40 protein-coding genes and 3 pseudogenes (1 of these 43 running past the window's edge) are annotated in these 57,671 nt (G+C 58.9%); 17 read left to right on the plus strand and 26 right to left on the minus strand.

All coding sequences use genetic code 11. The features are described from left to right. Positions 1–381 precede the first annotated feature (381 nt). Positions 382–768, plus strand: coding sequence for a hypothetical protein (locus I6F36_RS35640; RefSeq protein ID WP_225145541.1), 387 nt, complete (start codon positions 382–384; stop codon positions 766–768). Continuing rightward, on the plus strand, positions 765–1,400 hold the full coding sequence (locus I6F36_RS35645; RefSeq protein WP_225173075.1) for a DUF6036 family nucleotidyltransferase: 636 nt from the start codon (positions 765–767) through the stop codon (positions 1,398–1,400). The genes I6F36_RS35640 and I6F36_RS35645 overlap by 4 nt, the downstream gene beginning before the upstream one ends. Before the next feature lie 286 nt (positions 1,401–1,686). Here I6F36_RS35645 and I6F36_RS35650 read toward each other — a convergent pair whose 3' ends face one another. Next, positions 1,687–1,956 (minus strand): hypothetical protein, encoded by a 270-nt coding sequence (locus tag I6F36_RS35650; protein WP_225173089.1) that lies wholly within the window; start codon positions 1,954–1,956, stop codon positions 1,687–1,689. Between I6F36_RS35650 and I6F36_RS35655 the strand changes: the two are divergent. Together I6F36_RS35655 and I6F36_RS35660 are read left to right on the plus strand one after the other, a co-directional pair. After that, positions 1,873–2,461, plus strand: a pseudogene (locus tag I6F36_RS35655) (DUF6088 family protein). The gene I6F36_RS35650 and the pseudogene I6F36_RS35655 sit on opposite strands and share 84 nt — an antisense overlap. Continuing rightward, positions 2,451–2,666: pseudogene (locus tag I6F36_RS35660) on the plus strand (nucleotidyl transferase AbiEii/AbiGii toxin family protein); the annotation flags it as partial. The pseudogenes I6F36_RS35655 and I6F36_RS35660, both read left to right, overlap by 11 nt. A 79-nt stretch (positions 2,667–2,745) precedes the next feature. On the opposite strand, the gene I6F36_RS35665 reads toward I6F36_RS35660, so the two are convergent. From I6F36_RS35665 to I6F36_RS35690, 6 genes are all read right to left on the minus strand, one after another. Then, positions 2,746–3,057, minus strand: coding sequence for a hypothetical protein (locus I6F36_RS35665; RefSeq protein WP_225130087.1), 312 nt, complete (start codon positions 3,055–3,057; stop codon positions 2,746–2,748). A 73-nt stretch (positions 3,058–3,130) separates the two neighbouring features. Then, positions 3,131–3,784: a hypothetical protein gene (locus I6F36_RS35670; RefSeq protein ID WP_225173076.1), complete on the minus strand. Its 654-nt coding sequence runs from the start codon at positions 3,782–3,784 to the stop codon at positions 3,131–3,133. Between the two features lie 23 nt (positions 3,785–3,807). Continuing rightward, complete coding sequence (locus I6F36_RS35675; RefSeq protein WP_225173077.1) at positions 3,808–5,643, minus strand: hypothetical protein; 1,836 nt, start codon at positions 5,641–5,643, stop codon at positions 3,808–3,810. A gap of 89 nt (positions 5,644–5,732) precedes the next feature. Further along, positions 5,733–6,365, minus strand: a complete 633-nt coding sequence (locus I6F36_RS35680; RefSeq protein WP_225173078.1) for a hypothetical protein — start codon at positions 6,363–6,365, stop codon at positions 5,733–5,735. 38 nt (positions 6,366–6,403) lie between these two features. Beyond that, positions 6,404–12,394, minus strand: coding sequence for a hypothetical protein (locus I6F36_RS35685; protein ID WP_225173079.1), 5,991 nt, complete (start codon positions 12,392–12,394; stop codon positions 6,404–6,406). Between the two features lie 27 nt (positions 12,395–12,421). Further along, entirely contained in the window at positions 12,422–19,534 is a 7,113-nt protein-coding gene (locus I6F36_RS35690; RefSeq protein ID WP_225173080.1) for a methyl-accepting chemotaxis protein, read from the minus strand. A 156-nt stretch (positions 19,535–19,690) separates the two neighbouring features. On the opposite strand from I6F36_RS35690, the gene I6F36_RS35695 reads away from it, so the two are divergent. Then, on the plus strand, positions 19,691–21,496 hold the full coding sequence (locus I6F36_RS35695) for a S8 family serine peptidase (RefSeq protein ID WP_225145533.1): 1,806 nt from the start codon (positions 19,691–19,693) through the stop codon (positions 21,494–21,496). 608 nt (positions 21,497–22,104) lie between these two features. Here I6F36_RS35695 and I6F36_RS35700 read toward each other — a convergent pair. Beyond that, positions 22,105–22,488: a hypothetical protein gene (locus I6F36_RS35700; RefSeq protein WP_225173081.1), complete on the minus strand. Its 384-nt coding sequence runs from the start codon at positions 22,486–22,488 to the stop codon at positions 22,105–22,107. Between the two features lie 79 nt (positions 22,489–22,567). Between I6F36_RS35700 and I6F36_RS35705 the strand changes: the two genes are divergently transcribed. Beyond that, a complete protein-coding gene (locus I6F36_RS35705) occupies positions 22,568–23,110 on the plus strand; it encodes a hypothetical protein (protein ID WP_225141948.1) in 543 nt (180 codons plus the stop codon). An 89-nt stretch (positions 23,111–23,199) separates the two neighbouring features. On the opposite strand, the pseudogene I6F36_RS35710 reads toward I6F36_RS35705, so the two are convergent. The 9 genes and pseudogenes from I6F36_RS35710 to I6F36_RS35755 form a co-directional block, all read right to left on the minus strand. Beyond that, positions 23,200–23,505 (minus strand): annotated as a pseudogene (locus I6F36_RS35710) (transposase); the annotation flags it as partial. A 568-nt stretch (positions 23,506–24,073) separates the two neighbouring features. Further along, entirely contained in the window at positions 24,074–24,457 is a 384-nt protein-coding gene (locus I6F36_RS35715) for a hypothetical protein (RefSeq protein WP_225145531.1), read from the minus strand. A gap of 449 nt (positions 24,458–24,906) precedes the next feature. Next, positions 24,907–25,113 carry a hypothetical protein gene (locus I6F36_RS35720; RefSeq protein WP_225145530.1) on the minus strand — a complete coding sequence of 69 codons (207 nt, stop codon included), beginning with the start codon at positions 25,111–25,113 and terminating at the stop codon, positions 24,907–24,909. 222 nt (positions 25,114–25,335) lie between these two features. Continuing rightward, complete coding sequence (locus I6F36_RS35725; protein WP_225145529.1) at positions 25,336–27,468, minus strand: hypothetical protein; 2,133 nt, start codon at positions 27,466–27,468, stop codon at positions 25,336–25,338. Between the two features lie 845 nt (positions 27,469–28,313). Then, the gene (locus I6F36_RS35730) at positions 28,314–28,511 is read right to left on the minus strand and encodes a hypothetical protein (RefSeq protein WP_225145528.1); all 198 of its coding nucleotides are present in this window, start codon (positions 28,509–28,511) and stop codon (positions 28,314–28,316) included. Between the two features lie 415 nt (positions 28,512–28,926). Continuing rightward, positions 28,927–29,247, minus strand: coding sequence for a Fic family protein (locus tag I6F36_RS40080; RefSeq protein WP_346657227.1), 321 nt, complete (start codon positions 29,245–29,247; stop codon positions 28,927–28,929). Between the two features lie 472 nt (positions 29,248–29,719). Next, complete coding sequence (locus I6F36_RS35745; protein ID WP_225145527.1) at positions 29,720–30,142, minus strand: hypothetical protein; 423 nt, start codon at positions 30,140–30,142, stop codon at positions 29,720–29,722. Between the two features lie 13 nt (positions 30,143–30,155). After that, positions 30,156–30,377 carry a hypothetical protein gene (locus tag I6F36_RS35750; RefSeq protein ID WP_225130048.1) on the minus strand — a complete coding sequence of 74 codons (222 nt, stop codon included), beginning with the start codon at positions 30,375–30,377 and terminating at the stop codon, positions 30,156–30,158. 56 nt (positions 30,378–30,433) lie between these two features. Continuing rightward, positions 30,434–30,679, minus strand: coding sequence for a hypothetical protein (locus tag I6F36_RS35755; protein ID WP_225145526.1), 246 nt, complete (start codon positions 30,677–30,679; stop codon positions 30,434–30,436). Between the two features lie 487 nt (positions 30,680–31,166). On the opposite strand from I6F36_RS35755, the gene I6F36_RS35760 reads away from it, so the two are divergent. Further along, on the plus strand, positions 31,167–31,643 hold the full coding sequence (locus tag I6F36_RS35760) for a DUF3833 family protein (RefSeq protein ID WP_225130044.1): 477 nt from the start codon (positions 31,167–31,169) through the stop codon (positions 31,641–31,643). 97 nt (positions 31,644–31,740) lie between these two features. Beyond that, positions 31,741–32,043, plus strand: a complete 303-nt coding sequence (locus I6F36_RS35765; RefSeq protein ID WP_225145525.1) for a hypothetical protein — start codon at positions 31,741–31,743, stop codon at positions 32,041–32,043. 1,585 nt (positions 32,044–33,628) lie between these two features. Here the strand turns inward: I6F36_RS35765 and I6F36_RS35770 are convergent. The 6 genes from I6F36_RS35770 to I6F36_RS35795 form a co-directional block, all read right to left on the minus strand. Further along, a complete protein-coding gene (locus I6F36_RS35770) occupies positions 33,629–34,420 on the minus strand; it encodes a hypothetical protein (RefSeq protein WP_225145524.1) in 792 nt (263 codons plus the stop codon). 4 nt (positions 34,421–34,424) lie between these two features. After that, positions 34,425–35,513: an ABC transporter substrate-binding protein gene (locus I6F36_RS35775; RefSeq protein ID WP_225145523.1), complete on the minus strand. Its 1,089-nt coding sequence runs from the start codon at positions 35,511–35,513 to the stop codon at positions 34,425–34,427. A 706-nt stretch (positions 35,514–36,219) separates the two neighbouring features. Then, positions 36,220–37,218 carry a hypothetical protein gene (locus I6F36_RS35780; RefSeq protein ID WP_225145522.1) on the minus strand — a complete coding sequence of 333 codons (999 nt, stop codon included), beginning with the start codon at positions 37,216–37,218 and terminating at the stop codon, positions 36,220–36,222. A 228-nt stretch (positions 37,219–37,446) separates the two neighbouring features. Next, positions 37,447–37,683, minus strand: coding sequence for a hypothetical protein (locus I6F36_RS35785; RefSeq protein ID WP_225130035.1), 237 nt, complete (start codon positions 37,681–37,683; stop codon positions 37,447–37,449). A 79-nt stretch (positions 37,684–37,762) separates the two neighbouring features. Further along, positions 37,763–38,770 carry a M12 family metallopeptidase gene (locus tag I6F36_RS35790; RefSeq protein ID WP_225145521.1) on the minus strand — a complete coding sequence of 336 codons (1,008 nt, stop codon included), beginning with the start codon at positions 38,768–38,770 and terminating at the stop codon, positions 37,763–37,765. After that, positions 38,760–40,721, minus strand: coding sequence for a hypothetical protein (locus tag I6F36_RS35795; RefSeq protein WP_225173082.1), 1,962 nt, complete (start codon positions 40,719–40,721; stop codon positions 38,760–38,762). The genes I6F36_RS35790 and I6F36_RS35795 overlap by 11 nt, the downstream gene beginning before the upstream one ends. Before the next feature lie 1,278 nt (positions 40,722–41,999). Here I6F36_RS35795 and I6F36_RS40085 point away from each other — a divergent pair. The 8 genes from I6F36_RS40085 to I6F36_RS35840 all read left to right on the plus strand — a co-directional run bounded on the left by I6F36_RS40085 (position 42,000) and on the right by I6F36_RS35840 (position 52,552). Then, positions 42,000–42,539, plus strand: coding sequence for a DUF87 domain-containing protein (locus I6F36_RS40085; RefSeq protein WP_225145519.1), 540 nt, complete (start codon positions 42,000–42,002; stop codon positions 42,537–42,539). A 265-nt stretch (positions 42,540–42,804) separates the two neighbouring features. Next, positions 42,805–45,153 (plus strand): TerB N-terminal domain-containing protein, encoded by a 2,349-nt coding sequence (locus I6F36_RS35805; protein ID WP_276573749.1) that lies wholly within the window; start codon positions 42,805–42,807, stop codon positions 45,151–45,153. Further along, positions 45,150–46,472: an ATP-binding protein gene (locus I6F36_RS35810; RefSeq protein WP_225145518.1), complete on the plus strand. Its 1,323-nt coding sequence runs from the start codon at positions 45,150–45,152 to the stop codon at positions 46,470–46,472. Before I6F36_RS35805 ends, I6F36_RS35810 begins: the two co-directional genes overlap by 4 nt. Beyond that, on the plus strand, positions 46,441–48,681 hold the full coding sequence (locus I6F36_RS35815; protein ID WP_225173083.1) for a DEAD/DEAH box helicase: 2,241 nt from the start codon (positions 46,441–46,443) through the stop codon (positions 48,679–48,681). Before I6F36_RS35810 ends, I6F36_RS35815 begins: the two co-directional genes overlap by 32 nt. A gap of 406 nt (positions 48,682–49,087) precedes the next feature. After that, positions 49,088–49,498 (plus strand): helix-turn-helix domain-containing protein, encoded by a 411-nt coding sequence (locus I6F36_RS40090; protein ID WP_369418311.1) that lies wholly within the window; start codon positions 49,088–49,090, stop codon positions 49,496–49,498. A 461-nt stretch (positions 49,499–49,959) separates the two neighbouring features. Beyond that, positions 49,960–51,243, plus strand: a complete 1,284-nt coding sequence (locus I6F36_RS35830) for a hypothetical protein (RefSeq protein WP_225145515.1) — start codon at positions 49,960–49,962, stop codon at positions 51,241–51,243. A gap of 81 nt (positions 51,244–51,324) precedes the next feature. Then, positions 51,325–52,038 (plus strand): hypothetical protein, encoded by a 714-nt coding sequence (locus I6F36_RS35835; RefSeq protein WP_225145514.1) that lies wholly within the window; start codon positions 51,325–51,327, stop codon positions 52,036–52,038. A gap of 31 nt (positions 52,039–52,069) precedes the next feature. Then, entirely contained in the window at positions 52,070–52,552 is a 483-nt protein-coding gene (locus tag I6F36_RS35840; protein WP_225145513.1) for a hypothetical protein, read from the plus strand. Between the two features lie 344 nt (positions 52,553–52,896). On the opposite strand, the gene I6F36_RS35845 is transcribed toward I6F36_RS35840, so the two are convergent. Beyond that, positions 52,897–53,187, minus strand: coding sequence for a hypothetical protein (locus I6F36_RS35845; protein WP_225145512.1), 291 nt, complete (start codon positions 53,185–53,187; stop codon positions 52,897–52,899). A 14-nt stretch (positions 53,188–53,201) separates the two neighbouring features. Beyond that, the gene (locus tag I6F36_RS39790) at positions 53,202–53,333 is read right to left on the minus strand and encodes a hypothetical protein (RefSeq protein ID WP_276573712.1); all 132 of its coding nucleotides are present in this window, start codon (positions 53,331–53,333) and stop codon (positions 53,202–53,204) included. 518 nt (positions 53,334–53,851) lie between these two features. Between I6F36_RS39790 and I6F36_RS35850 the strand changes: the two genes are divergently transcribed. Then, positions 53,852–56,575: a hypothetical protein gene (locus I6F36_RS35850; RefSeq protein ID WP_225173084.1), complete on the plus strand. Its 2,724-nt coding sequence runs from the start codon at positions 53,852–53,854 to the stop codon at positions 56,573–56,575. An 11-nt stretch (positions 56,576–56,586) separates the two neighbouring features. On the opposite strand, the gene I6F36_RS35855 is transcribed toward I6F36_RS35850, so the two are convergent. Continuing rightward, positions 56,587–57,671, minus strand: the 3' portion of a protein-coding gene (locus I6F36_RS35855) for a hypothetical protein (RefSeq protein ID WP_225173085.1). It continues 262 nt past the right edge of the window; the window shows 1,085 of its 1,347 coding nt (coding positions 263–1,347); its start codon lies beyond the right edge, outside the window; it ends in the stop codon at positions 56,587–56,589.

A 57,671-nucleotide genomic window follows, 5' to 3' on the forward strand; every position in this document is an offset into this window, starting at 1 on the left:
GGTTCCAGGGGCGGCAGCACAGCCACGCCGTGGCGTTTGGCGGGGCTGGTTGCAGGCCTGGATGAGCAGGATGGGGAATGCCAAGAAATGCTGGGGGCGCCGCCGAGGTATCGGCCATTAGCCGTTGTGGAACAGGCTGCATAATGAACAACATATTGATTTCGCTTGCTATTTTCTACAAAACCTTGGAGGGGTGCTTGCGGGTCGGTCCGTTAATCTTGGCTCTCGTTCGAGCTGTCCGCCCCGTTGCCCGGGCTTATGGGAACTGCTAGCTTGAACGGACAGGGAACATACCCCGTCCAAGAGGATTGGTGAGTAGCTGGATTTTTAAGGGTAGATGCCCTATTTTCCGTCCTGAGAGGTAGGTACTGGTCGAGAGCCATGAGCGTCCGGATCAACCGGGAATACGTGAATGACACCGCGAAGCTGATCATGCATCGGCTTATCGCGCGGCAGATCGGTCGCGACCCGTCGCTGGTCGAAAGGGCCAAGGATTCTTTGGCCCGTAACTCGCAACATTTCGAAGGCTACACTTTCGTTCGCGAGTGGTCGGACATGCTCGGCTTTCCTCCATCTACGGTACGCCGCCGTCTGACGAGCCGCGACGAAGAGATGACGCGTCTGCGTCTGTCCTCACCTTTCGTTTTGGCGGAAGGTATCAATTTCGAGGACGACACTCTGCGCCGTCGTATTTGGAAGGCGGCGAAGCGGATTGCTGAGAGATCTGCGATCCATCAGACCGCGGCACTTCCGCGGATGGCGGCGTGACACAAAACTCGTTTGTTCGAACTATTGAAGACCTTGTCGAGACGGTCAGGGTGATCGCCCGGCTGTTTAAAACCGACAAGGTCTTCATCATTGGCAGCCAGAGCATCTTGCTTTCATGGCCTGATGCGCCCGTCCTCCTGCGCACTTCTGGTGAGATCGACGCCTATCCGGAAAACGCGAAAATATGGGAAATCCAGCAGAAGGAGCTGGATCCCGAAGATGATCCCGAGGCCTCAGAAGAGATCAATGCTCTCTACGGCGAGGGCTCTACATTCCATCGGGAGCACGGCTTCTATATCGACGGTGTCGACGAGAATACCGCACGGCTTCCTGGGGATTGGAATAAACGCGCGATTACCAAAACTGTCGATGTTGACGACAGGAAGGTTCTTGCCGTCGCACCATGTCCTGAAGACATTATTGTATCCAAGCTCGCTCGCTTGTCGGAAAAGGACAAGGAGTTCGTGGAGGGTTACCATAAGGCGCGGCCATTCAATCGCGATCTCGTCGTTGAGCGTATCAAGGCGACAAAGCTGGAGGCCGAACTTCAGGAACGAGCCATAAGCTTCGTACGCGGCCTTCCGGACGAGCCCAAAGCAGACGCTGCAGCAAGCAATTCGCCGGGATCCTAGCGGCCGTGGCTGCGATCCTACATGTTGCGGCAAACCTCTCGGCTGCGTCTAACGATCCTCGCGCAAGGGCTGAGGAGCTCCTCGCCGGGCACTCGCTGAAGCGGCCCGGCGGCAAGCCGCCGCCGCTATCACTGCCGCGTCAGACGGGTGCCACAAGAGTCCGGTCTTGTCGCTGCACTCGGCCCGCGTGTCCCTCCGCTTTCGCCGAGGGTCGCTATGCTCACGCGGCCCGGGTGCCATTTCGCTGCGGCGATGCGCTGCGCGCACGACGACCAGTTATGGGATGTCAGGTGTTGACCCGCTTGCGGTTCATCTTTGCGGCGCGCTCTTCTTCTGGGTAATTCTCGCGAAAATGCGATCGCGCTCGATGCGCCGGAAGGGAAGAGGCAGGAAATCGTCCTGCTGGAAAAAGAGAGATCCAATAAATTTGTGTCAGAAGTTCTCTTATATTTCTGACACCGGAGCGTGAGCCATGACCCACCTGAGCACCCGGATTTTGGAAGCAACCAAAGAATTGCCCGAAGGCGCGCCGATCGCTGCCAAGGCGCTTTTGCATCTTGCGTGCCGCCGTCGATCAGGCTCTGTCGCGTCTTGCCGAGCGAGGAAGACTTCTGCGCGCGAGACGAGGGATATATTTGCGTCCAGTTGAAAGCCGTTTCGGAATTAGAGCCCCGTCAGTCGAGAAAGTCGTCGAGGAAATCAAGGTTCGCAGCGGCGAAACCATCGTTTCCAGCGGCGCGGTGGCGGCCAATCATCTTGGTTTGACGACGCAAGTACCTGTCCGTCAGGTTTATCTGACCTCTGGTCCTTCCCGCAAGCTCCGCCTTGGTAAGCAAGTCGTGGAGCTCAAGCATGCACCGCGTTGGCAGCTTGCCCTGTCGAACCGACGTGCAGGTGAGATAGTGCGTGCGCTTGCCTGGGTGGGACCACAGACGGCAGAACGAGCGTTGAGATCCGTCAGTCAGAAATTGACCCTGACCGAACTGAAGGAGCTGAAGTCCGCTGCTTCTTCCTTTCCGACTTGGCTTGCCAAGCCGGTAAGCGAACTCCGTGTCGGATAGATTTCTAAACCTGGCTGACGCCGAGCGCCAAGAGGCGCTCGGCGTTGCCGCGTCCAACTCAGGTCGTCCGGCACATCTTACTCGAAAAGGATGTCTGGGTTGTCTGGTGCCTGAACGCACTTTTTTCTCGCCTTTGGGCGAACATCTTGTCTTCAAAGGCGAAACTTCGCTATCAAAGGCTTACGGTGCGATCCGCCGTTTTTCGACATTCGGACGATAACCTTTCGAGGCAAGCGCCTGAGCGGGAGGTCAGCCTAGGCCGTCGAGGCGCCGGCGCGCCGGAGCTACAGGCTATCCACGTGCCAATCGATCGCACGGGCTGTTTCATAGGCGTGCCCCTGACCCCGATCTCCCATCTTCACCGTCGACGGGTCGAGGTTGCGAAAGAAGAACACGACCTTGCCGGCTGTGTCGTTTGCATACACGCCCTTGTCGGGGATTGGCTTGGATAGCCACTTGCCCTGTTTCGTCGTCGATACGTTGGTCGCATTCCCAGGTTCGCCGGACTGCCAGGTGCTATCTGCGGCGAATAAATTAATCCAGTACCTATCTGGATCGCCATCAATGGCTTTCCCGCTCAGGCTTATGTTTGGCATTGTTGCTGCTTCTCCTCTAGGTAAATCGTTCTAGGCAATGACGGGAGTGGAGGGCGTGTACGGCGTGACGTGTTCAGACGTTCTCTTTCGAGGTCGTTTTGCGGGGAAGGAATCCATCTCTTCCGACGGGGCCGGCGCGACCGTAGCGCGCGAAAAGGCGAACGACAGAATTGAACTCATAGGCTCGAATGTACTCCCAAAGCGCGGCACGCCCCTCATTGGAGAGATGATTGATCCTGTCACCGGGTTGCGGGATTTCGCCGAGCAGGACCAGCCAATACGAGAAGAGCTCGCCGAAGCCGATGGTCCCGATAACGTCGTAGCGAATGAGATGTTCGATCCGCTCCAGCCAGAGTAAAAAGTTATCGAAAGCGGAGCGGACGGCCAGATTTTGGTCCGTGAATGTTTTCTTTTCGATTTCTTCAGTTGGCTCCAGCTTCCAGTGGACGGCGAGCGCGGTGGGCAGGTCACGGATGTCGAAGGTCTGGCCCTTCAGCGTGTCTTCCTTCCAAAACTGGGCGTTGCCGTAGTCCAAAAGGCGCATGACGAAACGCACGTCCCCATCTTCGAAGAATTCCTTTGTTTGGTCGGATGCCGCCAGCGCGCGCTCGCGCTGGCGGGTCAAGTTCGCCTGCTCACTATTCATCCGATACTGATAGAGGCCGAAGGCAAAACCGGCTGCGGTCAAAGCCAGACCTATCAGTGCTGCTGCATTCGAGTCGGGCATAGCAGGGTCCTCAATGGTGAACGCTAGTGAGCTGTGTCGCCTTTCCCGCTCCCCTTGTAGGCTTTCGTCCCTAGGTAAGTCGCGTGACTGATCAGCAGCACCGACGTGAAGGCACCTCCGGGGTCGGGCAGGCTCTGGATTCCAGTCAGCAGCACGTCTGGTGCGATTCCGCGGAGTTGCTCGACGAGCATTGCGAAATAGCCCAGGACCAGGGTGACGGTGAGCACGACATTCTGCAGCCGGGAAATATCGACGTCGCCCGAGTCGGCCACGTGTTCACCCACGAAGACGTCGGCAAGAGACGCCATCGTCGGGTCCGAACGGACTTCGACGGCCGAAGAGTCACTCGACCCCGTCAGCAGGCCACGATCGGACTGGTCGTTACTGTCCTTTGGCCTCCCACCGATCGTCGTGATCTGATCCGACGGCGAACCGGCCATTCCGAATGCCTTCGTATTCAGGATTAACGCGGAGATCATCGGTGAGGCAAAGGCGATCCCGAGTGCGGCGGCGATGGATGCCGGGACCTGTGGGAACGTACCTGGTCCGCCAAGGCCAACATTGAAAAGCGCCGCGGTGGCGAAGCCGCCAAGTGCAACGATGGTCCAGAGCGTCACTTGCGCCCGCGCCAGGGATACGCGGTTACGCTCGTCGACCCAGATGCCGACCATGCGCCCCTTGGTCCCCAGGCCGAGCGCGATGGCGAGTCCGGCAATACCGAGGGTCATCGCCAGAAATTGCACGATGATCGACCGCGTGCCGGGAGTGTCTCGCAGTCCGAGAAGCGCATTCGCGATGCCGGACCAAATGGACGTATTCGGCGTGACCGCGATAATGCCGGCATCGACTGCGCTACGCACCACAAGTTCGCACGACAGCGTCGCGTCCGTTGCGGCCGCGCCATCTGTTTCTGGCGGCTTCTTCGACGGTGAAGCAGCGTTTGTGTCCGCCGCGGAAGGCCCATGGTCGAGGCAGCTCCGGATCGTAGCGAGAGCCATTCCGACCTTCGGTCCGTACGGAACGATCGGCTGGGCGGGAGCGCCCGGCGCAGGCGATGGGGCGGCCGGCGGCACCTGAGCGGCCGGTGGGGCGGCCGGCGGAGGCGCGGCAGGGGCAACTGCGGCTGGCTTCACGTACTTGCCGCCGGCATCAAGGAAGCTGCAAACGCTCCGCTTCCAGTTGGGAAGCAGAGCTGCATCCGAGATGCAATTGTCGGCCAGCTTGTCGAGCACACGGTACTGGATGTCGAGATTTCGGAGTTGGCTCCGTGCATTGCCGTCGCTCTGTCCCGACCATATGGCCGAGATGCCACCGAAAACGAAGATCAAGGCCGCGATCGAACCGAGCCACCATGCGGCTATCCTCACCGGCTTGGGAACGCTCCATGATCGCGGCGCCAGGCCAGTTAGGCTATACGACGAGGTGAGGCCAAGTTTGCCGGGAGCCTCTTCGCTCGTTCCATAGAGGCGGTACGTCAGGCCTGATTTGTCCTGGAATTCGAGGCCCTCGGTTGCGCCGGTCTTGTAGATCCAGTCGGGCGGCGTGCCGACGTCCTTCGATGGCGCGCCATTTCGGTCGATCTGCCAGAGCGTTGCTTGCTTGGGCAATGCGACGGCACTGTCGTAGCGGTTCTGCGAGATCTTTTCGGCAACGGCCTTCATGATCGTGTAGTTCGCCGCTTCGTCGGCAGACAGCATGTTGCCGGCGATTTTCATTTGATCCTGAAGCCCGTTCCAGCGCGCAGTTACTGCAATGCCGGCGACGACCGACCAGAGGCGTTCCAACGATTTTGCTGAGTCCGTTCCCTTTGCGGTCAATCCGCTCGTTTCTCCCAAAATAATTTTGGCGAGCCTTTCCACGTCCCCCTCAACCATTTGGTCCCCCGATGATGAGCGTTCTGCCACTAGTCTCGCGATCGTAAGTCACGATTGACGAATGCCTGGACGCGTCACACGAGCTTCCAGGGAATCGGCATCGACATTCCGAGCACCATTCCTTTGGCGTCCGGAGGATTCATGTCGAGGTCTCCTTCGATCGTTTCGTACTGAAAGAAATCCAACGGAAACGACGGCGCGGTCTCGAGATAGCCGCCCATCGCGCGCGTCTTTGGACGCAGAATGCGCAGGAAGCGGATCTGCCCGCCATCGCCGAGCTTTGGCCCCTCGTTCGGATCCTCGAATGTTGGCCAGTCTGGTTTGGCGAGGTTCAGCGATGTGGACGTCCCATCCCAGAGCTTGACCGCGACCGGGCGCTCCCGAACGCGATCGAGCGCATCGTGGATGTTGCGTGTCAGCACCAGCACGAGGACTTCCTCGAGCTGTCCCGCCTGCTGATCGGCCGCTGGCGCGAGCGATTGCAGTTTCTGCAACGGTCCTTGCGCCGTGGGCTTGCGCTCGATTGAGACTATGGTCCCCGTCACCGAGGCGGTGAGATCATCCGTCGACACCGTCGACGCAACTCCGTCGATGACGGCGTCGAACAGAGACATGGGCTCGGCAAACTGCCACCACAGCGATGGTGTAAACGTAGAAAGCCTTGCCGGCGAAACGGCCGCCTGAGCTCCCGTCGCCTTCATGACCATCGTGAGGGGCTGATTGATGGGAACCTCGATTGCACTGGTCAGCGGTAGGCACGCCACCGATAGCCAGCGATTTTCGCTCGGTGACAGAATCTCATCCGTCGTATCGCGTGCGATTCGGGCGCGCACCGCGATGTCACCGGTGGCTTGTACGTTTCGCCTTTCTCCGGTTTGTCCCGGGCCGACACGATCAGACGTAACCGCACGTCACCGCCGGCCGGGACGTCCAGCGTCCAGGTGCCGGCATCGCCTAACTGCGTGAAGAATTGGAAAGCAATGCTCCGTTTTGCGCCGTCGTCCTTCACGCTGAATGCGATACGAACGAACTCGCTGTCGCTGTCGTCAGTGAATTGAAACCGGATCGCCGAGCCGTCCAGGTCTTCCGTGCTGGCAATGTCGATCGCGAGCCCTTCGTGCTCGGCGGGGAAGATGCCCTTGCCGACGACGTCCTTGAGGTCTTTGAAGTCTTCCGGCGCAAAGTCCCGCATAATCTTGCGGCTGTTGGACAGCCGGAAGCGGTTGGACGCATCGTTCATCGCCAGAAGGCGCGGTTCGCAATAGAATTTATTGTACGATGCTGGAGCCAGGCCCTGGCCGGTGAGGGCGGTCGCAGGGTCGATGCTCTCCGGAGCCTCGAAACGACGAAACTTCAGTTTCACGAACGACCAGGGAACAATGTCGGGTTTGACGGGTGTAATCATTAAACCGGCGTGATCGAAACGCCCGGCCTCTGTTGCGAGGTCGAAAGTGTAGCCGATGGGGCCGTCGATCCGCAGCGGTATGATCGCGCCGCCGGAGCCGGTTGCGCTCCGGATCGAGTCCGGGCCGTGCTCCTGCCAGTATTTGAGGGCATCTGTCGGCCCGTCGGTGCCGGCGTCGATATTGCGTTGGAGGGCGGCTCGTTCCGCAACCAATCTGTCGAGCGCTTCTCCGGTCGGCGGAGGGGTGCCGTCCGATGGATTCAAAAGCTTATCGATCGTCGCGACACGCGTTTTTCGTTCGGCTCGTGTCATCGGATGCCGGGCCATTTCGACCATGGCGTCGATGCCATCTCCGACATGGAAATTCGGATAGAGCGGTTCGTTAAACAAGGCCAGGAGCGGAGGAACGGTTCCCCACGCCATGGCGCGTTCGGTCAGTGGCAGAACGATCGCCAGACCCGGACGTTTGGGACGACGGTCGTTGGAACGATCGGCCAGCACCTTGTTCTGCCAGATCGCGCTGCCGTTGGGCCCCCGATGACTGGAGCGCATGAATTCCGGCCGTCCAGGCCGCATAGCCTTGTAGCGGCTTACGATGCGAAGACCGAAGCGCCACAAATTCATGCCGCCACGCCAGTCGAGGCTCTTGTCGAACAGGCGCGGAATGGGGTTGCTTGGGGCAGGATCGCTGCGCCGCCTCAATCCGCCATAGACATGGGCACGCTCGATGCGACGTTCGAAGATTTCGCCAACGTCATCGTTGCGACGGTCCGAGAACGATGTGTCGAACAGCTCCCGATACCGGGGTTGGTCGATTGCCTCAGCTCCGGTCGTGGCCAACCGGTACCATTGGTCGTCCTGCGGCCTGCCGCGCCAGCTCCAGCGTTGCGATTCGAGCGCAGCGAGATGGCAATAGCGCAAAGCCGGATACGTCGACGTTCTTCCTGTGAACGCCGCCGTCAATGAAATCCATGCCTGCTCGGCATATTCGGGGGCGCGGCGCAGGTCGATGTTCAGCGGCTGTGTTCCCAAGATCTCGGGCACGGCTTCGGTCGCAACTTCGAGCGTCAGCACCAGGGGGCCCGCCAGCCGCATCTTCGCGTCGATCGGACAGTGTCTGAGCGTGGCCTTAACGGCGGCCGAAAGCCGCTGGTCGCGCGTGAAAGGGCAAAGCTTGTCTTGCTTGTCCGGCAATCCTGCATAGACGCGCAACTCGTAGATACGACCTGGCAAGAGTGTGGCAGTATCGCCGGTCAGACCTTCCCGCCCGTTTGGATCGACCTTGATGGTCATGGACGGCATCGGCGCGACATGGCGACGGCCAGAGCCATCGAAGCCGAGCACGTCCTCGAGGGAGGTCCAGGCAGCTCCGACTGCTGCCATCTTGAACTTCCGAAAAGTTGGAAAGATGCATACCAGTTCACCGTACAACTGTGTCACGGCCGGATCATCGAGGGACCGATCGTCCTTGGTCTTGTTTGGGCTCGTTGCTACGCCGAGCGCGGCGTCGAGCGCCTTGGCAACGAGCGGTCGGTTGGCCACAACTCGATCGTCGAACAGGGGAGGGTTGACCCATCGCCCGTAAGTACCAAATTCCACCGTCGGTCGTTGCAATCGGATCGTCATCTGGCGAGCGCCCGTCGCGGCGCCGACCTGGATGCCGTCGAGCACGTGGGTCGCGCGCATCTGATGGCCCGATTCCGGCGCAATTCGCGGCTTACCGACAGCGACGCTTGCGAAGTTTCCCGTACCGTCGAGCTGACTGACGATCGGTGTGACGATCGGGGGTTCGATGTCGACGTCCTTGTCCGTCGCGATAATGATCAGGACGTCTCGCCATTGCGCGATGTCGCTGGCGGGCAGCTGCAAGTCTTGCGTTGCCGCCGCAAAATCAAACTCATCCTCGGCCCATTCGGGCTCGTCAACTCCCGCGGCGATCGTCGTTATGGTCGTGAACGCTTCGACCCGGATCGCTCCGCTTCTGCCAATGTCGTGCGTCAATGTCAGCAGGTCGGTGATGGCTTCGCTCGGCCCCGAGCGGCCCCGGAACGTGATGGACAGCTTACGCGCTTCGTTTGTTTCAGGCCACTCCATGCGGCCGATGTCGATCCGCAAACCCGGGTCGGGACCGGCGCGGACTTCGAGGACGCCGGCACGTCCTTGCCGATCGAGGAAGAAACGTCCTTGCACATCGCCTCCGATGGTCACGGGGGCTGGCCGTATCGGTAGTTCACCGGCGAGCGGCACGACGCCGTCGGGAATCGCTTTGGATCGGTCGCCCGCAAGCCTTGGTGCGCCGATTGGACGTGTTCGTCGGTAGAGCGCTGACCGACGCACCGCATCCATGTTTGTTGCGATCTTGACCTGTCCCTTGAGCGGCCCGGTCGGTTCAATCGGCCGGATCGTCAATGGATCATTGGGATCATTCCGCAAGATCGGAGGTAGGGTCCCGCCGTGACCGATGACGTATGGGACGACGTGGAAGGCATAGCCGAATGATAGCGCGAACAGGCGATAGTCGGTGGCGCCATCGCCCGTGGTCGGCGGAAAGCGATAGGCTTCGATGCGGCGCGCGAACGAGGATGGAACGTTGTCTAGCGCGGCATCGGTGGCCATCTCGGCCACCGGCGAGCGATTGTCGTATGAAAGCAAGGCAGCGCGTATGCCGCCGATCTCTCCGACCTGCAGCGGGACCGGATCGACGATAGCTCCGCCGGCCCAGGCAAGATTACGGACCATCACCGCATTGGCTTCACTGAGCGCAGCTCGCGCCGAACCTTGCGACGAAGTGTCGGGGGCATGCAGCGTGGCAACATTGAGACTACGCCACGCTTGGATCGGATCGCTCAAAGTGTCGGTACGGGCCATCAGGGCTCCCACACCAGACAGCCGGGTCCAAAGGTCGGCGGCACCGGCAATGCTCTGGAGCTGGTCGAAGCGGAAAACCAGTGGAGGCGAATCGACGGTGAGGCGGCCGCTGGAATCATCGCCGCCTCCTGACTCGTCTGTGGCTGATGGCACGAGGCGGCCGGCGAGACGAACGGCATCGCGGCGAGCGGCCTCGACGACGGTTTTCAGCAAATTGGCAAGTTTCTCCTCATCACTCCCGGGATTGGCAGCCGCGAGTCCCGCATCGGTGAGCGCTGCACCGATGATCAGATCATACAATGACGCGGCGGGACGGCTGCCGTCGGCACGCTCGGCGCCGACGAGGGCGGCAACGCTGGCTATCAGCCGCTCGTCGAGTGGAAGCTGCGCAGCCGCATCTTGCTCGTTCTGGGGCTGGGGCGCGTCCCATGTCAATCGTCCGGCCGTCAGTCCAGGAATGTACGGCCCGATCACGGCCAATGCGAGATCGGCGCGAAGGCCGGGTCCGGTCGTGATGCGGTCCAACGCGGTACGTAGCGGCGTTGCAGTCGCGTCGGGCATGACGATGGCAACGTCCGGAATGTCTGAAACCTCTGCCTTCATCGACAGATAGAAGGCTGCCCCGAGCAGACGGTCGGCCGGCACAGGCGTGGAACCGCCGGCCGATAGCGTGACGGTGACCGCCGCATTTGCGTCAGGTCGGATGATCGCGATCTCGACGCGGATCGTCGCTCCACGCGCGAGCGTCGTTGCGATGACGGAGGCGCCATCCTGAAAAATGGCAACGTCCAACGTGGCAGACGCCGCCGTCCCGGCGATACGAATTTCGGGTAGGATCGGGCGACCTGGCGCCGTCACGAACGCGACGACTAGCTTGAAATCGCCTGCAGGTGGCGTGAGAGCGAGATCGAACGCCACTTTCGTCGGTGCCGCCGGCGCGATGGGGGCCGCGGAAGCGGCTGGCCCGAGATCCAGCACGGCGCCCGAAACTGGTTGGGTGGCTCCAGGGCCGAACGCTTGAGCGTCGGGGGGGAAAGTCAATGTCCGTGCGCCGATCACGCGAGGCGCAGCGATCAGCAGCGGATGAGGACCGTCGGACGAAAGATCCGGTCCGCCGAGCCAATTGCGTGCCACGAACTTCCGCAGGCCATCGTCTGACTCGATGCTCTCGATTTCGGGGGCGATGGCCGAGCCCGGCGGATCGAGCGGCAAGCCGAGCAGCCCCTTCAACCTGCGTGAATTGATGGAAGCAAAGCGGGCGCGGCGCGGATTGTTGCTGACGCTTCCGGGGTCACGTTCGGCGGCGCCCAGGATCAGGGCCGCTGTGAGATTCCAGAAGTCGGCTTGGCGGAGGGAGAGGCCTTCCAGTATCGAGAAGCCGGGTGGCAGCGCAATCGCGGAAGCGGCGCTGCGCCTGCCCACGACCCACCATGAAATCGAATCAAGCGCCACGAGAAACTTTGGCGTCGGTTGTGAGGCGAGATCCCGGGCAAGCGCGCGTCGCAGCTCGTCGCCGCCCGCCACCTTCGTGATTTCGCTCGTCACGGTGGCGTCCAGCACGCCGAACACACGGGCCCACGGATCAACGACTTCGGCGATCCGTCGTGAGAGGGAGGCGGCCCAGTCCTCATCGGTCAAGCCGTGCCCGACGGCTGGCCTCTTGATCAGCATGGTCTCCATGTCGATGAGCCGCTGGGGATCGCCGGACGGACTGAGATCATCCCATGACAAGCTCGGTCGCATGTCGACGGACCCGTCCGCGAACATGGGCGCGGAACCAGGACCAGGCGTAGGTACAAGGTCGACGCGACAGAAGTCGCCGTTTTGATCCGACATCACGGTGGGACCGGCCGGATCGAGCGTGTAGGTACCGCCGCCGGTCGGACCGAACAACGGTGCCGCGATGAAAGTGGTGCTCTTGTCAGGCGCGGGGTCGATCGTAAATACGGTGAACACCTTGTTGGCAACCGGAACCGGGTTCGGCAATCCCGTCAAGCTTTCGACAAGCCCAAACACCGTGCGCCCAGTCACCTCTGCCGTACCCGCCGGCATGCACAGGGCAGCTTCGAGGCCACTCGTGTTGACGATCGAGGTGATTTCCTCCTCGAGCCGGCGGTGAAAGCGCCTGCTTCCGTCGGCGCCGGGAAGATCGAAACCCGCCGGCGCGTTGGCGGCCGCCGTGACGATGGTTCCGGCATCCAGATCCTGGATGGTAGGAACTCCGGTCACGTCGACGATGCGCCAGAATCGCCAGGCGGTGACGTTGTGCGGATTCCAGGTCCCGCTGCCATCCGCCAGGCGCCACTTCCAGGGCAGGATCTCACCGATCGCGTCCGTCAGAAGCGCTCCGTCGGATCCATCGATGACGGCGCTTACCCGTAGCGAGATCTGAGCCTTGTTGCTCACGTCTGGCAGACGATCCGCCTGGACCTTTATTCTGAGATTGCGCGGATCGGAAGCCATCGACGAACGGTCCTTGGTACGACAAAATCAAGCGTAAGAATCGGAATAGCCTTCAGACTGCTTCTTCTCGCCGGCGAATTGATATTCGACGTGCTGGGAGACACGCAGCGTGTAGAAGACGCTGATCTTGAAACTGAGCCGGAGCGTTCCGGACCCGATCATCAGCGCGCCGTCGTAGGTGACCTCCAGCAACAACGAAATGGCCGCCGTGATCAGGCCTGCGACGTCGACGTTGCCGCGCGCGAGTATGAAGACTGAAATTGCAGTGGTGTTACCACCGGCGCCGGTCGACCACGTCATCGTTATTGAGCAGCCGACCTGAAGCCAGACGCCACCCGAGACGACGCCAAAGTTGAAGCCTAGTCCAACGCCGGCGACGATACCTACCTCGAGCGAATAGGTCAGGATCGGGTGAGGTTTGGCGACCGGGAGGAACGATAGCCGCTGCGTCAGGAATCCGCCGCCGTTCAGGATCCAGACGCTCAGCGTGAATGGCATTGTCTTGGTGGCGACCGACAGTTCGCACATCAACTCGAACTGAGGAACCGCGGCGATGCCGAACAGAATGTGCAACGAAAGGTTCGAGATTCCGAACACGCCGAGCTGCAGGTCCGGCAGGTCGATGTCGAGCGTGGCGGCGATGCCGGCGGGCACTCCGCCGCGCATCAGCGGTTCAATGACCAGCCCGTCCCCCTCGCCGGAAGCGGCGAGAAAATCAGTCAGGAACGCGAGCGCGTCGGCGAGTTCTACCCGTTCCGGGTCGATCTTGAAATCGATCTTGCCGGAGTCGTCGAAATACAAGCCAGTCTGACGGAAGGTGAGGATGTCCTGTCCGCCGGTCACGACTCTCCAGTCGCCGAAGATGCGGCCATTGAATGTCTTTTGGGTCCCGTCGCGGCCCACTGACATCCGCGCCTTGGCATTGAACTTGGCTTCGTCGACGACGATCTCAACGGGGCCGAACGACAGGAGGGGCGCGGGCTCGGTGAAGGGGACGTCGATGTCGGTCTGAAGCCAGGCGCGCATCTGGACGTTGTCGAAACCGTGCTGAACCTTGATGGCCTTGGAGTCGTCAAGATCCGGGAAGGCAAATCTTTGAAGCAGGCCGCGGAAATCGATACCGCCCATATTCGGTATGAGATCCGCGACGGACAATTGCTTCAGTTTGTCGGGAATGAACTGCTCGGCAACGCCGCTCGAGGGCAGCCGCACGCCGAACGACTGAAGCATGTCACCGACCGCCTTGCCGGCCTTATCGGCCGCCGCAAGCGTATCCGAAACCCGGTTGACCAGCGCAATCGCCGGGGTCATGTCGACGACCTTGTTGGCCTCGGCGAGCACGTAGGCGACTTCTGGTCGATTGAAGCCGAGCCGATCCGTTTTTGGAGGGTCGCCGACGGCACGAAGGAGCCGTAAGGTATCGCTGCCTTCCTGATAGAGCCGATTGGCCTGATCGGCTAATTTTACTGGATCCGTTCCCAGCGCATCGCGCAAAGTCTCCTGGACCGCGCCGGAGATCTGTCGTGCACGATTTTCGACCTCGCGCGTGACGCGTTCGGCTTCTTCCGCGGCACGCCGCTTCAGGTCTTCGATGGACCCCTGGGCATCGTTGATGGCTTGCTTTACCGCATCGTCCAACCGTTTCTTGTACCCGTCGACGTCGAGGGCGTTCTGCAGCCAATCGGCGACCTTCTGCGCGTCCTTCCGTATCTCTCCTATAAAATTGTCGAATACCGCGCAGGCATCCTTGAGTTCCTTCCCCACGTCAACGATCGCGGCGGTGATGCCGGCAGCGAGCGCGTCGAGTGTCTTCCGTAGAACGGTTGCGACAATTTCGCCCTGCGCAACCACGGCCTTCTCGATCAACCCGCTGGTGTCAGCTATCGCCGTCAGCGCCCGATGGATAGCGCCGGTGGAATCGGCATCGTCGTCGGGATCTTCGGGAGCCGAGAGGGCAATGATCGCATCGGCTATCCGATCGAAGATGCTGGTTGCCTCGGCAAGGCCCGCGTCGATCGTGTCTTCGAGAAACACGACGAGGCCGCGCGCGGCATTCTGCGCCTCGGCGATGATTTGATCGAGTTTGGTGGCGAGCGCTTGGAGTGATCCGCCGGCGGTGCCGAGACGGGCTTTCAATGCGTCCTCAAACTGCTTGAGCGACGCCTCGTAGGAGGCGAGAGCCGTCCTCACGTCGTCACTGATCGCAGCACCGACGTGAGTAAGACCATCGGCGAGCGTGATTGCCTGCCCCAACGTGTCGTGGATGGCCGGCAGGATGCGGCGCGCTGCCATGAGCGCTGCCGTATCGTCGATATGCGAAAGTTCAGTGTCGATTTGCTGCGCTTGCTTGCGAAGCTCGTCAAGCGTCGCGCGTGCGGACGCCGCGATCAAATCGTTGACCACCGTTGCCGCGCCGACGTCGTCCTTCAGCGTCTTGAACGTATCGTGGATCTTGCCGAGTGCGGCCGGAATTGCCACGTCTTGCGCTTCACCGAGTGAGGCGCCGGCTACTGCCTTAATGGCCTCGAGATCCGCCGTCACCCGCTTTGACAGCAGCTCGATGTCCGCTCTCCTTTCGTCCGCGATGGTGGCGATCCGGTTCTGCAGTCCTGACAGCTTGTCGATCAGGTCGGCGCGTTCATCCGGCGATAGCCATGCATCCTCGCTGTCGAGGAACACGCTCACGTCGCGAACGATGCCAGCGATGTTGCGGATTGGCCTCAGGCCCCCATCAAGTGTGGAATCGATCGCCTCGCCGGCGATCTTACGCAGACGTTCGACCTGTCCTTGGGCAGCATCGTTCAGGCGGTCTGCGAGCGAGGCGCAGGGCGATTTTGGGTCGATCTTGCTCAGATCGATTGACTTGAGCGAGTTCTTGACATCGGAAGTCGCGGCCCTGAGATCGCCGACGAAACTCGGATGGCTGAGTGCGGCGCCGATGGCTGCGACGGCGTCGTTTTTGACAGCGGTGAGAGGCTTCTCGGGGTCCAGTTTCTCGAGGACGCCGAGCGCTTGGCCGACTTTGGCATCGATGGCCGCCCGCAGGTCGGAACTGTGTTGCGTCAGTGACTGCCCGAAAGTCGTCAGTGGGCTTGGGGCGCCGACGGCGGCCCGTGGTGCGGCGCGGGCGATTGTTATGTTCTTGAGTATCGTCCCGGGGCCGCTCGGAGCCCGGCCGTGGGTGAGGACAGCCGGCTCCTTCGCACGGACCAGGCCGATGGTCATCCGCTCGAAACCAGGTGCGTGCGCCGGCTCTGACGGCATCATGGCGTCGGTGAGATTGGCGCTGTTGGGCTTCATGCGGCCCGCGGCCGGTGGCGGTAGATCGATGAAATCGATATCGCGCACCGATCGCCATGCATCGGTGTCGTCGCCGCTTTCGCCGTCGACCACGGAAGTGTAGAAGACGAGCTTTTCCGGCTCGTCGACCTCGACGGAAATTTCGCCGCCGCGTTCTCCCGCCAGCAGGAAACGAATCTGCGGCTTCGGATAGATCAGCGAGGGATCGTCTGGATTGATCGGGGGATCGCCTAGCCTGGTTGGGGCCAACACCGGCGGGAGGCTCGCGAAGGCCTTGTTCCACAGAGGCACTTGCCAGCCTTCGCGGCGCACATCGCCGCCCCAGCGGCTATCGACACGGATTTTGCCCGACTTGAACTCCACGCCGACGAGAAATCCGGCGGCCGCGATCGATTTGCCGTCCTCGGGATAGCGGCGCACCGGCTGCAGCAGCTCGACGTACTCCTCGACCTTGCGAAGGATCGGGCGTCCGGCGTGTTCGTCCTGCAACAGGCCGATCGGGTCGAAATTGAAGAATTGCGCGGAAGGTACGACGGACCGCTCATAGATGATGACGTGTTTGGCTCGATTCCAGAGGCCGCCGATGCGTCCGATGCGCTCGAGCTTGTAACGGTGGACGCGGCCCTGGCCCGTCTCGGTCTCGACAACGGTCTTCTTCTCGTCGAACAGCGCCCGCTGGCCGCCATAGCCGCCGTGCGCGGAGAGGTGGACGCCTTTCGCCGAACCCCCGTCCGCGTCCGGTCGGCTGTAGACTTTCATCAGGATATTGGCGCTCTCGAAAGCCCAGGCGACCCCGCCGGGAAAACTCTCCCGGTCGTCCTGGCTGGTCGAAAACGTCTGCGCGAGCTTCTTGGATTCGATCAGACCACCGGTATCTGCCGGGATGTCGCCTTGTACAGGCCAGCGAAGTGGGGTCGCGGGTCCATGCGCCGGGTCCGATCCTCCGGTGCGTAGCCTGAAACTTACGCCGTCCTCGATCTTCAGCTCGGCATCGGGGCGACCGCTCCAGAGCTTGTCGACGGCAAGTCGCCTGCGCTGGGCCCGCAACACGAGGCTCGCGAGTTGAAGATGGCTCTTCAGTGTCGCGCGAGACGCGCTCGCCGTATCGGACACGGGAGATACGGGCGCTCCGATCGTTGCGCCGATCTCGGTGACGAAGGCGTCGGTGCTCTTGTCGGTGGTGCTGATCCGGGTCGTCAAACCGTAGAGCAGCTCGAGCCGAAGCTCCTTCAAGCGGGAGCCCGGCGTCCGCATGGTCGGATAGCCCATGTTACGACGGAGGTTCCAGCCTGGCTCGCGGAAGTTGGTGTCCGCAAAGGTGGGGTCGACCTCGAGGCGTGCGTGCGCACCAAACCGCGCGGCCGCCGGGCGGCCTGGTTCGACATCTTTCGGTGCGCCGGCGATTGCGGTTGCGTTCTTCTCCATCGCCTCGCCGATGACCTGAGGCGGCAGTACCATCCGTACCGCCTCGGAAGGATCAAGCACGCGCCAGGACACGTCACCTTCGTCGCTCCATATCGCGACTTCGTTGCTCTGATCGGTGGCGGCCCGAGCAGGCTCGACATACTCCACGGCGGCGACCCGGAACGGGGTCGGGTCGATCACCAAGGCGAGCCGCTTTGGAGCTGCGCTGGTCGTCGTCATCGATCTGATCGCGCGCAGCGAAAGGGAGACCGACTGATTTTCACCGGGCGCGAGTGATTCCGTGGCGACCAAGGCCTGAATGAGCTTTTCGTCATCGGGTTGCTCGGAGCCGCTGCGGTAGTCCAGTTCGAGCAGGAGCGGCTCGTCAGGGTCATCCGAAATGGGCGTCGGGCGACCGAGCAACTGCCTGCGGATCTGAGGAGGCAGGTCGTCCTGGCCGATTGGCTTAACGCGCTCGATCGGGAATTTAACGACCGCCTGCAATTGCGCATCTGGCAGCTCGTCACCACCGGATCGGGCAAGAAGCCCGGTCAGATCGGCCTTGGTGACCATCGTGAGGTCCGGGGCCTTCAGAAGCGAGAAGCCCAGCGCGCCGAGCGCTATCTCGGAGCCATCGGTGCTTTCGAGCGAGAAGCCAAACTTGATCGTCGGCACCGTGCCGAGATCGTCGGTCTGCGTGATAGCGGGCTGCCATGCCGGCCCGTCCGTGCACGCGCCGGGTTGGACATCGGTGCTCGCGGCGACGAACGGCGCGGAGATGCGCGCCTTGCAGACCGGCGCCGTGCCCTCCGTTGCGATCATACGAGCGAACGTCGCCGTACAGGGCGAGGCGAAGCGCGGATCCTCGTCCGACTTGCCTTTCTCGACGAGCTCGAATGCGGTGACCCCCTGCCACATATCGGGGATGAAGCGCGGCTCGAAGGACAGGAAAGCCGTTTGACGCCGCTTATCGGCCGCATCCTTGACGGTGCCGGTGGTCGGCACGATGACACGGCGCCAGGCGTAATTCTCGCGCAGCAACCCGACTGCGTGCCACGGCATTCCGCGTTCCGACTTGCGTTTGGCCAGCGCGGGCATGACGCTTAGTGGCGCCCCGTCACGGACCTTACGCAGACTGTCATGCTCATCCTCGATGACGACATCGAACGCGTCGATGACGAAGTCGGTTATCTGATCGGGTCGCCGAAGCTTTGGGTCCGATTTAGGGTCGACGTTGAGCGGATCGAGGCGGGCGGCGACGATCCATTGCACCGGTAAGAGCGGCTTGAGGCCGCGGGCGCCGATGTCACCGACGCGTTGCTCTTGGGAGAAGCGGACCCGGCCTTTGACCGGCAGGAGCTCGGGTTTGGAAAAGAACCGCTTGAGGATGCTGCCGATCTTGCCGCTATAGTTCCAAAGGGTTAGCTCGAAGCGCAGAGCGACACGGATGATGTCGTGGGAGCCCGTGTCCTTGTTGAATTGGTGCTCGACCGCACGAAGCCCGAATTCGCGGCGCGGTCGGTTGGGCGGTTGACTGGGAATGCCCTGATCGACGAACAGGGGTATTACGTCGACCTGATCGGTGGAGAGATTGCCGTCATCGGGTTTGACGATCGCGTCGATGAAATCGCTATCTGCATAGCGTAGTGGAACGATGCTGAGCGCGGGTTCTCCACGATCCCATGGACCGATCGTGAGCGCGATCTGGATAAGCCGGCAAAGCGCGCCTCTCGGCGCGGCGGCGATTTTCCACAAGGATTGTGTCGTTGTCGCCTGGACCACATCGAGGCCCACGTGAAAGCGGGTGTCATAGCGGTCGCCTGAGGTGGCGACTTTCGGCCTGATCCAGTGGCCGTTCAATGCGAGGCGAACTTGAAGCCTGATCGCGAGCGCTTTGAAGTTGCCGGGTTTTCCGGTCGCCGGCGTAATGACGAGCTTCGAAACCTGCCATCGCGGCGCCGGCTTGTCGGCCAGCGTGCGGGCCAGGGCGATCGTATCGAAGCGGGCGAGCGGACCTTCGTCGAAGACGTCCCAGGCTTTCTGCTGCCGCTTGACCGGATCCTTCTCCGCCGCATAGTTGGTCGGCGCGCGATATGCCGTGAACAGAGCGATGCCGCGAAGTTCGATCGCAGATGTTGGCGGGGTTGGGTCTTGATCGTCATCGACGGCGACGTGACCCAGATGCGGGTCGTTCGCGTCGCTGCCGTCGTGATAACGGGCATTCGCCGCGTAGAGCGGATTCTTCGGGGCGAACGGGTTGTCACGATCCCTGAGAAGGTTTTTGAAGACCGCAAGATCGTAGCAAACGTAGCGCCAGTCGGTTCCGTCCAGATCGTTGGTGCCGATGACGACGGCCTCAAGCGGGCCATCCGACCTGTCTTCCATCGCGCGAATGGCGATAAAGGAAATTCTAGCCGGCCCAGCGACGCCCGCCATGGTCCAATCCCCTAAGCAAAAACGTCGTGTCCGAAAATAGGAAGTCTAGAAATGCGGTCGGACGAAATGGTCCGAGACCCTCTTGCAACTTGCCGTAGAACGCTTGATCGGTCAATATGGAACGTGTCTTACCCTCCACCGATTGCGAGAAGCGACATGACGATCATCGATCCGCATCTGCAATGGATGTACGACGACACGCCCGCACACGAGCGGGCGACGACACGGGTGCCGGTCACGTTCGAATGGCATGGCGATCTTGATGAACTTGTGGCCTTGGGAATGCGGCTGCACGCGACGGCCGGCGGCATCATCTCTGCCGAGATGCCCCTGTCGAGCCTGCCCGAGGTCCACCGCCTGGGCATCGAATACATAGAGCTCGCGCGCACGCTATACTCGCCATTCGACGTTAGCCGATCCGACATCAAGGCCGACGTGCTGCAGCCCGTGATCGGAAGCGAAGTGGGGAAGGGGGTGATCATCGGCATCGTCGACACTGGCATCGATTATACGCATGCGAGCTTTCGCAAGCCCGATGGCAAGACCCGAATCCTCTCGATCTGGGACCAGCGCCTCGAACCGGTGCCGGCACGACCGGGTCGTCCGCCCCGCTTTCCCTCGGAAGGTTCCCCGGGAAACAACGTTGACGGTACGGCACGCAGTGGCGTGGAATTCACCGAAACCGCCATAAATGACGCGTTGAGAACGGGTGGACGGCCGCTGCGCACCAAGGACGTGCCCGACGATCCACACGGAAGCCATGTCATGGGAATTGCCGCTGGCAACGGCGCCGTTTCGCCCGGCAGCCCGGCGACAGCTTTCGTCGGAATGGCTCCGGCCGCGGATCTGATCGTTGTCGCCACCAAGTTCAACTTTGCGCTGATACGGCAGGGGATCGAATACATCCAGGAACGAGCGAGAGCGCGCAATTGTCCCTGCGTTATCAATCTCAGTTTGGGCCAACCGTTGGGCGCGCGCGACGGTCGTAGCCTGGATGAAAGGGCGATTGATGCTGCGCTCGGGGCTGAAGGGCGCGCCATCGTCGTCTCGGCCGGCAACGATGGAAACAAGAACAAGCACGTTCGGGGCAGGATCGCGCGCGGCGCCACGGATCGGATCACTTTCCGCATCGATGACAGGCAGATGGCCAAGGAGCTGGACATCGAAATCTGGTACGGTCTGAAGTCGACTGCGGAAAGGTTCGATGTCGTTGTCACCGATCCTTCGGGCGTTTCAATGTCGCTCGCGGCAAGCGGGGGCTCGGTGCGGCGCACACTCGGCCGCTCGACCGTTAGTCTCGCATCCGCCATTGCCGTTCCTGCCCACAACAAGAACCGGATCAGCATCGCCATTCGTCGGGACGGTCTGCGGATTGCTCCCGGGACATGGTCGATTACCTTGTCGGGCGTCACCGTGGGGACCGGTGCCGACGCTGGCGTTTATCATGGTTATCTGCGTGCCCCGAAAGGACGCAAGGGGATTCCCGCAACCGCGTTCACCTCGTCGCAAACGAGCGCCGCGAGTACCGGTACGATTCCGGCGACCGCGCTCAAGGCCATCTCGGTTGGAGCATACGTTACGAGACCGTCCGCCGATCTGCACAAGCCCGCGGCGTTCTCGAGCCAGGGACCGACGTTGGACGACCGTCAATTTCCTACCCTGTGCGCGCCCGGTCAGTTGATCATTTCGGCGAAGGCCATCAACGCCGAGCCGCACCCGGAGCTCGATGTTGCTGGCAAGCCATTTACGGCCAAGCAGGGTACCAGTATGGCGGCTCCGCATGTTGCCGGCGTGGTTGCGGCGATGCTGCAGGTGAAGCCCACGCTCAAGCAAGATCAAGTCGCCAAGCTGCTTGGTGACCACGCCGACGCCCCGCCTGCGCCATTGCCGAACATTTGGGGGCGCGGACGCGTCAATGCGCTGAATTCCGTGACCGCAGCGAAAGCACCGGTAGGAAGCTGATCGCAGCACGAATTTGGCGCGACGGAGCGAATTCGACCCTGCGGCACGCTCGAGCCTGCGGCGCCGAACACAGCTACCGCCTTTCTTCCCAATCCGCTACGTCGCGGGCTTTTCATGATCACAGCAGGCGTGGTGGTCGAGCATCGCGCTCTGCCGCCGCAAACCGATAATCCGTGTAACAAAAACCACGAAAGAAGTCGACAAACCGCCGAATTTAGGCGCTGATCCTGGATTTGTTGCATTAATCGATTTTCATTGAGCGCTACAATGTCGGCGCTGAACGAGATGCCTCACTTAGGAAATTTCGGCGGTCTGGAAGGCAACGGTACAATTGGCCACATCTAGTTTTGGCTATTGCTGCACAGGAGCAGAACATGGCTAAGCATTTGTACCGTCTCCGTATGGGCTCGTATGTCGGGAACCTATTTCGGCGCAGCAAGCATGATTTACAGCAGAAGCTCTGGCTGCAATGTAACCTGATGCGACTCGGGTGCGAGCTAGCGCGATCCCAGCATCAGCCCGGCGTTGAGCAAGCGGAAGCTACTAGTGCCATTTAAGCCGCTCACCAACTCGACTCCAACTACAAGAAAGCTACCTAGAGGCCGGAACTAATAGAGCCCGACGCCTGGCAGCGCTTTGAGCGCGCCGTTGACGTGGTGGCGAAAAGCCCGCCGCAACATCGGTCCGGGAAAGGCGTCGTAAAATGAAAAAAACGAAGCCGTCCAAAAGATCATAGCCGAGACAGCCGTTAGTTGTATATGCTGCGCGAGAGGGGGGCGCATGGTAAAAAAAGCGAAAAAGGCGAAGAAAGCGAAGAAGGCTGCAAAAAAAGCAGCAAGACACAAGTCTGCGGTTAAGCATCCTGACCCATGGCCGCCTCGGAAATCCAAGCGGTAGGGGGCGGCGCACAATGGGAAGCCCATGGAGAGCAGCGAACGAGCCGAGACGCCCGGAGCCGACGCCGCAACCTCAGCCGCAACGGGAGCAGCCAAGACCGGCTCCGAGGTGGGAGCCCGACAGACACATCGAGAAGCGGGAGGACCCCCGTCATCAGGAGCCGCATCCGGACCCATGGCCGCCTCGCCGCTAGAGCAAGCTACGATAAGCTGTCTTACGAATGCTCAGTATCACTCCTGCCGTGAGGCTTTTCTTGATACTGTGCATCGCTGGTTCATGTTTGCTGTTATAGCGCTCGGGACGGCCGCCCTTACTGATGTGTTGCCGAAGATGCTGCACGTTGCCAGCGTAACTATCGATGCGGCACTCCTTAAAGAGGTATTTGCGGCTGGTGCCGCGATTTTGGCGGCGCTCGACTTGACCTTCGATCTGTCTAATCGAGCGCGCTCCCACGCGATGATGAAGCGTCGGTACTATGAACTGCTTGCCAGTATGCGCGAGGGACGCAAAACAGCGGACGAAGCGCGTGTTTGCTTGGATGAATTCTCAGCTGATGAGGAGCCGCCTTACAGGATTTTGTTCCTGACGTGCTGGAATTCTGCGCAACAAAGCGTCTATGGAGAGAAGGCTTTGCGCTTTCAAGTCTCCATGACCGGGAATCTATTTAAAAACTGGTTTCGGCGGCCAGCGGCCACCTATCCAGTTGTTGGCGGCTAGTCCTTGCACTTCTCTCGTTTGGATCGCCACTTGGCATAAGCCGCGAGCATCTTCTTAATTCGACGCGGCGTCTGCTTTGCGGTTGGCCGTCGATAGGTGAGACGCTTACCAGTGATGCCCTTCGCCATGAGTTCGGCGCGCTCATAATCGTTCACGCCGAGCGCGGCGCGGTTGCTATACCTGAAATCGAATTCTGCGAGATAGCGATGCAGATGCTTCTCGCTGCAGTGCTGATAGACGCCCTTCATGTCGCGTTTGAAGATGCTGTGGTAGCCCTCAACCGTATTGGTGGAGATCACCTTGTCGCCCTCGCGGCGAACGTATTCGTCCTTTGAGTGCTTCACGGTGTCCTCCTGCAAGGCTTGGACTTCGCCAATGTACTTGTAGGCCGCCTCGAGGAAGTCCGCGATATTATCCTCGAGATGCTCTACTTGAGGACCTCCGAGTGATCGAGGATCGCTTGGGCAGTTCCAGCTGAGGCCGTAACGGGGGGCGCCGGTCCACGCTGGCAGATGGACGTATTAACCAGCAGGCGCCGTCGCGATCGTGCAGGAACGTCGTGGCACCGGCCGCAAGGGCTGGTCCAAAGCGGCTCGTGCGGCCGTTTGTTTTGTAATGTCCAGATGTATCCCAATTTCCAGGGAAACGAATTTTTTTGGCACTTAAGGGGCTGATAGCTGGCGCGGCCTCCTAGGCACACTGGGCCCGCGTTACTCAAGGCCGCCTCAGGTGGGAGCCGTTCTCTTGATCTAGCTCAAGCGATGCCTCCCTCTGCAGCAGTCCATCAGGCCGCGCCTGCCGCGCCGCTCCCAAGGCATTCGTGGTCGACGATTTCAAGACGGATCAGCTTCGGGAGAGCCCCTAGTCGTCGGGCTTCAGAAGGGCAAATTCCACACGAAATAGAGAAGCGCAGCAATGGCCCCCCAGAAAAGTATGCCGCGGAAGATGAAAGCGAGCGCCATGTTAATCGCCGTCTCGCCCAAGCCGCTGCGCCATGGTGATTCCATCGATCGCGTCTGCCAGTCCTCCTAAGAAAACCCGATACCATGCATCATCATCGGGAAGTTCCCACTCTCGTAGGCTGCCGACGTAACGGGTCAGAGCAATAACGCCCGCGATCGTCGTTGGCGTTGAACGGATGAGCACATTCGCATGCTCCGCGAGAGCATGGGTCCTTTGACTGCTGATTTCGTCGGCGGCATCAAACTCGGGCCCATCGAGCTTCGCCGATACGGACAAGGCCGCATCGTAATGCGCCGACAGCTCGCGATGACGCTCAATCACTACGAAGATTAGATCCCGATCGGCTGCAGCAGTCGACTGGGTGGAAATTTCCTGTGATGACAATGTTGGCCCCGAGCAAGTAGCAGGCCTATGCTAGCATGGCGGCCATGATGATAATCAGCGTAGAGGGTCGTTCATCTGCGGTATTTCTGCACGATCGGATTGGGCATTCAGACGAGGTCACCGGCTCCATTGGAGATCGAGACGTTTCGGGGACAGGCGCGCGCCTTACTCGCGCCGAAAAACGGCTCGGCTCCAGTTGTTCTCGGCGCAAAGCTGCATATTTTGCGCGTATCAAAGGTTGTTATCACGCATCGGCTGCGCTTGGATACGCTTCCACATTCGAAAGGGGCGGGCGAAATATGAAGTTGATTGCAATAGTTGCCGGTCTGTTGCTGCTCGGCGTGATCGGCCAAGCAAACGCACGCGGAGGACATGGAGGGCGCGTCAGCTACGGCGGCGGACATCACACGACCAGTCATGGCGGCAGCTATTTGGGCGGATCCGGCTCATCACACCGTGGCGGGACTTATCTCAATTCGAGAACTGGCAACCGTTACGGCACTCATCGATAACGAGCTCCGCGCGTGGTCGCCGATGCAAAGCCGATTGGTGTTGTTGCCCAGCGTCGATGAGATCACGGCCATGTTGCCCCAGTCCTGTGCCACGGCGTTGGCACCCCATAGGGCGAGCAGCAAGGCGGGCACGACGACGCGCATGCCTGCAGCTTACGGAAGGGGCGGGCGCTTCGTCCCTCGTCTGTTCAACAGAGTGGCAGGAGTGTTGCGCGCAAGGGCTTCAGAGAACGGCGGCAAGTATACGCTCGCGAGCCGTACGTTCTTGTCGGGGCGCCGCCACTCGACGAATGCGATCGCGGTCTATCCTCAATACTCGCGAGCCCGATCGCAGGCCCTCTTGAGGTGAGAAGAACTCTGAAACAGCTACCGGAAACAGGGCAGCGTTATCGGAGTTCGCGTGACCGAGACGCGCACATTGTTCACGTAATGCTCTGTCACAAGCTCCCCGCGAATGTTGCAAGAAGTCGCTCCCATCGCCGCCATGAATCCGCTTCGAGCCCGCGATGGAGAAGCCTTGCGACTTTCAGCAATGAAGCGAGCGGCTGCACCGGGAGTGCCGAGCGCGTCGGACCGGGCGTTTTGCAGGGCTGCCACTAGCTCATTCAGATCTTTGTCCTTGATCTTGGTATCGCCGACCATTGACGGAACCATGTCAAGAAGACCTTTATCAGCAATTTCGCCAGCGAGTAGTCCGGGAAGCGCCTTGCGGAGAGACTGCTGAAAGGAAGCGGTGGTGCGCCCGGCGAGCTCCTCGCACCGGAGCATCGCCGAGATGTAGCTGAGGCGGGTTGTCTCCGTCGAGTCGAGCCAGACCTGCTCGCAATTGTAAAGCAAGGTCATTCGATCGACAGGTCCGAGCTTCTCGATTGCTTCACGAATTTCGCCAAGCACCTCTGCGGCTGGCTTGCGCAACTCGTCGGGAAGACGACCGGTCGCCTGCCCCCAGACGGCTGCGAGACCGCCCCACCGAGGCTCGAACTGCTGGATCGATAACGCCTGCATGTCGTTCGGAATCTTGGATTGAGCGTCAGCTATGCTTTTCTCCATGGCATCGATCTTGGCGACGACCGCTTCAGTGCGCGCGCGGAGCTTGCTCCCAAACCCCTTGGCTACAGCGGCGGCCACGTCGTCCGTGAATCCTGATACCGCTGCTGCGAGCTTGCTCGCGCCGGTCGCAAGCCGTGCGCTCTGCTTCTCGATGGCTCGTTCGATAGCGGTCTTTACTGATTCATTGAGGAAGGCTTCCACAAAGCCGGCCAGGAAACCTAGCGGCAGGCCGAGGTCCTCGTTGTTCTTCAGAACATCCATCACGGCGTCGACGCTTCCCTCGTAGGCGGCGCCAATTGCGCGTGCTCCCGTCGAAGCGAGAAGTTCTTCCGGAACAGTTCGCTTTTCTGCCGAGGACGCCTTCAGCTCCTTTTCAATCGCTTCGGCCGTTTCGAGCGACCATTGCGGACGCGTTGCCTGCACATCCGGGAATGTTACGGCGACCGAGGTCGGTTTGAGGCGAAGAGCCTGGTCAAACGGCTGGATCCGCCCACGATACGCGTACGCGACCGACTGGAGAGCGAGCGGTGTAGCGGTGGGAGCATCCGATTTTGCGGGCGCAACACGGCGCTCGCTCAGCGGCTGGGATGCCGGTTTCTCTTGCAGCTTCTCCAGAGGCGGAAGAGGCCTGACGATCGGCGGTTCGTCGACATTCAACGATGACAAAGCGACCGAAGCGCTCGCAGGCGGAGGTCCTGGCGGACGTACAGGTGATGGTGTTGGTCCGTTCGGGGGGCCGTGAGGCCCGTCCAGCAGAGAGGGATATTGTCCTGGCAGGTTCCCAAGCGCCTTTCGGAGCTTGTCGGCCAGGAGAACGATATGTGGCCATTGCTGGTCATCATCATCCTTCTTTTTCGTCTCGTAGGTCTTCACGAGACGAGGCATCAGCTCGGCGAGAAGGACGGCTTTCGTTTCCAGAAGGGCCTTTGCATATCGTTCATCAATCCGTTCGATGTGGTGCTCGATTGTCGCTATTCGTTGGGCGAGCAAGCCATCAGGACCTGCAACGATGCCGCCGAAGAAGGTAAGAGAGGTCAGCAGCGTCAGCCAGACGTAGGCGAAGCTTACCGATCGAAGATAGCCGCTGAAGACGCTAATTACGGTCCGATGGCTGGCCCAGAAGGGTGCCACAAACAGAAAAATCAAGGCCAGATAAATAGAGAATTCCAGCGCCGGAGAGGGTTTCAGAAAGGTGGCCACAGTCCGCAAACGGGCCAGTTCCGTCTCCAATTCCCGGATGGTCCGGCTGGCTCCTTCGAGGTCGTCGGTGAGGGAGAGCCATATCTGAAGGCCGGAAAAGATAATGCCGGCGATAGCGAACGGCAGGAAGAAACGATTGAGGTTGCGCAATACTGCGCGCCAGAGTGAGCCTTCCCTGGTCTGCGCGGCAACGTACCTTGTCAGGAGAAACCCGAACACGCCGCCTGCGGCTATCAAATAAGTAATCATGCTTGTCTCCTTAATGGGCCTCGAAGGCACCCACCGGATCGAGCAGTAAAATGAATTGGGAAAACCTAGGGTCGTATCGATGCTAACGTCAATGCCCAAGATGGGGAACTTTTGGTCTAGCTGGCGGGCGGCCGGCGACCGATCGTGAAATGGTCGATGGGCTGTCGCTGTAGCTCCTTGCGTTGATCTGCCGCGGCTCTCCCGCGCGCCGCCGGGCCACGGTGGTCTCGCGGCGGTCCGCCCTTGGCATCGCTCAACGAGCGGCCCGATCGGAACTGGCAGTGCTCTGGCTCCTGCAGCTCGTACCGTTTCGGCCCGCAAGCGACGCGAGGATATTGGTTTGCAGAAGCTGTCGATGAGCGGTTGCAGCATCTTCGCGGATTTCTGCGTCGGATGCAGACGATTGCCGGTGCAGACCCAGTCGATGACATCGGCCGGCGGATTTTCCGGCAGGGGCACGTCACCCTTGGCAAGGAGGAAGGCCTGTTCGTGATGCTATTTCACGAACCGGGAGGACGAGGCCTACCGCTTCGGAAAGATGAGATGGCCGACAGGCCAGGAATCCTGCAGCCTGCCAGCAGTCAAGGAAGACATCGGCTCGGCCCCAGCCGTAGAAGGTCAGGCACAGGCCGGGGTTCTTCACGACGCGCTGCATCTCGCGAAATGCCGGTCGGATCCACGACGTGTTGTCGTCATTGCGGATGGTCTGCCCGCTACTCGATTGTATCGGCAGACATACGGGGGTCGGTCAGGATGAAGTCCACCGACCCGGTTGCCATCTGCCGCATGACCTGGATGCAGTGGCCCTGGATAACGCGGTTGCGAAGGGAGCTTGCCGGCGGTGCTCACTGGCGCACCTCCTGAACCAGCGGCTGGGCTTTCCAGCCGAGATCAAAGCGGTTCGCTACACCGAAATTGTCGGCCCGGCAGATCGCCTCGGCCTTGCGGATCGCATTGGCGGAGCTGCCGGCCTCGACGATGACCGTCCACTCTTCGTACTCAAACGCCTTGACGACGAACCGGCGGAAGGCAGCGGCGCTCATCGCGCCGCCTCGTTCTTGGCATCGGCCTTGGCGGTGCGCACCACCAGGCGCCCGTTAAGCGGCAGGGCCGCCGTGAGCGAGATGTTGTAGCCGTCGCCGTCCTCGTGCGCCCAGGCGGCGCCGACCTTGGTCGTGAATCACCTTCGCCTTCGACCGCGTAGACTGTGTGGGTCGGACGGCTTTGACTTCTGAAATGGCTCAAAAAATCAGGATGCTGCTGTCCTGAAAGGCGGAGCTCGCGCGCATGCGCGAACGCGTCGCAGCCTTTTCGGCCATGAGTTCGGATCTCCTAAAAAGAGATCGAGCGACGAACGAAGGAAGTCGCGTCTTGAGCAGCTGTCGATAGGGGCCTAGTAGGTGACCAGGTCGCTGATAACCACGGCGAGAGGTCCTTCGTCCCCCTTAAAACTAGCAATCATCGCATCCAGAAAGTATCCGGCTCAAGATCTTCGAGGTCGATGGGATGACCGGCATGATCGGCCAGAAGGAGGAAGAACGAAAGCTGCGTGCGACCATTGCCTTCGCGGAACGCGTGAATGACGTTGAGTTCGGAGAGGAAGTGGGCCAGCGGCCCCGACCCGGCGGTGCACTTGAAGGGAGGAGGGTGAAGAGCCGGGGGCCGCGTTCCGCTAAAGCGCGGACGGGCAGTGTGCCCAAGCTGCGCGCGGCTCGCATTAAAGCAGCTAAATGGAGGTTCGCTGCGCTGCAGAGCTCGAAGCTCACCTCCGAGCGGCATTTAATTTTCTTGGTATTCGACACCCGGAGAAATGTATTATCCGTATTTGATTCGCTGATGATTATTTTCACAAGAGAATGTTCATGGCCCAGCGAGCAGTATCCCGTGAGGATGTCCAAAGCTTATTCGCCTTCTATGCATTTGTTGCCCGACACCACAACAAGCATGACGGCGCATCTCGGTGGCTGAAATTATTCACGTCGAGCCAAAACCTTTCCGATGAACGTCTGCACCAGTGGTCAGAGCGTGTTGGCGCAGTCGGTCCGAAATTGGTCGGTCGCGTGCTCCATCCGCGCGCTCGCGCGGTCGTGGACGGTGATGCAAATTATGACCATGCTAGCGCGTTTCTCCACGCGCGACTCAAGGCATTGGATGAACCCCAGCACTAAACTCCGCCGGCCAGCTTCAGCAGCGAACCAACTTAACAGGACGCCTGCGCCGCCACTCGCAAGCGCAATGATGCGACCGCCAGTCAGCCGAGCAGTCGGGCTTGCCTAAAATGAAAACGACTTGGAGTGAACCCCTTCGCCACGGCGCGCACGTGGGCTTCGCATGTCTCCAACGCAATCTTCTGGGCGAGCATCACGTCTCCTATCGGCAGAGAGCCCACCGGCATGAAACACAATCCCTCTTGCTGATGATCGCGCTCGTCCACCACGCAAACATTACCGGAAGTTCCGGCGTAGACCCTGTATTGGCTCCCACTCTCGTTTCCGATCACCTCGAAGTAACCTTTGCGAGCTAGCTGCTCGCGTTGCGCCTGCGAAAGCCACTCCCGCAAGAGCCGGAGCGAGCGGCCTTCCGGCGTGCTTTCGGCGCCGTGCTTGATGAAAAGGGCTCGTGTCGCTCTCATGCGAGAACGGCTGCCCATGGCCAACGATCGGAAGGCCAACATGGCTGGGCTCCCACTAACCTCCAACGAGCCTCGGAAAAAAGATGGTCTCTTCCGCATTCCGGTCGAATGATTTGATTTGTGATAGCTGGTCCGTTCCGGTACGGACCGCAGCGGTGAAGCCAACCTTCGTCAGCTCATTGAAGCGCTGTTCGGCCCTGACCAATTCCTGTGCGTCGTGAAGATTGAAGAGATGACGGCTGTCGCCGGTGCGGTCCATGACGATCTGGATTGCCATAATTGCTAGTTGCGGGTTTTATCGGGCTGAACGCACGGATATTCAGAAGACGAACTTCAATCAGAACTTACCCGTGTTCTGCTGATGGTAGACGGCGGTACGCCCGGATCGGGAGGTGGCGCTTGCTTGCGATCGGCGGCATCGCCGAGGCCCAAAGTGAGCTCGTGAAGCGGCGCTGCTCGCCCCTTAGGTTCATACCGCTCCACCAGTTTCAGGAGGCGCCTTTTAACAAATGGGTCAGCCTGCTCTGCGAGTTCACGCAGTAACTTAGCGCGCTGTTCATTGAATTCGTGATCCAACATGTCTATCCCCTACACAACGCGCATGCGGTCATGCTCTGTAAGAAGACACTCAAAGCGGCTCATCACGTGAGCCAAACAATTTCGCGATCAAAAGGTCTGAATGCAGAAGATAGCGCCTGAGCGGATCAGTTGGCTACAAATTCGATCTCAGATTTGAAATAAACTGAAATCTAGTTGCCGAATGCCACTAACCAAAAGCTTCCAGGGCATCCTTTCTGTGACCGAGATGCAACGGATCTCCACCTTCGGCTCGGAACTTTGCACGCCGGGCTGTTCACCCGCAGAGCTTAAATTATCACAGATGCCGCCGGAGCTGAGGTCACCGCCCTGGTTTTTAGCCCCGGTGGCCGCTCGGAATGTCCGAGCGGCCCTTTCCTTATTCGCGGGCCGCAATAACTTGAAGTACGGCGCTGCAAGGCGCGGCTAATCGGAACCCAATGGGTAACAAGGGACTTAGTACGGAGAATCCCTTGATTGGGTGCTACCGATGGCGATCGAGGATTTCAGAGAAACAAGGCCGATCTTTCTTCCGGAGCAATTCTTTGTGGGGCGGATCGAAGGCTGGGCGGTGCTGGAAAGCCTCGTTGGCGGATTGCTAAAGCGCGCGACGATTGCGGCGCACGGCGAATTCGAGACAGATACCCAAATCGTGATCTTCACCGAGACGTACACATTCGATGATGGCCATTGCGACACGATGCACTGGACCATACGAAAAGGTAACGAAGGCAAGTACACCGGATTGGAAAACCGGCTGGAAGGTGAGGCTCTTGGAGAGCAAGCCGGCTGCGCCTTTCATTGGAAGTACACTCGCGACACGCCGCAACCAGGCGGTAAATCGATCAAATTGAATTTCGATGATTGGTTCTACGCAATAGATGATCGCGCCTGCATCGTGCGTGGGAGCGCCGGACGTGCGGGCATCCCGTTTGCGACGGCACACATTACCTATCGGAAGCTGTGATCCCAATGCCCGCGGATGTCGAGCGCTCTGGCGCAGCATCAAGATGAGATTGTAGGCGCAGGAACCGATCCTTCGACAAGGCGCGCCAAGCTCTTGCATGCCAAAGCCACCTGCAACCACCTCGTCCGTTCGGCCGGACAGGTCGCTGCGATCGCCTTCTTCATTGCCAGCACGGCTTCAGCTTGATGGTCATGTTCTCGGTCTGGATGACGCGCACTCCTACTCCCCCGCCGAGCACGAAGGGTTCCGCAACGCTGTTCTCTCACTTTACAATTACATCTTCAGCGCGCTGTTGTCCGCCGAGATGACGAGCCGCCAAAATACGCTCTTTCACTTCACGATTGAGCTGTTGCTGACTATTCCATCTGCAACACTCGATACCCTGATTACTGGACAATGAGGTGTCGGTAGAGCGATCTGGCGCGAGCTTCCTAGAAAGCGGAAGTGCCGAATTCTTTCATCGCACTGAACGGCTCTACGAGCTCGCGACAGCTATGTCCGCCGAAGTGCTCTCCGTCTACGACTGGCTTTGGGGATACGGCTAGTCCTGACAATCGTTCTCGCCTGAGTGGCTCGTAGGCGGCGGCGGAGAGTCTGCAGTTCTCGAAATAGTGCGACCAGTCCCTCGACCCGCTCGCCCAGAATAGTCGAATAGTGAACCCAACCTCGATTACTCATTAGGAAACCATAATTGTTAAAGGCAACAGGCGGTCGACAACGGAAAAAAATATGCAATCCAAGGTAGGAAAATACAACCCATAAACTGCGGCGGTTAAAAAGGGCCACGCAAAGGTCCCGATACCGACGTCACAGCGCACTCCTTTCGCTTGTCTTGTCAGTTTCGTTCTGAAAGTTCGCCCAGTTCGGCAAAGCTAGGCCTGGTATCGCGGCATTCACGTGCGCCCCGGTCTCTCGAGCTGGTAGTCCCATTCTGCCCTTTACTCGCGCAACGGCTGCCTAGCCGGGCGCGCTCCTTCTCGCGAAGGCAGCCCCTTCGCGCTCTACGACCTCTCTTTAGCCGTGCCGAGCGCACCGGCAGTTAAGGGTTAGTTTAGCTCCCGGTACGATCATTGGCGACCGCAAGGGAGCCAAGCATGCAATTGCACCATGCGAATACCTTGGAAAGGATCACGATCGCCCCAGATCACGGCAGTGGCGAGCTCACGTGGCCCATCACTCGCGATCAATCGGATTTCTCGACCCCCAATCGAGCTGAGATCTTGGCGCTATTGGCGCCGGGCCGGCCTCCAAAACTGACTATTTGTCTCGTCGCGGCGGCCGCATTGGGGGTGGGCTTTGCGTTGGGTTGGGCTGGCGCTTGGTACGGTCCTGCAGCTATCTCGGCTCTCGACCCGACTGCTCAGGTAGAAACGGCTTCGCGCCGCATGCCAGATACAAGGGCAGGCGGTAAAGCCGAAGGCGTCCGAAAGATTGCATCGGGTTCGCGAACAGCGCCTGCTTTGGGGCAGCCCTCCACATTCATCGCGAGCGTTGCTCCGAAGCCTGGGACCAAAGCGCCAAATGCGGCGCAATCGGCGGATGCTCTCGAAGTGGACATGTCTGTGACGGGCTCGATCCAGCCTGCGGGGCCGCTCCTGTCGGTTCCCGAGACAAGACCAACGACCCTGGCAGGTTGGGCAGTGCTGGACGTTCGCGGCGGAACAGCGGTGCTCGAAGGGCCCGATGGGATTCGAATGGCAGCACGAGGTGATGTGGTCCCCGGCGTCGGGCGAATCGAATCTATCGTGCGCTGGGGCAACCGCTGGATAGTTGCAACGGCTCGTGGATTGATCTCGACGCCCTAGGCGTGAAGGCTGGCGACGCAATCAATTTTCATCGTCAATGCTCAGTCGAGCACGTTTGAGTTTCATATAAGGATGAAACCGTACAAATATACGTAAGAACACAGGCCGCTTGGTCGTCTTGAGAGACTCGCTTCTTGACGGCTCGTGCGAAAATGCTGCCAGCCGGCTGCCGAAGTCAGGCTATTTATCCGCCGTGCAGAGCTGGTACTTGTCTTGTTGTTCATGCCTTTCCACGTTCATTCGCGCCATGTATTTGTCTTTGACCTCCTCCGAAGGACAAAGACACGGCGGCTTGCTGCCGTAGTGGATCTTCCAACACTCGCTTGCGGTCGCATCAATGAGCTCCCAAGCAATGACATTTTCTGTCTGCACGAGAACGCCAGGGCCAGGAATTGCTGTCGTCTTTTTTCCGTCTATCTTGCACGCAGGAGATAGAAAGACCTGAGCGGGATCAAGTTCGGTCGGGTAAACGCGGATAAATCCCTCGACGGTCGCATAATCCTTTACGATCGCTCGTACCATCGCCTTCGTATAGACCAGCGTGTTGTTCTCACGAGCATCGATAGGACGCACAGCCACACAGGTGAAGCTCTTCTTTAGTACGTATAAAAGCGGGTGGTCTTGAGTTGTTTTGGTAAGCGACACGAAAGGTATCTTGTTCACCGCCGTGATCACCCAATCATCATCGTAGGCAACCGACACGAAAATTCCGAGAACCAGCGCGACTACATATGCCAGCACTATCTCCGCCGTTGCGACTGCTTGCGCTGGTTTCCGCTTCTTTGCGCGCCATTGCCGCATCGCGAGCGAGGCAATCCCAAAGGATGCGATGCTGATCGCAATCGAAATAAAGGCGTATGCAAGTTCACCGAACCGCAGATCGACCAAATAACTTGCGAGGCCCAGACCAATGAAGCCTGGCAGGAACGCGGCTACAAACTTGATAGCCTTCTTGGGATCATCGGAAATCATTGGCCTATTTGTTACAGCAGTCGTTGTTGCAAGAGCCGTCCTTGCACTTGCACGCGGAGCCATTACAGCCATCGTGAACGCCGCCACAGTCGGGACACAGCTGGAATGAGCCATTGTCGTTCATGACGTACACGGCGAGCTTAGGCTGACGACATTCGCCGCCGGCCATAAAGTTGAGTTGTCCAAGGACGGTATCGAACGAGTCGGCACGCATGCTCGCAGCAACTCGGTCAGGAGCAGGATCATTCCGCGCGGCGCGTGCCAGGATTTGAAAGGCTGCGTAGCCATAGTAGGCATCCGCTCCCTTCATGTCCCTCAAGGAGTTGGGCAAGCTACGTGGCTCTCGAAGGCTGGGATCGTGCGGCGCGATGGCCGCCACTTTGATCTGGTTTCCGAGGCGGCCGATCTCCAGGAGGCTGATGCCACCGATGAGAAGGCTGTTTGATGGGAGTTCGTCCAAACGAATGTTACGAGTATCCCCGCCAAACATGAACACAATCGCCGGCGAGCCAGCTGTGCCATTCCAATTTTGCAACGGCAGCTGGCTGACTTGGGCTTCACGGCTGAGCGCTTCGGCGAAAAACTGGCTTTCAAAAATGTAGCTCGTACGACGATCTTGATTGTCTTTCGCATACCGAACGGCGAGCTTTGTAAGCTGCTCGGCGCTATCGCCGATGTGGAATGAGTACTTTAGTCGCTGGTCCGAAAACGGCGCCTTAGATAGCCCGACCAAGACGGTTGGCGTCTGTTGCTGTTCGCTCACCCCGGACACGGCCAGCATTACAGATGCGCCGCCTTTTGCAATCAGGAAGTTGACGCGATCGACTGCAATAAGCTGGCGGGCCTTGTTGACCGCGATGTCCGGCTTATTCTGATGATCATGGAAAATGACCTCCACCGGTCGGTTGGCTATTTGCCTCAGATCATTCTGAGCGGCGGATACTCCGGCCCGAAACTGCTGGCCTTCATTTGCCCCGAAACCGGTGAAGGTCGCCACTACACCGATACGAATTACTGGGTCTTGCGCCTCTGCCGGAAGATGCATGACGAGTAAAGTTAAGACTACTGCAAAGATCGTTTTCCAGCGACCCATGTGAGCCTCCCATGGATGCAGTATGGCAAGTACTGTCCAGATAGTTCTGGACGAGCAATAAAACGCGCGAAATGATTCAATTCCAAACTCTACCTTTGGTAGCTTTGAGGAACAAGAGGGCACCAGCTGGGACGTGCAAATTTGTGGTCGGCCGACTCGAACCGCTCGGTAATCCCCGTTTCCCTGCGGAGCACTTGCCGCGATCTTGACCTTTATCGGTGAAGTCAGTGAACAGAGATAACTCTGTGCCAATGGCATCACGGCATCTCTTGGCCGATAGCCCCCAATCGGAGATCCTTGATAGAAGCGAATAAGCTCGTCTACGTGCGCTTGATCAAGCGATACTTCGGTAGTTCACGTGAATTTTGGATCTTGCAAGCCTGTTCTGCCCAGCCATTTATGGTGCCACAATAGGTAAAGGCATCATGATCAGGACAACTCCGCTCATACTCTCCTTCGCAAACCGAGAAACTAGTTGGTTGAGAAGAGGTTGGTGGTGTTCCGGAGCCGGCGAAACAACAAATGGGGCGATGATGCAGATTGAGGGGATAAGCTTTCCGAACTTAACGTCTGGCTCCTTTCTTAGAGACGCCGCGATCGCTGTCAGGTAGCACCAACCGTAGAATATCAGGTTGCTGTCCACAAATCAGCGACGTGCCCGGATCTAAACGTAGAAACGACCGAGCAGGCGTGGGCGGAGCAGAAGTCAGGCCGGAAAAGCATCTGCCGCGTATTTCCCCGCCGTCATCGCCGGTGGCAACTTGGGGTTCGTACTGTGCCAAGTCGGTGGCCATTGGTTCGGCCTGTGTCCCCACATGTTGAGCTGTCCCAGGGCGTCGAAAAGCCCAAGGTATTGATAGTAGCTGACGCCCTCGACATCCGTCGAAATCGGGCAGCCGAGCGTTACGACCCGGAGTTCGTGTGATCGGTCCGGTGGAAGGGATCTGATTGCATTGCCGATCTGCAGGGCGCCCTTGCTGTGTCCAACCAGAAGCTTGAATGCCGCGTCACGATGAAGGAGGAGTGCGTGAAGAACGTCTGAGGAGCCGGAGCCGTGGCGAAAGACTGGCGCGCCGTGCAGGGTCTTCGCATCCGGCGTAGACGCGGGCAGTTGGCGGCCTATGCTCGCTGTCCGGGGCGCGGCATTGGCAAGAGCGTTCTGGATCAAGCTCTTTGCATGCAGATAGTCGTAAAGGCCGAAGCCGAACCAGCCCCCTAGCGCCTGCAGAATGACGTCAGCCATGCCGTATCCCGGGACGATGGCAAGCACAGGTTTTCCGAGTGCTATCGAGATGTCCCACGCCAGCGCGGCGCTGCCAAGGGCCGAACTACCGACCCCCGTGATTGTTACGATCTCGACAGCCCGCGTTTCCGGGTGAGGCGAAGTCAAGAAGACCTCCACATTGGTGTATCTGTGCACATAGGGTGCGGTATTAGCGTCGATGAGCAGAAGCGAGCCTTCAGGGTCACTGAGTGCATCGAGCTGGACGATCCGGGAGGGAGGTTTCTCCTCCCGAGCTCGCACGGACGCGTCTTTTTCGGCCAGCTGCGCGGCCAACGTCGCTACATCGTAAAAGACGATATCCAGCGCCGTGTTGAATAGGCGGCAGGCGCGTACGGCGGGTTCAATTAACTGTGGCGGCGGCTCAAACAGATTGAGAAAGGATCGCTCAGATTGGGTCGGCAGATTGTCTCCGATTGGCATGTGAAATTCTCCTCGAGGCTCAATTGAGCATGCCACATTTCTGTGTGATGGCGTTGGAAGCATGCAATGCGCGCGGGTCGACGGGACGGGGCGAGTGTGGTGAGTAGACGCCCCCGGTCCATTTTTAAAGTCTTCAAGCCGCCGATTGCCCGGCCGTTTTTTAGTCGTGCTAACGGTCGACGAGACGTTCCGCTCAGACTTTCTAGGGGGGCGGTCTTCGGTGCGCCGTCAGACGACGACAACAATCGCGATCTCGTGCCGTTGCGGGATAGCTTGCCATGGATCTCCCCTTATCACCTCGATGCGGGCCTGCCCCGATCGAAGCGCACGAAACAAGATGTTGGTTGGCGGTCCGAGTGGGCTTAGCACCCGGCCATCGTCCGAGAGTACGCCGGTCGAGAAGACACCTAACAGCTCGATCGCCGTCTCGCCTTCCAGAAGACGACCGCCGCTTGCTCCAAACATCAGTACGTCTCCCACCCGCACGTGCAGCACGGGTGGGAGGTCCTGGGAGGCCTGAATCTCGACGAGGCGCGGCAAAGCGTTACGGCACCAGTTCCTCGTCCACCTCCACATCTTCCGATGGCGACCATTCGTCGGCGAGGCCCATTTGAGCTTGGATCGACGGTGCACCCTCTGACGAAACCTTCGGGTAGATCTGTCCCGCGAAGGCATAGTCGGTGGCGTTGATGTCCGAACCTCCCCGGATCGGCTGACCGTCTTTGGTAATCGATCCCGGAAGTTGATAGCACATGATCGAATCTTGGTCCGGTGGGGTGGCCATTATCGAGTCCTGGCTGAGCGGTGTCAGCACCTGTTGGTCCACCATCTCACGAGACCACCCCTGTGTGCGCAGGAAGAAGTCATAGGCCTTTTGTGGGTCTATGAGGTCAACCAGCTCCTCACGCATGTGTTCATGCGGGAAGCCGAGCGTGTGCCCAGCTTCATGACGCACGACGCGATGGAATTCGCTGTCCGCTGTGTTCATGGTGAAACCCTGGAGGTTCAACGTCGGCCGATTACTGGGAATGTGCAGGATGTCGGTCCCGAGATAAGACCAGTATCCTGCTTGATTTCGCGAGATGCGCACCTTACCCACACCACGGGTCTCCACGAATGAGATCCCTGCGGTTTGGTTCCAGGCATTCATGTGCTGAATGATCCGGCGGCGCAGATCACTTGGCCCGCCATCCAGGAAGCTGACCGTGAGCCGGCGCTGTTGCGGGCCCCAATACTTACCAACCAAAACTGCAATCGCTGCTGGCGAGAGTACCAGGCCGCGTGCCACGGAGCCAATGGCACCGAAGTTAACTCGGTTCATGGGATTGATGGTCGTTGCAGTCTTTGCCGCTTTTTCGGCTAGACGGCCGGGCAGTTGCTTAATTGAACAATGCGCGTTTTTTCCACCCGCGTGGTTATGGGGGCGCCGCGCAGCTTCGCCGCCATTCGGCTTATCGTCCTCGTCCACATACCGTCCGGTATCCGACGCTGCCTGAGCCACCTCTGCGATTCTCATTAATGCTTGGCGGAGTTTCTGTTCGCTATCGCTCATGTCGTTCTCCTCTTGCTGGTTGCTGGACACCGACTGTTCCACCAAAGAGATGGCATATACCGGATCGCGACAGTTGGTGGCGGCTGCCGCGCTTCGTCCATCTCTTCGAACCGCCTTTACCGTCAAGATGGTCTGCTTGCGCTCGTATTCGGCGTTGATCCGTCACGGACTTTCGGATTGCATAGCGAACTCGGCCGTCCGGGCCGAGGATGACGGTTGAGCCGCCGATGACTTCAGTGGACGTTCCCGATATCTGCTTGCACCAACGCCGCTGGGTGATCTCGGCGACCGTATCGAAGGTGACCTGCCGGTCCGGGCCGATGCGGCTAAGGGAGCGAATAGAACCAACAACTGCAGGATCGACGTGATCTCCGTTCAGTTGCACGTCGCCCGGTAAAGCGCAGCCGAACGCGCGTGCGTACCCTGCCCGCATGACGTAGGATCCGAGTGCTTCGGCCTGCCGGCGCAGTTCGGTCTCGTCGGCTGCTCTTCCCGGGTCGCCCGCGAAACGTAACCTCTTGAAGTGCAGGTCTTCGATCGGCTCCATTTGCTTGTCAGGTGGTCGCCATAGCAGAGTGTCCTCCGCGAGATCGGGCACGTCATCCGGGTAGATGCGCCGACGGGCGAAGGAATCGATGATGGCCTCGCGATAGCCGAAGGGGTCGTCCTGAACGAGATCGAAATCCGCAGTGATAACTGCTCGCAGATACTCGCCAAAACACAGGTCGAACGGCGGGCAGTAGTCGATGGCACGTATGCAAACCGAAAGGAACTGTGATGCCAGTGTGCTTGCTTGGTCGGCGAGAATTTCGCAAAGCTCCGAACCTGGAGCCTCACCGGGAGTTAGACGTGCCAGGCGAATGAATCGCTTTGTCTTCCGGCGAAGTATCGTCGCGAATGCTTCGAAAATGGCCGTTACTAGAAGCGAGCCACGCTCGTGCGGTTCGTCGCCAGCTTGATCATATCGTCGGACGCTGCGCTCCTCGTCTTGTCCCAGCCCCGCTGCATCGATGGCCGATCGCAACGGCCCGCCCGAACCCGTGGTATGTCCGAATTGGTTAGCGAGTGACAGAAGCAGCGCATCGGTCTCGAGTTTGCCGCCTGACCTCTCAATTGCGGCACGAACGACATCCGAATACGAGAAGTGCATGAGCATCGCCACGAGGTCGGCAAAACCCTCGTGAAAGGCCGCGACATCCGGGTGGGTCGGCAGCCGAAAGCGCGGCCGAAGACCGTCCAGCAACGCATGGGTCATCTCATGCACGATGATGTCGTGTGAGAGACTCGTGAACACCCGACCGCCGGGTCGATTTCGTCCCTGAACGCTACCATCGGCAGTGTAGTAGCCGAACTTGAGTTCCCCTGCTGATGAATCGTAATAGGCATTGCGGCCGCAGAAGGCCTGTGGCCGAATTCTGAGCTTTGCATAAGCTTGACCAGGACGAGAGTGAAAGCCCCAGCACGGATCGCGTCCGAGCGCGCGTCTGAAGACATCGTACGTGGCCGCGCAGACCGCGTAGACCATCTGCTGCCGGAACATAGGGTCGGACGGCGAGGGGGGCCGTCCATTTTCTATCAGGATGCGAGGATCATCCAACTCGACCGGCTTGTTGAGCCGCCCCGTCGTCTCGTCCCAATCGACCACCTCCAGGATGCTGCCCGCGGGCCCCGAGCGCAATCGCTCGAATGGGACATTTAACACGGCCACAGCGCCATCCTGCCGACTCGCCGCTGGATCAAGCGTGTAGATCCTGAGCGGCCGATGGATCGGGTCCTGATGCGTTCGTTGATACGGTTGCAAAGAGGCGGTAGCTAGAAAGACCGGGTCCACTACAAAATAGTTGGCCGATGCAGTCAGCTCACGCTGTACCTTGCCGATCTTCGGGAAAGGTACACTCGATGCCCTTTCAGGCTTCACGTAAGGAAGGGGCGGGTGCGCCTGAATATCCATAAAACGACTCCCCAGCACAATTCAGCCAGCAGAGCGCGATCCTTTTGGCGTAGATTTCACCCGGGTCACCGAAACACTTTTTGTACGAATGGCGACCCAAGTTTATCGACATCGCACGTCAAAAGCGGCACGCAGATATTGCAACGTCCTTGGCCGCCGGTGTGTGAGCTGGTTCACTCTACAAGCTTGAAAAAAGCCACCCTACGCATTTAGCAGCCTAACTTAGTTCAATTCTTGCCAAGAATGGCGGGTCCGCCAATGTGCCCGCGAAGAGTATTGCTAAAGGTAAAGTAACTCGCGCAGTCGACGCTTGCCGCGGCCACGGTTGTCGCGTTGCCTGCTCGGGTCTCGAAGGTCAATATGCTGCCCTACGACAGATTTCGTAGTTTAGTCCAAATCTCAACCGTCAGGTAGTTTTTGTCTCTGGGACAACTTGTCGCGCAACCGTCGTCGCACTCATGAGAGGCTCGCGGCTTCGAATCTAGAAAGTTCGATGCTGATGGCATCTTGTCTCGCGGCAGAGCCGTTTGGCACCGGGCATTGGCTTTCGGGAATTCGCATCGCGCGGACGGTGGTTCGAACATTAGCCAACCCCTTCAAGCGCACCGCGATCTTCTTGGATCTTATTAGACATTTCGTCGTTCGGTGATGATGCGGCAGTCGATGGACTCGCGCACAACGCGACCTGCGCATAATCGGCCCTGGAGCTCTAAAACTATGTCCCGCATCTCTCGTATTAGGAGCAGCATGCAGGCATCGGAAACCCGTTTGTGCCGTTGGTTGCCAGTTTTCCCGAGGATCGTTTTGAAACGCACCGAAGCGATCCACGGTGCCGTTCGCGTCACGCATGATCTGAATATCAGCCTCAATCTCTACAGATCTCTGACTTTCGCCGAAAATCCATTAATGTCTTGCACGACGATGAAATGCGACACTACGCATCACACCAAGTCACCTTCCTTGTCTCAAATTCGTCCACCACTTGGTGAAGGTAGCCGTCAGAATATTCAATTTCTTCAAGTATTCGTTTCCTTCGCGTTTCATCGAAGAGATCGCGCCGGGTCCGGATGGCATTACGGATCTGTTCGAGCTTTAGCTGGGTGTTACTCAGCTCTTCCGTCCGCGCTCGCGATTGAAAGCATCAAAGTCCCGCCCGCCGACAGCACAGGGACCCCTTAGTGCCGCCGACCAGCGCCGCATCAGGCCCGTAGACCGTAAGATTTCGGATCCCTTGAGTGGTTTGATAAGGTTCTTCTCTAGATCACCGTTGATGATGAGGTGCACGTCGTCACTGAAGACGACCTTAGCAAGATCTATGCTCCCAGCGGGTCAGCTCCAGTAGCCATCGGTAGCCATTCCGCTTCAGAGAGCTTGGAAGCCACGCTAGATCTGGATAAACTTGTTACGCGACATGCTGCAATCGTTGGATCGACCGGCGCAGGAAAATCGAACACCGTCGCAGCAATTTTGAAGGCCCTCACAACAGGATCCTTTCGCATAGCGAATACGGCGCCGCACGGTCAGACGAGTAGTCGGGGCGACGTTCTACGCTACGCTCTCGCCAGATCTGCCGTCAACGAGCCCCATTGTTCACGGCCGCGTTTATCGGGTCAGATAGGAAGCTTTGTACGCATTCCTCTCGGTTTTCTCAACGCATACGGGATCGTTTCGATGGTCGGCGCGGTGGCAGTGCCAGGAGAGGATCCGCTCATGACGGCGCGATCAGCCAAGTGTACGTTGGAGATTAAGCTCATAGGTGAGGCCTACCGCAATTCACCGTTTCAACGGGGACTAAGCGTTAATGCGATATCGCCTTAGGTGCCCGACAGGGCTTTTGCGATCCCATAGTGTGCTGCTCGCACCTAGGGAAATCCCTAGGGTGTACGGGCGCTGATGCGGCTACGCCGATTTCGTATGACGGCACGGAACCAGCTCTGTGGTCGAATAAGGGTGGCACAGAGCCTCGTTGAACGGCACTTCCCTCCTTGTGACTGACTATCGCCACGCTGTTGCCGCGAGTGGTGCATCGTGCAAGAGTCGCGCGAAGGAAGGCTACAGGGCGCGGGCTAGAGACTACAATTCCATGGGGCGACGACGGGGTAAATCATCTGACGCCGGAACCATCTTTCTGATCCTGATCGGCGGATTGGTGGCGGCCGTTATGGCCATCTACCGGTTCGTTGTGGAACACGCAGCCGCAATAGGAGCGTTTGTTTTGGCGGCCGGGGTCGTTTGGCTCCTCTATCTCGCTCTGAGGGGCAGGTCGCAGAGCGTTTCTCCTTCCGACGGGCATCCCGAGCTTCCGAGTTCTGGTCAAAGCCCGCCACCAGCGATAAGCAAGCTTCGTTCGAGTGAGTCGCCGGCAGTGTGGTTGGCGGCGGGCGAAAGGGCAGTCTTCGGCAAGGCAGAAATTTCTGGGGGCATGTTCTACTACGGCGCCTTGATAGCTGGGCCGACCGGTGAGACCAGGCAGTATGCCATAAATCCCGCTCTGCCGGCGTACTCGCGGCAGCCCGATGTCGATGGTCAGTCGATGCCTTATTGGCCATCGTACGAGCAAATCTCGCCGGCCGCCCGACGTTCTTTTTTGGACTGGATGCGTACTGGACGGCGAGATCCGAGCTACGGCATTGGATATGTGTTTCTCTTCTTCTATGGCCTTGAGCACCGCGTGTTCATAGATCAAGGGTCAGACGTTCCCGCGGTTATTCAAGAAGTCGAAAGATTGCTTTCGATCTACGGTGCGAACAATTCCTTCCAGAACTACGCCACGAAATTCATCAACGTTGTTCGGATATCGCGCGGCATCCGCTTGGCGTTGCCACCCCTTTCTGCCGAACGCAGCGTCGGTTCGGAGATGGAGCTCGCCACGCGTCTGTATCTGGCCGAGCGGCTCGCAGCGTCCCCGAGCGTTTCGGCTGACGACGCGCTCTATTGGGTTATGGCGATGCCGGACACCTATCTTAGAACCCCGGCCGTGAGGTGCTTCGAAGAATTTGTCGCATTGTGGAAGCTGCGTTTCGGCACACGCTTTCCCAAGGGTTTTGCCGTGAATTCCAAGGGCAACGTCTGGCTGCGGTATCGTGCTGCGAGCGGTGCGTTCGAAATCGACGTTCCAGGACAACATCAGCGCCAGCCTGATGCGAGCCTCCTCGTACGAGACTTAGAGATTTTGAGGACTTTGCTAGACGATTGCACAAATGAGCTCGACAGCTTCAGCCGTCTGGTCGGTCGGAAATCGGCAGCAAGGCATTCGATGGCCGCGGCGGCGCTTCTTCCTATCGATCTTCAACGGGCGGCCAAAGTCGGTCCCGTGGAAGACTTCAGGCGCCAGATCGATTCCCTGGTAGGAAGCCAAGGCCGCGGCAGTACGACCGCACAGGTGCTCCTGGAGATGGCTGGGATCGAAATACCGGAAGGAGGCAAAATACCAAGCGCCGCTCTGGATACGCTGAGCGGCGCCTTGGATGTCGTTGGGATCGCAATAGAGCCCGATCGCCGATACGGGAGCGGCGCGCCTCGGGCGGACGACCAAGTGTTCGTGTTCCGGGCGGCTGACGGCGGCCCGGTGGATCCAGCCAGGGCGCCGTTTCGAGCGATGCGAGCGCAGATCGAAGTCGCTGTCCTGGCCGCTGCGGCCGACGGGGATGCATCGTACGAGGAATTACAGCGTACCATCGCAAGGATTAGGGCGGAAGACGACCTATCGGGGGTAGAACAAGCCCGACTGATCGCGTTCGCCGTCATCACATTCAACAATCCGCCCAAGCGCGACAGGGTCATGCGCAAACTTGCGGAAACCAGTCAAAGCGAGCGGCAAGCAATAGCCGAGGCTGCGGTCGCGGTGATCGGCGCAAATCAGAATATCGATGCCGGAGAGGTCAAGTTCCTTGAGCGACTACACAAGTCGCTAGGTCTGCCGACGGAGCGTGTGTATGCCGGTCTGCACCGCGCTGCCGCCGAGAAGGACGAGCCGGTAGCATTGACGGAGGAGGCTCGGGCGGCAGGCATCCCCATTCCAAAGCAGGCGCCCCCGGCTCCTCCCTCGGCGGGCATCAGAATCGATGCGGTCCGCTTGGAGAAGACCCGAAAGGATACGGAAGCTGTGTCCGCCTTGCTCGCCAACATCTTTACCGACGAAGGCCCGCCTCCTGTCCAAGCCTCTCCACTCCCAGCCGATCAATCCTTGGAAGGATTGGACGGTCCTCACGGCGAATTGGTCGAGTTACTTGAGCTTCGTGGATCAATGTCGCGTACGGAATTTGAGCGACATGCGAAGGAGGTCCGCCTGTTGCCGGACGGCGCAATTGAGCGCATCAATGACTGGTCGTTCGACCACTTCGACGAGCCGCTGATCGAAGAGGGAGACGAAATCGTGATAGCGGCGCACTTGAGAGAACGCATCGCCGAGATGAAGGCTAAGGCCGCATGAGCAAGCAAGTCAAGACGATCCGTCCACGCGAACGCGATACTATTATCCAGGCTCTTTCCGCCGGCGTTGTCCCACGCATCGGATTGCCTCACATCCAGGTCGGGCGGGCCAAGGAGATCGCCGCGATGCTTCGGGACATCGATCGCATTGCCGACGCGGGCGCCGCGATCAGGTTCGTTATCGGCGAATACGGGGCTGGGAAGACCTTCTTTGCCAGTGTAGTCAGGCTAATCGCGCTCGAGCGAAAATGCGTGACTATGCATGCCGACCTCTCGCCCAATCGGCGTATTCAGGCAAGTGGGGGGCAGGCCCGGGCACTCTATTCCGAGGCCGTCAACAATATGGCAACGCGCAACAAGCCTGAAGGGGGAGCTCTCCAAAGTGTCGTCGAGCGCCTGGTGACTGACGCCGCAAAGGAGGCGGCGGAGAAGAGCGTATCTGTCGAGAAGGTGATCGACGAAAAGCTCGGAGCGATTGCGCAATTAGCCGGTGGGTACGATTTTGCGACCGTGCTGAAGGCATTCTGGCGGGGCAGCGAGGAATCGAACGAGCTTCTCAAGCAAAACGCTATCCGATGGCTTCGTGGTGAGTATTCGACCCGTACCGATGCGAAGAGAGATCTCGGTGTGCGGACCATCATCGATGACGAGAACCTCTACGACAGCTTTAAATCGCTCGCATGCCTGGTAAGAGTCGCGGGCTACGCGGGACTGCTCGTTATGATCGACGAGATGGCCAACATCTACAAGCTCCAGAGCGCTCAAGCGCGAAAGCAGAACTACGAGCAAGTACTCAACATTGTAAACGATGCGCTTCAGGGAAATACATCAGGCATCGGTTTCGTTATGTGTGGTACGCCAGAGTTTCTTCTGGACACGCGCAGGGGCATGTTCAGTTACGAAGCTCTTCAGTCGCGGCTAGCCGAGAATTCCTTCGCTGCGGGCGGTCTCGTTGACATGTCGGGCCCCGTGATCAGGCTGCAGAGCCTGACGCCTGAGGATCTGCTTGTGCTCCTCGGAAACATCAGGATGGTCTTTGCGGGCGGGGATCCCACGAAGTATCTGGTTCCCGACGATGCGCTTACCGCCTTCATGGAGCACTGCGACCGAAAGATCGGGGCCGCATACTTCCGTACGCCGCGCTCGACGATAAGGTCGTTCGTTCAAATGCTGTCGGTACTGGAGCAGAACCCGGACAGCCGGTGGCAGGATCTTCTTGAACAAGTGCCGATCGCTCCAGACGCACCCGACGACGTAGCGGAAGCGACGCCTAACAACGGGGACGACGATGAGCTCACCAGCCTCCGCCTCAAATCTTGAGGGGGCTTACGACAAGCTGCATCCGACGATCCGCCGGTGGATCCGGGATCAGGGATGGGACGAGCTCAGGGAAATACAGGCCCGTACCATCATCTCAGTCCTGGACGGCGACCGCGACATCTTGATCGCCGCCTCCACGGCAGCAGGGAAGACTGAAGCCGCGTTTCTGCCAGTTCTCACGAGCGTTGCCGATCGGGCGCTCGCTGGGTTCTCGGTCCTCTATATCAGCCCGTTGAAGGCATTAATCAACGATCAGTTCAAGCGGCTGGACGAACTCTGCGAAAACATGGCCATTCCGGTCGTGAAGTGGCATGGAGATGCCCCACAGACCGCGAAGAAACGGGCAATGGCCGACCCGCGAGGGATCTCGCTGATCACTCCCGAATCCATCGAGGCGATGTTCGTCCGCCGTCCGGGCGACGCGAAGCGATTATTATGCTCGGCGGACTTCATCGTCGTGGACGAGCTGCATTCCTTTCTTCAGGGGGCTCGCGGTCTCCATGTCGCTAGTCTTTTGCGGCGCATCGATGCCGTGTCGTCGCGGCCGGCGCGACGTATCGGGCTTTCCGCGACGATAGGCGACCTCGGTCAGGCCGCCGCTTGGCTTCGACCCACGACGCCTCAGCTTGTCGAAATCCTGGAAGCCAAGTCCGATTCACCCGAACTCAGACTTCAGGTTCGGGGCTATGTTGAGCCTCCGCAGCTGGACGACCCAGATCACGCTGAAGGCGCGAGCGGCGTGCTAGAAGAGGCGGTAGTTCGGCGCATAGCTCTGGACGACATTGCGGACCATCTCTATTCGACACTCAGAGGAACCAACAATCTTGTTTTCGGCGGTTCGCGTCGGACAGTGGAATCGACCGCGGATCGGCTCAGGAGGCGCTCTGAAAAGGCGAAAGTGCCCAACGAATTTTACCCCCATCACGGGAGTCTTTCGAAAACCATCCGCGAGGAGCTGGAGAACCGCCTCAAAGACGGAAAGTTACCGACGACCGGTATCTGTACGTCTACCCTCGAACTGGGGGTCGACATCGGATCGGTGAAGTCGGTTGCCCAAATAGGTGCGCCGAGATCACTCTCCTCTCTACGTCAACGCCTTGGGCGAACGGGACGCAGGAGGGGTACTCCGTCGGTCCTAAGAATCTACATTCGTGAACCAAACACCGATCAGGATACGGGTGTCATCGACCGACTACGCTCGAACACAATACGATCGGTGGCCGTCATCCGACTCCTGCTCGAGAAATTCGTCGAGCCGGCGGGGCAGGTACCCGAGGTTGCCTCCACGCTAGTCCACCAGATACTTTCGGTGATCGCCGAGCGCGGCGGAATACGGGCCCGCCCACTGTACGAGTTGCTGTGCGGTTCTGGTCCCTTCGCGATGATTTCTGCTGCGGAGTTCGCGCTTCTGTTGAAGCACTTGGGATCTGACGAGATCCGGTTTATAGAGCAAGCACCCGACGGCACGATCATGTTGGCCAACGAAGGAGAGGCAGTCGTTCAATCGCGCAACTTCTTTGCCGTATTCGAGTCAGCGGAGGAGTGGCGGCTTACTGTGTCCGGGAGGACACTGGGGACATTGCCGATATCGTTCCCGGTCCATAAGGATAGCCTTGTCGTTTTTGCCGGGCAACGATGGATTGTGCAAGATCTCGACGAAAAGACCAACACACTTTTCGTGGCGCCTCACCCCGGCGGCGTCGTGCCACGGTTCGAGCGAGCGGATGGCGAGCGATTACACGATCGCTTAGCCGCAGAAATGAAGGCTGTCTATCTCGCGTCGGACGAACCCACTTATCTGGACCAAAGAGCGCGCGATTTGCTGGCGGAGGGCCGGGAGGCTTTCAGCGGTTTAGGTCTTGACACCACGAACGTGCTTCAGGAGGAGAAGGACGTTCACGTCTTTCTGTGGCGTGGATCGCAGGTGACGGCGGTTTTTGGAGCTGCTGCCGCTATGGTTGGTCTTCCCGGCCACGTGCATGATTTGGGATTGACCCTATCCGAAACGACCGTCGCGATGGCAAGATCTAAACTCGCAAGTCTGGCGGACTCCACTGCTGCAGACGCAGTTCGGGTTTCTTCGGCGGTCCAGAATATCACGGCTGGGAAGTTCAAAGATCAGGTCCCTGCCGAACTTGCAAGAACGCTGTGGGGCCGACAGAATACCTGCGAAATTGGTGCGATACCGGGCATAGCTCGGAGTATCTGATCCACAACGAGGCGTAGCGGAGGGGAAAAATGTATAAGCTCGCTGATTTAGCGCGCTCCCGCGATCGGCTCCGGTCCTAGTCTGGGGAGCGATCTTCGAATTTGTTAGCTAGCTCAATCTCCCGCTCAGCTTGACTCCCTCGACCTCGGTCCCGGACGCAAGCCATTCGGGCCGGCGGCTTCGCAATCGGCCGCCGACCAGCGCAGCGTGGTCGTTAGGGTTGGAGCTCGCCTTAAGAGGGAACCTGCCGTGACGCCGAGGCCTGCTTTTCACTCACGGCAGCAGAAATTCATTGCGCCCGAAGGCGAACTCAATCTAAGTTTGTGCGCATATTTGACGCTTACATGGATTCCGAAGTTCTTTTGACCTATCGGCGGCATCGCCGAAAGAACGTGTGTCTTGCCGAATGCCCTCCAATCGATCTCACATATTGATCTCCGACGCTATCGAGTACCAAGGTCAGCGCTGCGTTGCGTCGCACCAATCAAGCTTCGAAAAACATCGTATACATGCCGATGCGTTTGCCGCGCAGCTTGATGGAGAGTCGCTGCCCTGCGACGACGGTGCAGATCCAGTCCCGACGCAGTCGTTCACTTGTGAAGTGCCCGGCGCCGACAATCCGCTCCTGACGCCGCAGGAAGTCGCCTGCCTCGAATGGTGCAAAGAGGGGAAAACGAACTGGGAGATCGGTGGGATTCTCCGGATTTCCGAGAAAACCGTCGAGTTTCATCTCGGCAACGTAAAGAGAAAGCTTGGGGCGACGAACAGGATCAGCGCGGTCGTTATCGGCCTCCGGTATGGGCTCATCTCGCTCTAAACACTTCCGTCGAAGGGGGCACGCTGCTTCGCGATGGCTCCAACCTATGCCGTGACCTATAATGGGGCGTCCGGTGCGGTCCGCATGATCGCGGCACACGGGTCTCAACCGACCCTAGACTCGCTGCTGCTCATCTATGAAAATGCCGCGCATCGGGACCTCAGGGAGGTGGTTTTGGGATGCTTGAGCTCCTAGCAGGGAGGCTAGGAGTCCGGATTCGCGAAGTCGACGACCGATTGGACGTGGTCGCGGCCGGCTAAGCTCTGGCTCCGATAACGGCTTGCAGTGATCCGGGCAGCGTTGACCGTCTTCGGCCTAAACGCTCGACTCGAACTTAGCCTCCGAAGCGAGCCCCTGTCGCGTTCAGGTTGTCCACCGCCTAGGGAAATTACTAGGGCGGCGGAGCTTGCGCGAAGCGTCAAGCCCTAGCATTGTCGCAGCGGGGGGTGACCAGTCGGCGCATGAATTTTCAGGAATGGATCGATAAGGCACGCAATCTCGAGGCGGAAATTGCTGCTGCACCTTCGATAGAAAAGAAGCCGCTTACCACGGTATTGTGCCGACTGCATTTGCTTGCGTGTGAGGCGCCAGTCCCTGTTCTCGCGGCCTACGAGCGACTTTCGGAAGCGACCCTAAAACATTTGGCTGGCCGGCGGATCGAGACGATGGCGCGGGGCACTCATCGTTGGACGCCGCGCTCGCTATCCCCAGAGGACTGGATGCTTTCTCTGGGGAGCCAGATTAGAGCAGTCGATGAATACCTGTACACGACCGCCGGGACGGATTTTGGGGACCCTGATTCGGAGCTAGACGAGTGGCGTTGTCCTTCGACCAACATGCTCGTCGTGCCTCGCCCGCGAAACTTGCACAACTCTCGGCTCGCTGGGCGACCTTATCTCAAACGCGGAATACTGAGGCATCGCTTACTTCCCTCCGAGGTAGGTGGTCTCGAAGTCGTCCCCATCCGCATAGACCTACGGGAAGCTGGCGAGAAGTCGGGAGTTGCGGCCTCGCTGTTCTCCAACCTTCAGCTTTTCACTCGCGAAACTCGCGAAGGCAACTTCATCGCAGAAAACGTCACGTTCGACGATATCGATGAAACTCTGGACAATCAGATCGAGCAATCGATGTCGAATGGTTGTGCAGGCATCGTCTGGCCGGAATTGACGATCGATCGACCCACGCGACTTAAGATCTGCGACCTCTTACGGAAACGCACCATTGCCAGTGACGATGAATTCCCTCTTCACTGGCTGCTCGCCGGAAGCTGGCATGAAGAGACTGATGTAGGCTATTTCAACCGCGCGACGGTCTTGGACGGTTACGGACGTGTGATCCGCTCATTCGATAAAATTGTTCCGGCCCGAGATGAAAAGGGCCGTCTAGAGGATATCAAATCGGGGGAATGTATCCCCGTCCTTATTACCGACAGCCAACTGATCGGCTTGGCCATCTGCCGAGATTTCTGCGATCGGGCGTCGATGGCATCGCCTTACCTTACCTTGCCGGTAGATTTTTTCGCTGTGCCATCTATGGGGGAGGAGTCCACTATGGTCGCTCACCTCAACGTCGCGGCGGAGGTGCAGGCAAAAACGGGTGCCCGCGCTCTCGTGGTGCAGCAAACGGACGCCCGCTTGGCGTCACAGAAGGAGCTTGGCTACGTCCTACCCCTGCCGCCGTCTCCCGCCTCCATTTCTGTCAATTCCTTGAAATCACTTATGAAATGGCAGTTTGTTTCAGAATGAAACATGGGGTTACTTCGGGACCAAATCGGGTGTAAAACGTTGTAAAACGATCTCTTAAACCTTAGATGGGATAACGGTTCCATGTTGGCATTCGACGATATCGCTTTAGGCGATGCCTCTCCCGAGGAAGCGCGGCACATCATTCGTGCTGCCCTAACCGACGGCGGCGCCCGTGCGGCTGAAAGCATCTACCGAGCCCTCCGCGCCTGGACTTGGAAGTGCTTGTCCGACGGCCGGCGAGACGAAGAATTGCGGCGCTGGCACGAGATTATGGCGCGAACTGGGGCTTATCTGGAGGTCGATCACAAGACCTTTGCAGACAAGATCAGTGCGCTGAAGGAGTTGGTCTCTGAATCCATTACTGCGGGCGAGCGTCTGTCATCCGCGGATGTGTTACAGCGTGAGCATGTCCGCGACATCCTCATGGAGATTTTCCGTGAGCCGCATCGTCGAATCTACAGGGCAGCACTGCTGCGCCATTTTGGTCTTGGACAGGCAAATCTCTCACGAGTGCTGAATATGATGACGGTTGCCGGTCTTATCCGGCGTACCAGTTTCGGTAAGCACGCGGCTTTCAGTCTAACCTCGGTCGGCTTGCGAGCCGCCAAGCTAATCGCCGAAAGAGAAACACCAGCACACAATCACAAGCGAGTCGGAGTGCCGACGACAGTGACCTCGCATCCAATCAAACACGGGGGAGCGAAGCAGGTCCAAAACGCCAAGGAGCTGCTTCATCCAACCAGAAGCGCAAACCAATACGAACCCGCTGCATTCAGCAAGGCAGTGGCTGTTTGAGCGGATGTAAGTTCGGATCGGAGAATTTCAGATGGCGAGTAGCCGGGCCGTAGACGCCGCTTCGGAAAGCGAAGCGCGGACTCCTGACGCAATCCGCATGTACGGGGATTTCCTCGACAATGTGAGCGTCGTGAAAAATTCGCTTATGTCCTTGCTCCTTTCGGTCGGTGATATCGAGGCCGCGGGAGACGAGAGCAAAGTCGCTTCCGGTGAGGAAACTGCGCCGGGTCGGACAGTACTCGTGCCGTTCGTCGAGATGAAGCTAGAGGGCGAGCAAGAGCCGTATTTCGCCAATGTGCTTACCCTGGATAACGTCGCCTATCTGATCTACGATCTCGCGCAGGACTTTGAGGTGGTCTGCCAACAGCTTTTGACTATCTCGAACGGAGGAGTGCCGCCCGAGGCCCGGCGCATTGAACAATCCGCAGAATGGATGAAGCGGGCCGGTGAACACGCTGGCCGCGCATTTCAGTATCTGGAAAAGATTTCGGACCGCATAGAGTCGGTCGGTTAGGATGAGCCTATAATGGGTTGAGGGCTCTTGAAGAGCACATACCAAGCTTAACGGCTCGCGACAGCGCCTGAATGGCTAACTATTTCAGCTTGCCGTTCGGCAAACATGCGATAGGCACTTTCTGCACTGAAACGCGGGTGACTGGAATAAATTGTGCCACGCCAGTCATAGCCGCGTCCTCCAGGCGATGCTAACTGGCATTTCGTCGCGTCGGCCTTGGACGGATGGCCAAATCTGATGCCGCGACCCCGCGGCGTCCTCTCGATAGGACAACGTGATTAAAGCGTCGGAATCTTGGCGTCGATCCCAGCTCTTGGCATTTCCCTTACAGTCGAGAACGGAGTTTAGTGCGGCTTTCGTGGGATCACGAATTTCAAAGGTCCGCCGTCGCATATACCATCCGCCAAGATTACCAGCTCATATTCGTCGCTGACGTCTCGCAACACCGCCAACGCCTCCGGCTTGAGCTCATCGTCGCACTTGCGGAGCTTGACATCATCGAGTCCAAGGCCGGTAACGTTTTTCAGTTTCGCCACGTCGGCGTGAACGCCATCCCACAGGCCCAGGATCCAACCGGCCTTCTCATTGGCGACATCGTCGTCGGGGCCAGCGAGGACCAGTACGCCGTCATTCACTTGAACCAGATCCCTTAGTCGCCGATGCAAAGCCGATTGGTGTTGTTGCCCAGCGTCGATGAGATCACGGCCATGTTGCCCCAGTCCTGTGCCACGGCGTTGGCACCCCATAGGGGGAGCAGCAAGGCGGGCACGACGACGCGCATGCCTGCAGCTTACGGAAGGGGCGGGCGCTTCGCCGTCGCCGAGAGTTGTTGCGAACGAGCCCGCTAAAAACAACGTCGTCATCGATCAAAGTGATAGCGCGCACCAGCAGCGCTGCCACTTTAGATCGATAGAGCCGCAGCCGACGATGCCGACTTGTTAGCCAACCTAGTATAATGCTCGGGCGGGCGCGACGAACTCTTTTAGGCGCATCGATAAGTGCTGATTCGCTGAGATTTCCGAACGTGATGCAGTTAAAGGATCGGTACTGAAGCTAGTCGCGGCTTTATTTGCCCTCTGACAAATACAATGCAATCGAATTCCGAGCGTCGCCGCAGAGCAGCATCGAATCGAGGCGTTGTATGCCCGTCCTTTCCCGGTAGCCATTCGTATATGTTTATGGTGTACTTTTCCGATCTTGCTACCTATTGAATATTCGTTCTGGGGCCGCGCAGCACGATTCGTTTAGTTCCTGGGTTGGAGCGCTACACCGCGGCCATATCTGAAACTTCGAGCAAGCATGTCGCAAGCCAAAGAGCTTTTTATCAACAGCGTCCGCCAAGTAAGGGTTCAGGCGAATTCGGTCATTCCCACAGTAGTCCTCTATAAAGATAAAAGGTCCTGGGTCGGTTTTGACGCGCTTGAGAACAGCGATCAAGCCAGCGAATTGAGAGAAGACTTCAAGATTCAGATTGGTAACGATGATCCTGTAAAGCTCGCGCAGTTAAAGGGCGGTCGATCGACGCTTGGTATCGCAAAAGACTTTATGGACGCGGTAGTCGCCCAAGCGCTTGCTACGATTCGCCGACAGGGCTACGAGGCTCCTTCAAGGATATTGGTGGCAGAACCGCTATCGCTCGTCGGTGGTTCCGACCGGATCACCCATGACGATTGGCTAAAGAACTACCGAGGCAGCATTCGACGAATTCTCGCCGGAAAGTTTGCCGAAATCGACTTCATGCCGGAGCCGTTTGCGGTCTTTCAGTACTACCGCTATGGCGTTAAGCATCCTCTCGTAGCTCAGCGAACAAAGCATATCGCACTCGTGTTTGATTTTGGCGGTGGAACGTTTGACGCCTCCATCATTGAGACCACTATCGCAGGCGACATCAGCCAAAGCGGACGAAATTCGAAGCCTCTCGCTGCGCTCTCGGTTCCCGTGGGTGGTTTCGTCATTAACAATGCGATAGCTCGCGAGCTACTGTTTCGTGGATTGGATCGCTCTGTCGATAAACCCGCGGTTATGCGCGCGCTTGACGCTTTCCCTCAGTTAAAGAATGCTGACGAAGAAAGCCTCGCGTTGGTTCGCAGCGATCACGCAGCCTTTGTGCGCAACTATAGGCGTGTTCTGCGTTCGGTGGAGCAGGCTAAGCTGACCGTGTCCTCGGGCGTAACCTCGTGGAAGTTGGATGCGAACCTATCCGCGTCGCCGGCCTGCGTCGTCGACATCCCGCAGAAGCCCTTTCAGGACTCGACGCCTTGGGTGCCCATACGCTTCGAGCCTACGGAATTTCGCACGATATTCTCAGATCGCATCTGGAAGCAGAAGTTGCTGCCGGAGATCCTGCCTATTCTCAAGCGCGCAGAGCAGGAGCTCGGTGGGCGTCCAATTTCGATTGTCCTCCTGTCAGGTGGTTCCTCGAATATCGGTTGGCTTAAGCCGCTAATCGAACGAGATTTAGCTGGTCAGCTTGGGCAGGCCGAGATACTCGAACTTAGCGAGAACTTCCAAGAGATCGTTTCAAAAGGCCTGGCCGTCGAATGCGCGCGGAGATATTACACCGAGGGACAGGGAGACTTTCGCGCGGTTACATACAATCGCCTGTGTCTCGGGTTGAACCCTAACAACCACGGCGTCGAGTTCAAGAAGTTCGCGCCCGATAGCCCCGAACTCGAGGGTATTGATAGCGATCTGGGGGTGCTGCTTCCATCATCCACGAGCCTGCGAAGTCTGGTCAATCGACCGCTTCGGTGGAAGGTGCGCCTTAGTAAGGCGCCGACACAGTCGCTTGAATACTACTTCATGCGTTCGTCGTTCGATCCAGCAGAGGTGGGCGCGCGGCACAATCTCGATTCGCGCGTTAGTACTCCGAAGGATGCCGTGTTCGGCAGTGGCATCGGTGTGGAGCTTCTCGTACGAGACGACGGTACGGCGGAGCCCACCTTCATCTATGGACGCGGCTCTCAAGGCCAGCAATCGGTCGTGAAAGGGCGCCCCTTTTACGTCGACATGACGTTCGCGGCCGAGGAGGCCGGCGAGGAGACCTATCTCGGGTTCGACTTTGGCACTAGTACGTCGTCGCTCTGCTACGTAAACGCGGGGGACATCAAGACGTACGCCGATCGCGCCATGGATCGGACTTGGATGGGCCTAAGCGACCTCATCGACGTTCTTCCATACCCGGCGGCGTACCCGCTCGCCAGGTTCCTTTCAGAGACGGCGTTGGAGCAAATGGACCGCTGGGGCAGGGAAGCCCTTGAGGCCGCTCTAGGCGTCGCCTCCTATATTGCCTATGCCGAGCACTGCACTTTAGGTGGCCCGCAGGGCACTCTCTTCAAAAGCTTCCGAAAGCGTTCGGCTGGCCCCCTCTGGGATATGCTGAAGCGATGCGCTTCACTCAACGGCGCCAAATGGGAGTTTGCCAAGGAGTTGTTGGTCCTAACTCAAGAGCCATACCTCGCCGAACTCAATCACGCTGTGTCGCAGCTCGCGCAAGCCAAGCACGGGAAACGCGCCGACGGCCTCGACTATGCGCGCGTTCTTGAAAGAATAGGGAATGTCCTCGCGAAAACCCTGAACGGCAAGCTGTTCGGCTACTTTGAGGACGCGCGCCGAAAGCCGTTCAGCATGAACATGTTTCAAGGCATTTTTCGCAATGCCCGGGGCGTGGCCCCTCCGTTTATCGATGTGTACGAATATGAGGGGCTGGAATACTTTCCGCAGGAGTTTGTCTTTCTCCTCGACGTCGAGCGTGGTGCCGGCCTCCCGCTCTTTCCTCTATTGGTGCGAGGAATTGACCAGGCTCGCTCGCACCATGAGGAGCCCGACTTCTTCGTCTACGATATTGTCCGCCAAGATGGGAAGGAGATCGCGTTCAAGGCTGTGCAGGAGAAAAACGAGGTTAGTTTGAGGCCTAACGGCGCTCTTGGTGAACTCTTCAGTGCCACCGATGCGCTGCTTCAACAGGATCCACGTTTGACCGTGGTCACCGGGATCAAGGTTCGGACGAGATCGCTCGAATAGCGATAGTGAGGCTACATGTAGAAGCTATATCTCGGAGCGATTTCCTGGCCTTCGGGGACGTATTTTAGCACCTCGCCCACGTGCCTCGCTGCGGCGATTGTGATCGGTAGCCCATTATCAAATTGGGTGTTGTTCCAATTCATCTTCGTAAGAGCCAGCACTTCTTCCGCGATATGCTGCAGCGGCTGCCCGAGTGCCTGGCATCTCAACATCAACGGCCGCGGCACGTACATGCCAGGGTAGGTTCGAAAGAAGTCCACGCTGCCGCGGGTATAGAGAAGCGCTTGGTCTTTGTCGAAGCGAAGCAAAGTGCCGCGGAGCGGGGGGTAGATGCCCATTCGGTAGAGGCGCGTCATTGACTTCTGTATCCAGATGAAGTCGGCATAGTCTATGTCGCGCTCATCGATGGCCTTGTGAAAGCCATCGAGTTCGTTGCGGTCAAATTTGGAGGTCTTGTGCAACACCACGCGAGCCGGCCAGTGCCCGTGCTGATCTCTGAACACCTTCAGAGAGTTTCGCAAAAGGTCATAGGCGTCTTGTGCGGTCAAATGCGGCTTGCGATCTTCTTCGCTCTCTACCATTCGCCCGCCGCGCAAGATCAAACCCTCGCCACGTTCGTCGAACATTTGAGCCGTGCTGGTATGAACATGCTCGCCATCTGCGGATCGATAGAAGCTTAGGCCAACGTAAGACGTCCTGAGCTGGCGCGCATCACGGGCAAGACGCCACGGCAGACCTCCTGCTTTGTAATAGGTTGCCGTCAGTAAATTCCAGGCAATGGTTGCCGGGTCTTGGGTTCGTCTTTCGCTGGTTTCCTTGAGTTTACGCGGTATTTTGTAAGAAGGATCGAACGTTGTCGGCCAAAGCAACTGAATTGGAAGCCTGAGCCGCATACATGCAGCCTTCAGGAGGCCTCGAAAGTCGAGGTCTGGGCCCGCTTCCACATCGTCGTCGTCCTCGCCTCCGGCAACGTCGCGCGCATTATAGGTTCGCTCGATGATTTCGACAGGCAATGCTACAAGAACGACGTGTGGCTTTACGGTGCGTTCAGATAGGGCAGCGATCTCATTTGAAAGGACCTCCACTATTGCCCTGG

Source organism: Bradyrhizobium sp. BRP19, from assembly GCF_020194195.1.
Classification (GTDB): domain Bacteria; phylum Pseudomonadota; class Alphaproteobacteria; order Rhizobiales; family Xanthobacteraceae; genus Bradyrhizobium; species Bradyrhizobium yuanmingense.

Bases quoted from the DNA above. Each gene is read 5' to 3' on its own strand.
- I6F36_RS35850 (WP_225173084.1), top strand. From the start codon at position 53,852: ATGTCGCAAGCCAAAGAGCTTTTTATCAACAGCGTCCGCCAAGTAAGG.
- I6F36_RS40080 (WP_346657227.1), bottom strand. From the start codon at position 29,247: ATGCCGCTCGGAGGTGAGCTTCGAGCTCTGCAGCGCAGCGAACCTCCA.
- I6F36_RS35725 (WP_225145529.1), bottom strand. From the start codon at position 27,468: ATGATTACTTATTTGATAGCCGCAGGCGGCGTGTTCGGGTTTCTCCTG.
- I6F36_RS35685 (WP_225173079.1), bottom strand. From the start codon at position 12,394: ATGGCTTCCGATCCGCGCAATCTCAGAATAAAGGTCCAGGCGGATCGT.
- I6F36_RS35765 (WP_225145525.1), top strand. From the start codon at position 31,741: ATGCCAAAGCCACCTGCAACCACCTCGTCCGTTCGGCCGGACAGGTCG.
- I6F36_RS35670 (WP_225173076.1), bottom strand. From the start codon at position 3,784: ATGCCCGACTCGAATGCAGCAGCACTGATAGGTCTGGCTTTGACCGCA.
- I6F36_RS35795 (WP_225173082.1), bottom strand. From the start codon at position 40,721: ATGGATATTCAGGCGCACCCGCCCCTTCCTTACGTGAAGCCTGAAAGG.
- I6F36_RS35760 (WP_225130044.1), top strand. From the start codon at position 31,167: ATGGCGATCGAGGATTTCAGAGAAACAAGGCCGATCTTTCTTCCGGAG.
- I6F36_RS35745 (WP_225145527.1), bottom strand. From the start codon at position 30,142: ATGTTGGCCTTCCGATCGTTGGCCATGGGCAGCCGTTCTCGCATGAGA.
- I6F36_RS35775 (WP_225145523.1), bottom strand. From the start codon at position 35,513: ATGGGTCGCTGGAAAACGATCTTTGCAGTAGTCTTAACTTTACTCGTC.
- I6F36_RS35720 (WP_225145530.1), bottom strand. From the start codon at position 25,113: ATGCGCGTCGTCGTGCCCGCCTTGCTGCTCGCCCTATGGGGTGCCAAC.
- I6F36_RS35705 (WP_225141948.1), top strand. From the start codon at position 22,568: ATGGCCGCCTCGCCGCTAGAGCAAGCTACGATAAGCTGTCTTACGAAT.
- I6F36_RS35785 (WP_225130035.1), bottom strand. From the start codon at position 37,683: ATGTTTGGAGCAAGCGGCGGTCGTCTTCTGGAAGGCGAGACGGCGATC.
- I6F36_RS35755 (WP_225145526.1), bottom strand. From the start codon at position 30,679: ATGTTGGATCACGAATTCAATGAACAGCGCGCTAAGTTACTGCGTGAA.
- I6F36_RS35650 (WP_225173089.1), bottom strand. From the start codon at position 1,956: ATGCAAAAGCGCCTTGGCAGCGATCGGCGCGCCTTCGGGCAATTCTTT.
- I6F36_RS35730 (WP_225145528.1), bottom strand. From the start codon at position 28,511: ATGAGCGCCGCTGCCTTCCGCCGGTTCGTCGTCAAGGCGTTTGAGTAC.
- I6F36_RS35640 (WP_225145541.1), top strand. From the start codon at position 382: ATGAGCGTCCGGATCAACCGGGAATACGTGAATGACACCGCGAAGCTG.
- I6F36_RS35780 (WP_225145522.1), bottom strand. From the start codon at position 37,218: ATGCCAATCGGAGACAATCTGCCGACCCAATCTGAGCGATCCTTTCTC.
- I6F36_RS35770 (WP_225145524.1), bottom strand. From the start codon at position 34,420: ATGATTTCCGATGATCCCAAGAAGGCTATCAAGTTTGTAGCCGCGTTC.
- I6F36_RS35815 (WP_225173083.1), top strand. From the start codon at position 46,441: ATGAGCTCACCAGCCTCCGCCTCAAATCTTGAGGGGGCTTACGACAAG.
- I6F36_RS35695 (WP_225145533.1), top strand. From the start codon at position 19,691: ATGACGATCATCGATCCGCATCTGCAATGGATGTACGACGACACGCCC.
- I6F36_RS35750 (WP_225130048.1), bottom strand. From the start codon at position 30,377: ATGGCAATCCAGATCGTCATGGACCGCACCGGCGACAGCCGTCATCTC.
- I6F36_RS35830 (WP_225145515.1), top strand. From the start codon at position 49,960: ATGAATTTTCAGGAATGGATCGATAAGGCACGCAATCTCGAGGCGGAA.
- I6F36_RS35790 (WP_225145521.1), bottom strand. From the start codon at position 38,770: ATGAGCGATAGCGAACAGAAACTCCGCCAAGCATTAATGAGAATCGCA.
- I6F36_RS40090 (WP_369418311.1), top strand. From the start codon at position 49,088: ATGCCCTCCAATCGATCTCACATATTGATCTCCGACGCTATCGAGTAC.
- I6F36_RS35835 (WP_225145514.1), top strand. From the start codon at position 51,325: ATGTTGGCATTCGACGATATCGCTTTAGGCGATGCCTCTCCCGAGGAA.
- I6F36_RS35810 (WP_225145518.1), top strand. From the start codon at position 45,150: ATGAGCAAGCAAGTCAAGACGATCCGTCCACGCGAACGCGATACTATT.
- I6F36_RS35680 (WP_225173078.1), bottom strand. From the start codon at position 6,365: ATGGTCATGAAGGCGACGGGAGCTCAGGCGGCCGTTTCGCCGGCAAGG.
- I6F36_RS35690 (WP_225173080.1), bottom strand. From the start codon at position 19,534: ATGGCGGGCGTCGCTGGGCCGGCTAGAATTTCCTTTATCGCCATTCGC.
- I6F36_RS35665 (WP_225130087.1), bottom strand. From the start codon at position 3,057: ATGCCAAACATAAGCCTGAGCGGGAAAGCCATTGATGGCGATCCAGAT.
- I6F36_RS35805 (WP_276573749.1), top strand. From the start codon at position 42,805: ATGGGGCGACGACGGGGTAAATCATCTGACGCCGGAACCATCTTTCTG.
- I6F36_RS35840 (WP_225145513.1), top strand. From the start codon at position 52,070: ATGGCGAGTAGCCGGGCCGTAGACGCCGCTTCGGAAAGCGAAGCGCGG.
- I6F36_RS39790 (WP_276573712.1), bottom strand. From the start codon at position 53,333: ATGCGCGTCGTCGTGCCCGCCTTGCTGCTCCCCCTATGGGGTGCCAAC.